We start from the raw sequence: 57,671 nt of genomic DNA on the forward strand, positions 1-57,671 counted from the left end.
GCGCTGATGCTGACCGGTATGGTGGTCAGCAGTACCGCCATTGCCGCAGACAAGATTGTGATTGCACACCGTGGGGCAAGTGGCTATTTACCTGAGCATACGCTGCCGGCAAAAGCGATGGCTTATGCGCAGGGCGCAGATTATCTGGAGCAGGATTTGGTGATGACCAAGGACGACCATCTGGTCGTTCTGCATGACCACTACCTTGACCGGGTGACCGATGTTGCCGAGCGTTTCCCGGATCGCGCCCGTAAAGATGGTCGCTATTACGCCATCGACTTTACGCTGGATGAGATCAAATCGCTGAAATTTACCGAAGGTTTCGATATTGAAAATGGCAAACAGGTGCAGACGTACCCCGGGCGTTTCCCGATGGGTAAATCTGATTTCCGCGTGCACACTTTCGAAGACGAGATTGAGTTTGTTCAGGGATTAAATCACTCCACCGGTAAGAACATTGGTATCTATCCGGAAATCAAAGCGCCGTGGTTCCATCACCAGGAAGGGAAGGACATTGCAGCGAAGACCCTGGAAGTGCTGAAAAAGTATGGCTACAGCGATAAACAGGACAAGGTCTATCTGCAAAGTTTTGACGTGGCGGAACTCAAGCGCATCAAGAATGAGCTGGAACCCAAAATGGGGATGGATCTCAACCTGGTACAGCTGATTGCCTATACCGACTGGAATGAAACCCAGGAGAAAAAACCGGACGGCAGTTGGGTAAATTACAACTATGACTGGATGTTTAAACCGGGTGCGATGAAGCAGGTTGCTGAGTACGCGGATGGCATCGGTCCGGACTATCACATGCTGGTGGATGAGAAGTCGAAGAAAGGCAACATCGTGTTGACCGATATGGTGAAGGAGGCGCATCAGAACAAAATGACGGTGCATCCTTATACCGTGCGGGCCGATCAGTTGCCGGACTACGCGACGGACGTGAATCAACTTTATGACATCCTGTATAACCAGGCGGGTGTTGACGGGTTGTTTACGGATTTCCCCGATAAAGCGGTACTGTTTTTAACCGATAAGCACTAACGCTGAACGGCTACCTTTACCCGGCTTACAAACGATGGTGTTTGTAGGTCGGGTAAGCACAACGTCATCCCACAAAACTACATTTCAATCTCAATATCACCCTTTGCCCGGCAGCAGCAGGGCAATATTTCACCCGGCTGAATGAAGGCCAGAGGTTCTGCAATCCAGTCAACCTGACCCGCCACCAGGCGGGTACGGCAGGAGCCGCAGTAGCCTTCACGACATTGATATTCGACCTCAACATTGTGCGATTCGAGCGCGGCCAGCAGGGAAGGATGTTCATCCTGGCACAGCAACTGTGTGCCAGAGATGCGCAGAGTTACGCGGCCCATCAGAGCTGGAAATTACTCAGATCGTCAGTATCGACTTCGGCATCGATCTGCCCGACCAGATAAGAGCTGACTTCCACTTCCTGCGGCGCAACCTGTACGTTATCGGATACCAGCCAGGTGTTGATCCACGGGATTGGGTTCGAACGCGTCTGGAACGGCAAATCAAGCCCAACGGCCTGCATGCGAATATTGGTGATGTACTCGACGTACTGGCACAGAATGTCTTTGTTTAGGCCGATCATCGAACCGTCGCGGAACAGGTAGTCTGCCCACTCTTTTTCCTGCAGCGCGGCCTGAACGAACAGGTCGTAGCAATCCTGTTTACACTCTTCGGCAATCTCTGCCATTTCCGGATCGTCTACGCCGCTGCGCAACAGATTCAGCATATGCTGAGTGCCGGTCAGGTGCAGGGCTTCATCGCGGGCGATCAGGCGAATAATTTTAGCGTTGCCTTCCATCAGTTCGCGCTCGGCAAAGGCGAAAGAGCAGGCGAAGCTGACGTAGAAGCGGATGGCTTCCAGCGCGTTAACGCTCATCAGGCACAGATACAGTTTCTTCTTCAGCTCGCGCAGGTTCACGACAACCGTTTTGCCATTCACCGTATGAGTGCCTTCACCCAGCAGATGCCAGTAGCTGGTCATCTCAATTAACTCGTCGTAATAGCTGGAGATCCCTTCCGCGCGTTTCTGGATCTGTTCATTGGTGACGATATCGTCAAACACCACCGCCGGATCGTTAACGATGTTACGGATGATATGGGTGTAAGAGCGTGAGTGAATGGTTTCGGAGAACGCCCACGTTTCTACCCATGTTTCCAGCTCAGGGATCGAGATCAGCGGCAGCAGCGCCACGTTCGGGCTGCGTCCCTGGATGGAGTCCAGCAGCGTTTGATATTTCAGGTTGCTGATAAAAATGTGTTTTTCATGTTCTGGCAGCGCCTGGAAGTCGATACGGTCGCGAGAAACATCGACCTCTTCCGGACGCCAGAAGAAAGAGAGCTGCTTTTCGATCAGTTTTTCGAAGATGTCATATTTTTGCTGATCGTAGCGCGCGACGTTCACCGGCTGGCCGAAGAACATCGGTTCCAGAAGCTGGTCATTTTTCGTCTGTGAAAAAGTGGTGTATGCCATTGATGTGGATCCTGTCTGGAATGTCATGCCGGATGGCGTTTATGCCGCCATCCGGCAAAAGATTAAATCTTACATGCGCCGCTTTCGCAGCCATCGTCCTGAATGGACGGCACCAGATCGTCCTGAGAATCTTCCGCACCGTCACGGGTGTTCTGATAATACAGCGTTTTGACACCAAATTTGTAGGCGGTGAGCAGGTCTTTCAGCAACTGCTGCATCGGCACTTTTCCGGACGGGAAGCGTGACGGATCGTAGTTAGTATTTGCTGAAATCGACTGATCGATAAACTTCTGCATCACGCCAACCAGTTGCAGGTAGCCATCATTATTTGGCATTTCCCACAGCAGCTCGTAGGCATTTTTCAGATGCTCATAATCCGGTACCACCTGACGCAGGATGCCATCTTTCGACGCTTTGATGCTCACGTGACCGCGCGGAGGCTCAATGCCGTTGGTGGCGTTGGAAATTTGCGAAGACGTCTCAGACGGCATCAGAGCAGACAGCGTGGAGTTACGCAGGCCATGAGTCTTGATCGATTCACGAAGGCGCTCCCAGTCGTGATGCAGCGGTTCGTTGACGATCGCGTCCAGATCTTTCTTGTAGGTATCGATCGGCAGAATACCTTTCGCGTAAGTGGTTTCGTTAAACCACGGGCACGCGCCTTGCTCTTTAGCCAGCTCATTCGAGGCTTTCAGCAGGTAATACTGAATGGCTTCGAAGGTTTTGTGGGTCAGGTTATTGGCGCTGCCGTCAGAGTAGCGTTTGCCGTTTTTCGCCAGCCAGTAAGCGTAGTTGATTACGCCAATACCCAGCGTACGGCGGCCCATGGCACCGCGTTTAGCGGCAGGGATTGGGTAATCCTGATAATCCAGTAGCGCGTCCAGCGCACGCACGGCCAGTACGGCCAGCTCTTCCAGTTCGTCCAGACTCTCGATAGCACCCAGGTTGAAGGCAGACAGCGTACACAGCGCAATTTCACCGTTTTCATCGTTAACGTCGGTCAACGGTTTGGTCGGCAGAGCGATTTCCAGGCACAGGTTGGACTGGCGCACCGGCGCAATAGCCGGATCAAACGGGCTGTGGGTATTGCAGTGGTCGACGTTCTGAATGTAGATACGACCGGTAGAGGCACGTTCCTGCATCATCAGCGAGAACAGTTCAACCGCTTTCACGCGCTGTTTGCGGATGCTGTCGTCGTTTTCATACTGGGTGTACAGACGTTCGAACTCGTCCTGATCGGCGAAGAACGCGTCGTACAGGCCAGGAACATCGGAGGGGCTGAACAGGGTGATGTCGCCGCCTTTCAGCAGGCGGGTGTACATCAGCTTGTTGATCTGCACGCCGTAGTCCATGTGACGCACGCGGTTGCCTTCAACGCCACGGTTATTTTTCAGTACCAGCAGGCTTTCGACTTCCAGATGCCACATCGGGTAGAACAGCGTAGCAGCACCGCCGCGAACGCCGCCCTGAGAGCAGGACTTCACCGCGGTCTGGAAATGCTTATAGAACGGGATGCAGCCGGTGTGGAACGCTTCACCGCCGCGAATCGGGCTACCCAGTGCACGAATACGACCGGCGTTGATACCGATACCGGCGCGCTGGGAAACATATTTCACGATGGCGCTGGAGGTCGCGTTGATGGAGTCCAGGCTGTCGCCGCACTCGATCAGGACGCAGGAGCTGAACTGACGGGTTGGGGTACGCACACCGGACATGATCGGCGTTGGCAGCGAAATTTTAAACGTAGAAACGGCGTCGTAGAAACGCTTAACGTATTCCAGACGGGTTGCTCGTGGGTAATTTGAGAACAGGCAAGCCGCCACCAGAATATAGAGGAACTGCGCACTTTCATAAATCTCACCGGTGACGCGGTTCTGTACCAGATATTTGCCTTCTAACTGCTTAACCGCAGCGTAGGAGAAGGTCATATCGCGGTCGTGTTCGATGAACGAGTCCATCTGCTTGAACTCTTCTTCCGTGTAGTCTTCCAGCAGATGATTGTCGTATTTGCCCATCTCAACCATTTTCACCACATGGTCGTACAGTTTTGGCGGTTCGAACTCACCGTAGGCTTTTTTACGCAGGTGGAAAATCGCCAGGCGGGCAGCCAGGTATTGATAATCTGGCGCGTCGCGGGAGATCAGATCGGCGGCTGCTTTAATAATCGTTTCGTGGATATCGGAAGTCTTGATACCGTCATAAAACTGAATGTGGGAGCGCAGCTCGACCTGAGAAATCGATACGTTATTCAGTCCTTCTGCCGCCCAATCCAGAACTCGGTGGATTTTGTCGAGATTGATGCGCTCTGTACTACCATCACGCTTTGTCACCAGCAGACTCTGATTCATGTGGTTTTTTACCTGTCCGTGAAAGAAAAAATATCCCCTGCATTATCCACAATGCCATGTTGTGACTAAGTCTGTGGATAAATACTATATGTAGGGGTTGTTTGATAAGATAGACGCTATATGGTGAGTATTCTAGTAGGGATTCTTTTCAGTACAAGAGTTGATTTTGGCGTTAAATTGAGGTTGCAAAAGGGTAATAATCGCTAAGTGCGCGTCTTATAAGGCCTGGAGAGGATGTCAATAATTGAGAAAAAAAATAGAAAATTTGATCGAGTGCTGATTTCTTCATCGAAGTGGAAAAGTGCGCTGCAGAATACAGCGCAAGCTTTATAAGAATATTTTATGGCGTTAGTCGTTTTTTGCCGTTGTATGTAACATGTAGTTAACATCAACGCCCGGCGCCAGCTTAAAATGATTGGTGATAGGGTTGTAATGTAAACCGGTCATGTGGCGCTCTTTCAGCACGGTTTGATCGACCCAACCCAAAAGCTCCGCAGGTTTAATGAATTTTTTCACATCGTGTGTGCCTTTTGGCACCATGCGCAGAATATATTCCGCTCCGATCACCGCCATCAGCCAGGATTTGCCGTTGCGGTTAAGCGTGGAGAAAAACACGTCGCCGCCTGGTTTTACCAGCCTGGCGCAGGCTCTGACTACCGACTGCGGGTCCGGCACATGTTCCAGCATCTCCATGCAGGTCACGACGTCGTACTGGTGCGCATGTTTTTCGGCGTGTTCTTCGACGGTTTCTTGCACGTACTCCACCTGAATGCCGCTTTCCAGCGCATGCAGTTTCGCCACCTGGAGCGGTTCAAAGCCCATATCCAGGCCGGTGACCGTTGCGCCTTCGCGCGCCATGCTTTCAGCCAGAATGCCGCCGCCGCAGCCAACGTCGAGCACTTTTTTACCAAACAGGCCGCCTGATCGTTCGGTGATATAGCCCAGACGCAGCGGATTAATGCGGTGCAGAGGCTTGAATTCGCCCTCAAGATCCCACCAGCGCGACGCGACTGCTTCAAATTTGGCAATTTCTTCATGGTCAACGTTGTAAGTTACCGGGGGTTTTTCGGCATTCATTGGGGCTTCTACTCCTTAATTAGCAATGCAAACGAGTATATCAGCCTGACGGGATGAATAAAGCCTCTCTCTGGGGGAATCCATTTACCTGAATCTGCACGGATGTGTTATAATTTGCGACCTTTGAATCCGGGATACAGTAGAGGGATAGCGGTTAGATGAGCGACCTTGCGAGAGAAATTACACCGGTCAACATTGAGGAAGAGCTGAAGAGCTCCTATCTGGATTATGCGATGTCGGTCATTGTTGGCCGTGCGCTGCCGGACGTCCGAGATGGCCTGAAGCCGGTTCACCGTCGCGTACTTTACGCCATGAACGTATTGGGCAACGACTGGAATAAAGCCTATAAAAAATCTGCCCGTGTCGTTGGTGACGTAATCGGTAAATACCACCCTCATGGTGATACCGCCGTTTACGACACCATTGTTCGTATGGCGCAGCCATTCTCCTTGCGTTACATGCTGGTGGATGGTCAGGGTAACTTTGGTTCTGTCGATGGCGACTCCGCCGCAGCGATGCGTTATACGGAAATCCGTATGTCGAAAATCGCCCACGAACTGATGGCTGACCTAGAAAAAGAAACGGTTGATTTCGTCGATAACTACGACGGCACCGAACGCATTCCGGATGTGATGCCAACCAAAATTCCTAACCTGCTGGTGAACGGTTCGTCCGGTATCGCCGTAGGTATGGCGACCAACATTCCGCCGCACAACCTGACGGAAGTGATTAACGGCTGTCTGGCCTACATTGACGATGAAGACATCAGCATTGAAGGGCTGATGGAACACATCCCTGGCCCGGACTTCCCGACCGCTGCGATCATCAACGGTCGTCGTGGTATCGAAGAAGCTTACCGTACCGGTCGCGGCAAAGTGTACATTCGTGCACGCGCGGAAGTTGAAGCTGACGCGAAAACCGGTCGTGAAACCATTATCGTGCACGAAATTCCGTATCAGGTGAACAAAGCGCGCCTGATCGAGAAAATTGCCGAGCTGGTCAAAGACAAACGTGTTGAAGGCATCAGCGCGCTGCGCGACGAGTCTGACAAAGACGGGATGCGCATCGTCATTGAAGTCAAACGCGACGCGGTCGGGGAAGTGGTTCTCAACAACCTTTACTCCCAGACTCAACTGCAGGTTTCCTTCGGTATTAACATGGTTGCGCTGCACCATGGTCAGCCGAAGATCATGAACCTGAAAGACATTATCGCTGCGTTTGTGCGTCACCGTCGTGAAGTGGTAACACGCCGTACTATTTTTGAACTGCGTAAAGCCCGCGATCGTGCGCACATCCTTGAAGCGCTGGCGATTGCGCTGGCCAACATCGATCCGATCATCGAACTGATCCGTCGTGCGCCGACCCCGGCTGAAGCGAAAGCAGGGCTGGTTGCGCGTTCGTGGGAGCTGGGAAACGTTTCTGCGATGCTGGAACGTGCCGGTGATGACGCTGCGCGTCCTGAATGGCTGGAGCCGGAATTCGGTGTACGTGACGGTCAGTACTACCTGACTGAACAGCAGGCTCAGGCGATTCTGGATCTGCGTTTGCAGAAACTGACCGGTCTCGAGCATGAAAAACTGCTCGACGAATACAAAGAGCTGCTGGAGCAGATCGCTGAATTGCTGCACATTCTGGGCAGCGCCGATCGTCTGATGGAAGTTATCCGTGAAGAGATGGAGCTGGTTCGCGAGCAGTTCGGTGACACACGTCGCACCGAAATCACCGCCAACAGCGCTGACATCAACATCGAAGATCTGATTACCCAGGAAGATGTTGTCGTGACCTTGTCTCACCAGGGCTACGTTAAATATCAGCCGTTAACCGATTACGAAGCACAGCGTCGTGGCGGTAAAGGTAAGTCAGCAGCACGTATTAAAGAAGAAGACTTTATCGACCGCCTGCTGGTGGCCAACACCCATGACACGATCCTCTGCTTCTCCAGCCGTGGTCGTCTGTACTGGATGAAGGTCTATCAGCTGCCGGAAGCGAGCCGTGGCGCGCGTGGACGTCCAATCGTCAACCTGCTGCCGCTGGAAGCCAACGAACGTATCACCGCCATTCTGCCGGTACGCGAGTACGAAGAAGGCGTAAACGTCTTTATGGCAACTGCCAGCGGTACCGTGAAGAAAACGGCGCTGACCGAGTTTAGCCGTCCGCGTTCTGCCGGTATTATTGCGGTTAACCTCAATGAAGGCGACGAACTGATTGGCGTGGATCTGACCTCCGGGTCCGACGAAGCGATGCTGTTCTCTGCCGCAGGTAAAGTGGTGCGCTTCAAAGAAGACGCCGTTCGTGCGATGGGTCGTACCGCGACCGGCGTGCGTGGTATTAAGCTGGCAGGCGAAGACAAAGTTGTTTCTCTGATTATTCCTCGTGGCGAAGGCGCAATCCTGACTGTGACGCAAAACGGTTATGGTAAGCGTACCGCGGCAGAAGAGTATCCGACCAAGTCTCGTGCGACACAGGGCGTTATCTCGATCAAAGTGACCGAGCGCAACGGTTCAGTTGTCGGCGCGGTGCAGGTGACGGATAGCGACCAGATCATGATGATCACCGATGCAGGTACGCTGGTGCGTACTCGCGTGTCGGAAATCAGCGTGGTCGGGCGTAACACCCAGGGCGTTATCCTCATCCGCACGGCGGAAGATGAAAACGTGGTGGGTCTGCAACGTGTTGCTGAACCGGTTGATGACGAAGAGCTCGACTCCATCGACGGCAGCGCTGCTGAAGGGGACGAGGATATCGCACCTGAAGCCGAAAGCGATGATGATGCAGCGGATGACGCAGAAGAGTAATTAAGCAGTAATGAGAAGGGCCGGAGAAATCCGGCCCTTTTTTTAGTTCATTCGTTCCACGATCATCGCAATACCCTGGCCGCCACCGATGCACAGTGTCGCCAGTCCCAGCGTTTTATCCCGCGCCTGTAGCGTGTGCAACAACGTCACTAAGATACGCGCGCCGCTGGCGCCGATAGGATGCCCCAATGCGATTGCGCCGCCGTTGACATTCACCTTCTGCGCATCAAACCCCAGCGTTTTTCCCACTGCCAGAAACTGTGCGGCAAAAGCCTCATTGGCCTCGATCACGTCGATATCGGACAGCTTTAGCCCGCTCAGTTGCAGCGCTTTTTGCGTCGCCGGAACCGGCCCCATGCCCATCATCGCAGGTGCAACGCCGCCGCTGGCATAGGCCTTGATACGTGCCAGCGGTTTCAGTCCGGCTGCCAGCGCGGCCGATTCGTCCATAATCACCAGAGCTGCAGCACCGTCGTTGATCCCCGAAGCGTTTCCGGCGGTGACGCTTCCTGTTTTGTCGAAAGCCGGGCGCAACGCAGCCAGACCTTCCGCCGTGGTGTCCGCTTTAGGAAATTCATCACGATCAAAGACGATCGTTTTTTTCCGCGAAACCACACTCACAGGGACGATTTCAGCCTGAAACGCGCCCGATTCTATTGCCGATACCGCTTTGCGCTGCGACATCAGCGCCAGTTCATCCTGCATCTCCCGGCTAATATCATATTCGCGGGCGACATTTTCAGCGGTGATCCCCATATGGTAGCCGTGCTCGGCGCAGATTAGGCCATCACGCAGGATAACGTCGGACAGTTGCCCGTCGCCAAGGCGATACCCCCAGCGGGCTTTGGCGTCTAACAGGTACGGAGCCTGGCTCATGTTTTCCATACCGCCGGCGACAATCGCCTGAGCCTGTCCGGCCTGAATGGATTGAGCGGCAAGCGCCACGCTTTTGAGGCCAGAGCCGCAGACTTTATTTACGGTAAAACCACAAACGGCGTCGGAGAGGCCGCTTTTTAATAGTGCCTGGCGCGCCGGGTTCTGCCCGAGACCTGCCTGCAATACGTTACCCATGATCACCTCGTCAACCCGCTGTGGATCAAGGTGGGCACGCTCAAGCGCAGCTTTAATGACGATTGCTCCGAGTTCGACGGCGCCGGTGGTCGCCAGTGCGCCATTGAAGCTACCGATTGCGGTACGTGCCGCGCTGACGATGACACAATTTTTCATTTTTCTGTTCCTTTATGTAAGTGATTGCCGTCAGAACAAGGTCAATCCGATGACAAAAATGACGCCGGAGAAGAGCAGGGCGGTGATGCAGTAGCCCATGATGTCGCGCACCCCCAGCCCGGCGATGGCCAGTGCAGGTAACGCCCAGAACGGTTGTGCCATGTTCATCCACTGCTCGCCGTAGGCAATAGCCATGACGGATTTACCGAGGTCGGCGCCAAGCGCCTGCGCGGCGGGGATCACGAACGGCCCCTGAATAACCCAGTGACCGCCGCCTGACGGCACGGCAAAGTTAATGAGCGCAGAGCTGAAAAAGGTCATCAGCGGGAAGGTGTCTTTGTTGGCGACGTTGATGAAAAATTCGGTGATGAGTCCACCGAGGCCAGAGTGTTCCATCATCAACTGGATACCGGCGTAGAAGGGAAATTGCACCAGAATTCCGGCGGTACTGCGCGCTGCGGCGCTGACGGCCCGCATATAGGCCATGGGCGTTTTGTGCAGCAGCAGCCCGGCAATCATAAACATCAGATTGACGGTATTGATGGTGATGTTGAATCCTTTCTCGGTGAAATAGAGGGCCAGATAAGCAATACCCAATGCCCCGATGATCAGCGCCAGAATGCGGCTCTCTTCCAGTTTTTCTGACGGTGGTGCATCAGCAGGCAGTTTCTTCTGAAAATCCGCCTCTTCCAGTAACAGCTTCGGATCGATGCTGACCACATCGGAAGGTTTTGGTGTCATCAGGCGGGTAATGAACGGCATGACGACAATCAGTGCCAGGGTGATGAAGATATTGAACCCAGTGAACAGGGTATCGCCGACAGGAATTAAACCGGCAATATGCTCAACCGGATTGCCCGGCGTTGCCGCCAGTAGGGGCATTGAGCCGGAGAAGCCGCCGCCCCAGGTGAGAAAGCCAATGTAGGCACAGGCAATCAGCAGCGGGTAATCGGAGCCGGGAACCCGACGGGCAACTTCGCGGGCAAACATCGCTCCGACCACCAGACCAAAGCCCCAGTTGATCACGCAGGCGACCGAACCGAAAAAAGTCACCAGCATCACCCCCTGAACGGGGGTTTTGGCGGCGGATGCCGCCGTACGCAGCAGACTTTTAACGGGGCCTGAACTGGCTAACGCATGACCCGTCACGATGATTAGCGCCATCTGCATGCCAAATGCCAGCAGGTTCCAGAAGCCGTCACCCCAGAATCGCACCATACTGACCGGTGTTTGCGGCGTTAGCCATAGCGCAATGCCGAAGGTCAGCAGCGTGAGCAGCATGGCGAAAATCAGTGGGTCGGGCAGCCAGCGACTGACCACGCGTGTCATAAAGCGAGAGATGCGACCGATCATGCGTCACCTCGTTGGATAACCAGATCGGCGGCGACGTCGAACTGCGCTTCGGTTTTTTCACTCAGCGTGGCGATGTCGCATCCTTCAACGATTTCAGTGAGCCACATTTTTCCGTCAATAAAGCGGAATACGGCAAGTTCAGTGACCAGCATATGTACGGCATGTTGCGCCGTGAGCGGCATGGTGCAGTGACGGAGGATTTTCGCTGAGCCGTCTTTTGCGCAATGTTCCATGGCGATAATCACTTTGCGGGCGCCGGTCACCAGATCCATCGCGCCACCCATGCCAGGTACCATTTTGCCAGGAACCACCCAGTTAGCGAGGTTGGCCTGCTCATCGACCTGTAATCCCCCGAGAACACAAGCATCGACGTGGCCGCCGCGAATCAACGCAAACGACATGGCGCTGTCAAACATGGCGGCACCGGGCAAAATACCGCACGGTTGGCCACCGGCGTTCACCAGATCAGGATGTGGAGTCGTCACCGGACCCAGCCCAAGAAAGCCGTTTTCAGACTGCAGGGTGATGTGAACATCTTCTGGCAGGTAGTTGGCGACCATCGTCGGCAGGCCGATCCCCAGGTTGACAACATCGCCGTCGCGAAACTCTTGCGCCACGCGGCGCGCAATTCGTTGTTTAGCATCCATGATTAGCTCTCCTGTGGAATGACGATATGGTCGATAACGGCGCCGGGGGTGACTATCTGGTCAGGCTGCAGCTCGCCTGTTTCGACCATTTCATCTGGCTCAACCAGCGTGATGTCAGCGGCAAGGGCAATCAGTGGGTTAAAATTGCGTGCGCTGAGCTGGTAGGTGAGGTTGCCAAGCATGTCTGCGCGGTGCGCGCGAATAAGCGCGAGGTCCGCACACAATGGGCGTTCAAGCAGCCAGGTTTTGCCATCAAGCGTCATCGTCTGCTTGCCGTCTTCCACCACGGTTCCGACGCCGGTGGGCGTCAGAAAGCCGCCAAGACCCGCGCCGCCGCAGCGGATTTGCTCAATCAGCGTGCCTTGTGGCACCAGTTGAACCTCCATTTCACCGGCAATCATGCGCCGACCGGTTTCAGGGTTGGTGCCAATGTGCGAAGCAATCACTTTGTTCACGCGGCCATTGACGATCAGCGGCCCGATACCGGTATCGACAAAAGCGGTATCGTTGGCAATGAGCGTCAGATCTCTGACACCCGATTCAAGTAAGGCTTCGACAAGGCGAGGCGGCGTGCCAACCCCCATAAAACCGCCGACCATGATGGTCATGCCGTCACGAAAGAAGTTCGCTGCGTCTTGTAAGGTAATCAGTTTGGTTTTCATTATGTTTCCCTTGTGAATACTCCATTTTGGGTACGCTCAGGGAATTGCAAGCAGAATGCCAGGATGATGTCATCCGTGTTATATCGTTTAAATTATTGAATTTTATTGTTTATTTATGATGATTTCTTGCGGGGGAGGAGAGGTGACTATGCAGAATTTTGCGCACTGTGCAAAATTCTGCATAGCAAATATGTGTATCAGGAGCCTGACGTGTCGATACCGTATTCCTGTAATTTATACATCAGGGCGCGTCGGCTGATGCCCAACATCAACGCCGTGCGGGTACGGTTCCCCTCCTGTTGGTCGAGTACTTCAACGATGATCCGTTTTTCCTCGCGTTTAATTTCTTCTTTCAGGTTTCGCTCGCCTGTCTGGGTCGGTTTTACTTCTGCAACTGCACTGACGGGGGAGCGGAACGGGGCGGGCAGATCTTCGGCGAAAATGACCGCACCGGTACTCATCACAACCGCGCGTTCGATAACGTTGGACAGTTCGCGAATATTACCCGGCCACGGCCAGGCGGCGAGTATTGACATCGCCGTCGGGTCAATCTCGATAATATCGCGCTGATTTTCTGAACTGAACTTCTGTAAAAAATGGTTAGCTAATAAGGCGATATCTTCACGGCGTTCGCGCAGCGGGGGTAACGTCAGGTGAATCACGTTCAGGCGATAAAACAGGTCTTCGCGGAAAGTGCCTTCCTTCACCATCGTTTGCAGGCAGCGGTTAGTGGCGGCAACGATACGAATATCGACGCGAATAGTCTGGTGCCCGCCGATGCGTTCGAACTCTCTCTCCTGCAAAATACGCAGCAGTTTAGCCTGCAGCACCAGCGGCATCTCGCCTATCTCGTCGAGCAATAACGTTCCCTGATGGGCGCGTTCGAATAAGCCCTGACGCAGCGTTTGCGCCCCGGTAAAAGCCCCTTTTTCATGACCAAATAGTTCACTTTCCAGCAGTGATTCCGGCAGAGCGGCACAGTTAATTTTGATAAACGGGCCGTTGGCGCGTTGGCTGTTGTAATGGATGGCGCGGGCAATCAGCTCTTTTCCGGTGCCACTTTCACCGCTAATCAGCACGTTTGCGTGGGAGAGGGCAATTTTCGCCGTATCCTTACAGATATCCATCATCAGCGGGCTGGTGGTCAGGATGTGTCCCCACTGCCAACTGGTGCTTAGCGCCTGATGCAGGTTGCGGATCTCCTGTTTCATCGCCTGAAGCTGCAATGCCCGCTGAACGACCAGGTTGAGTTCATCCAAATCAAAAGGCTTAATCACATAGTCAAACGCACCGCTGCGCAGGGCCTCCACTGCAGTTTCCACTTCGGCGTAGGCGGTCATCAGAATGACAGGGATCCGCGGTCGCTGAGTGCGCATGACTTTTAGCGCGTCGATACCGTCCATCTCAGGCATGCGGATATCCATCAGCACCACGTCGGGCGACGTGTCAGTAAACAGGGCCAGAGCCTCTTTACCGTTGCTGGCGCAGTGGGTTTCATGCCCTTGCAGGGAAAATGCGGTGGCGAGCATACGGCGAACATTTTCTTCGTCATCAACGAGGAGAATACGGTAGGTCGTTTTCATTCTGACGGATTTCCCTGCGGGTTGATCGGTAAAATAAGGGTGAAGGTTGCGCCACAGCCCGGCATGCTGGCGACGTGGATATCCCCTTGATGTGCGTTGATAATGCGCTGGCTCAGTGCCAGCCCAAGTCCTGTGCCAGACGCTTTTGTGGTAAAGAACGGGTCAAATATTTTCTTCTGTAAGGCGGTATCAATACCGCTGCCATTATCCTCAATCATCACCGCCTGTTGCGAAGCGGAGTACTGCCAGGTGCGGATGCGAATTTCGCCTCGCGCCCCTATCGCCTGCACCGCATTAATTAAAATATTAAGGATCACCTGCTTGAGCAGTTCGCGATCGGCGACGATTGCCGCCAGGCGGGTATCTAATTCGGTTGTAAAGGTAATACGCGCCTGAATACCGGAGGTTTGTACCAGGATCAGCGTCTCTTCAATTAACGCATTGAGCTGAACCTGCTGCCACTGGCTTTGTCGCGGGCGTGAGAAATCCAACAGTTGTTGGATAACTTTATTGATTGAATCAATTTCATTCAGCACCACGGATAAGTATTCCTGATGCTCCGGCAAAGAGGTTTGCTGACGAATGATCTGGACATAGCCGCGAATTGCCGTCAGCGGATTTCTCACCTCATGGGCGACGCCGGCCATCAGCTCACCGAGGGTGGCGAGCCTTTCCGTTTGTGCCAGTCGCCGCTGGGTCTCTTTACGGGCGGTTAAATCTGAGAAGATAACCAATGCGCCGATCAATTCGCCATGGGCGTTATGGATCCGACTGGTGGTGACGCTTATCTCAATGGTACGCTCACGTCCAGGAAAACTTACCTCCTGAGCGACATGTTCGGTGCCACTTTCGAGGGTATCCAGTACTGGGCTGGAAAATGGGGTGTTGGCAAACAGCTTGGCGTAGGGTTGCCCAACCAGTTCATGCAGCTTATAGCCCGTTATCTGTTCCGCCGCCGGGTTCATCGTGGTGACGTCGCCCTGTCTGTCGATAGCAATAACGCCGTCTGCGGCGTTTTCAATGATCAGATCGTTTAGCGTTTTGGTCTCTCGTAACGTTTGCGCCAGCGCATTGACGCTGCGGCTGATTTGCCCCAGCTCACCCGGCAGGTCAGGCAATCGGGCGGGTGTTTTTTGCGCCAGCGTTGAGAGTCCGTCAGTGATGATGTCGATATTGGCGCTGAGTCGGCGTGAAAAGAGAACGATAAGCAACAGACTGCTGATTAATCCTGCTGCCAGTACCGCAATGATCCTGACGTCCATTTTCCAGGCTTGCTGGCGAATGTCTTCCGTGAGTTCGTTGGCCCAGATATAACCAATGACTTCACCCTGGCGTTCAATCGGGATCATCGAGTTGAGTATGTCGCCGCGAACCTGTCGCCCGGAATAGACGACGGCAGTGTTGTTGTCCATCACGTCACGTCCGGGATGATCGGCGGTGATGGTGATGCCAACATTACTTTGATAAAAGGCAGAGGGCGCGTAGGTGATAATGGCATCCAGCGCTTTGTTGTAATAACCCGCACCCACACCCGGAAATGCGCGCGTAATCCGCTCTGTGAGGGGGCTTAGCTCGGCATTAAGTGCGCGAATACGTGCCTCGCGCGGCAGAGTTGCGTAGTGGCTAAAGCGATCGCCCAGCGCATCGTTAAGCAGATGCACCACCGCCGACAGTTTTTTCTCTTTTTCAGATAAGACTGCTGAACGACCTTCTGTTTCTACGATATAACCTATGGATATCGTCGGCACAATCACCATCAGAATGGCCATCATGATCATTTGGTTGCGTAATCGTCGCGGGGTTAATCGACGAGTCAGCCATCTCAGGTCGGGCATTCTGACATCCGTGCGAAGTGTTTAAGGCAGACGACGATTATCAGGGGTTAGGACAATGTTTTCTCAGCGGTGTATCATATTCCCGTAAAGAGAGGGCATTGCGACGCCGGGCATTTACCGCTACCTTAACCACACTCTATTGATACCCTGAGGCGGAGCTTCGCCCCTTTGAAATACCTTGCTTCCGTTCATGCAACTCTAAAAATTTCCCGCTACCTGTTCAGAGCGTTGGCGCTGTTGGTCTGGTTTCTGATTGCTTTTGCCAGTGTGTTCTACATTGTGAATGCGCTACATCAGCGAGAATCTGAGATCCGCCAGGAGTTTACTCTCAGCTCCGATCAGGCTCAGCGCTACATTCAGCGCACGTCTGACGTGATCAAAGAGCTGAAATACATAGCGGAAAACCGCTTAACGGCGGAAAACGGCGTGATGTCGCTGCGGGCGCGGGATGACAAAACAGTGGTGCCCAATTTTGAGCCGCTATTTGCCGATTCCGACTGTGCGGTGATGGGCAACGCCTGGCGTGGCTCGCTGGAATCACTGGCGTGGTTTATGCGCTACTGGCGCGACAATTTCTCCGCCGCCTATGATTTAAACCGCGTGTTCCTGATCGGCAGCGATAACCTGTGTATGGCGAACTTCGGCCTGCGTGACATGCCGGTTGAACGTGACGAGGCGCTGAAAGCGCTGCATGAACGCATCATTAAATACCGTAACGCACCGCAGGAAGAAAACGGCAATAACCTGTTCTGGATAAGCCAGGGGCCGCGTCCGGGTGTGGGCTATTTTTATGCGTTGACGCCGGTGTACCTGGCGAACCGTCTGCAGGCGCTGCTCGGCGTTGAGCAACCTATTCGGATGGAAAACTTCTTCACGCCGGGTAATTTACCGATGGGCGTGACTATCCTCGATGAAAATGGCCATGCGCTGATTTCTCTGACCGGCCCCGAGGGGACGATTCAAGCCGAACCGCGCTGGATGCAGGAGCGTTCCTGGTTTGGCTACACGCCAGGTTTCCGCGAGCTGGTGCTGAAGAAAAATCTGCCGCCATCATCACTCAGTATTGTGTATTCCGTTCCGGTCGATCTGGTGCTGGAACGTATCCGCATGTTGATTCTGAACGCCATTCTGTTGAATGTGCTGGTGGGCGCGGCGCTGTTTATGCTGACGCGTATGTATGAGCGACGTATTTTTATCCCTGCGGAAAGCGATGCTCAACGTCTGGAAGAGCATGAACAATTTAACCGTAAGATTGTGGCTTCTGCGCCGGTGGGGATATGTATTCTGCGCACCATCGATGGCATTAATATTTTGAGTAATGAGCTGGCGCATACCTATCTGAATATGCTGACCCATGAGGACCGACAGCGGCTGACGCAAATTATCTGCGGCCAGCAGGTTAACTTTGTCGATGTGCTAACCAGTAACAACACCAATCTGCAAATCAGCTTTGTGCATTCACGCTATCGCAATGAAAACGTAGCGATTTGTGTACTGGTTGATGTGAGTGCGCGCGTCAAAATGGAAGAGTCGTTGCAGGAGATGGCGCAGGCGGCGGAACAGGCAAGCCAGTCAAAATCAATGTTCCTCGCCACGGTCAGCCATGAGCTGCGTACGCCGCTGTACGGCATTATTGGCAACCTTGATCTGCTGCAAACCAAAGAGTTACCGAGCGGTGTCGATCGGCTGGTCACGGCGATGAACAACTCATCCAGTCTGCTGCTGAAAATTATTAGCGATATTCTCGACTTCTCAAAAATCGAATCTGAACAGTTAAAGATTGAGCCGCGTGAGTTTTCACCGCGCGAGGTGATGAATCACATTACGGCCAACTACCTGCCGCTGGTGGTGCGTAAGCAGCTAGGGTTGTACTGTTTTATTGAGCCGGATGTGCCGGTGGCGCTGAATGGCGATCCGATGCGCCTGCAGCAGGTGATCTCTAACCTGTTGAGCAATGCGATTAAGTTCACCGATACCGGCTGCATTGTGCTGCATGTGCAGTGTCACGGCGACTATCTCAGCATTCGCGTGCGCGATACCGGCGTGGGCATTCCGGCCAAAGAGGTCGTGCGTCTGTTCGATCCTTTCTTCCAGGTGGGAACCGGGGTTCAGCGTAATTTCCAGGGGACCGGGCTGGGGCTGGCGATTTGTGAAAAATTGATCAGCATGATGGACGGTGATATATCCGTCGATTCTGAACCGGGAATGGGCAGCCAGTTTACGCTGCGCATTCCACTTTATGGTGCGCAGTATCCGCTGGACAAAGGCGTCGAAGGGTTGACCGAAACCCGCTGCTGGCTGGCGGTACGTAATGCCTCGTTGTATCGCTTTATTGAAGCCAGCCTGACACGTACCGGGATGACGGTGCTACGCTATGAAGGTCAGCAACCCGATGCTGATGACGTGCTGATTGCCGACGATGTGCTGGAACAGGCGTGGCAGGGGCGCGCTGCGGTGATTTTCTGCCGTCGCCATATTGGGATCCCGCTGGAAAGGGCACCAGGGGAGTGGGTGCACAGCGTGGCGTCACCGCATGAATTACCCGTGCTGCTGGCGCATATTTACAGCGTTGAGCTGGGCAGTGAAACGCTCTCAAGCGTGCTGCCTGCGCCGGATAAAATCGGTAGTACTCACGATGACATGATGATTCTGGTGGTCGACGATCATCCGATCAACCGCCGTTTGTTGGCCGATCAGTTGGGATCGCTGGGCTATCAGTGTAAAACCGCCAACGACGGTGTGGATGCCCTCAATGTGCTAAGCAAAAACCATATCGACATCGTACTGAGCGATGTCAACATGCCGAATATGGACGGTTATCGCCTGACGCAGCGCATTCGCCAGTTGGGGCTTACGCTGCCGGTTGTGGGCGTAACGGCGAACGCGCTGGCAGAAGAGAAGCAACGTTGTCTGGAGTCAGGGATGGATAGTTGTTTATCCAAGCCGGTAACGTTAGATGTGCTGAAGCAAACGCTGACGGTCTATGCGGAAAGAGTGAGAAAAACGCGGGGATAAAAAAAGCCTGATGAGCGTCACGCCATCAGGCTTTTTTAGTGCAGGGAATTAGTCTTTGTCGGACGGGCTTAGCGTCACGGACGAGAGGTAATTCAGCAGGGCAATATCGTTTTCAACGCCCAGTTTCATCATTGCGGACTTTTTCTGGCTACTGATGGTTTTAATACTGCGGTTGAGCTTTTTGGCGATTTCAGTAACAAGGAAACCTTCTGCGAACAGGCGCAGAACTTCGCTCTCTTTCGGTGACAGGCGTTTGTCGCCATAGCCGCTGGCGCTGATTTTCTCCAGCAGACGAGAGACGCTTTCCGGGGTAAATTTCTTGCCCTTTTGCAGTGCGGCCAGAGCCTTCGGCAGGTCTGTTGGCGCGCCTTGCTTCAGTACGATCCCTTCAATGTCGAGATCCAATACCGCGCTGAGGATCGCCGGGTTGTTGTTCATGGTCAGAACGATGATCGACAGGCTCGGGAAATGGCGTTTGATATACTTAATTAACGTGATCCCGTCACCGTATTTATCTCCCGGCATAGAGAGATCGGTTATCAACACATGAGCGTCTAATTTAGGCAAATTGTTGATCAGTGCAGTGGAGTCTTCAAATTCGCCGACAACGTTCACCCATTCGATTTGCTCAAGTGATTTACGAATACCGAACAGTACAATCGGATGGTCATCGGCAATAATTACGTTCATAGTGTTCATGTATTGGGCTACCTTGCTACAGCAAGCTCTTGACGTAAGCGTCAATGTCGCTGATGTACTTTTCTATACCTGGAGCATCTTTTTCTTGAATAAGATGTTCCAGCGCTTCACATAACTGCTTGCCGGGTACCAGATTAAGCATGGCAAACACGCCTTTCAGGCGATGGGCGGTTTGGGCTAACGCAGCGAAATCGCTGGTTGTTGCCTCAGTATACAACCTCTTAACATCATCCGGTACTGTGTCTACAAAGAGTGCATAGTAACCACTGGCATGAAGTTCGGCGTTTTCATCTCCGCCGAGGGGGAGCTCCTGGATCTCTTCCTGCGCCAGCTGCTCTTCTATTAGCTCGAGGACAGCTTCCTGCATAGCATTGCTCATATTAAAGTTGACGCGCAGCTGGCCAGGGCCAATTTTGCGTACGCCAGACTCATCATCGCTTAAAAGCAAGCCCGAGGCAGTAAGATTAGACGGATTATCAGTTAAAAAGAGATCATATTCTTGACTACTTAACCGTTCATCAGGCGTGATGCAGGTGGCTCCCCAGTTTTCTAACTGACGTAATACGATGCTACGTACATCACTGGAGGTGACATCAACCATCACGCAGACGTCATCCAACAGGCGCTCTTCAATGTCAGCGTGTTGGTCATGCAGCGGCATTTTAACATGGACGATGTAACGCGTTCCAAGTTCTTCACGCGCTTTGATATTCAGGTGTCCGCCCAGTTTGCGAGCCAGCTGATCGCACAACCAAAACGTCAGCGGGTTGGCTTTGCCATAGCGATCGCCCTGCGTTTCTTTAATGAACGGGAAATGCAGATTATCAATTTCATTCAACGTCACGCCTTCGCCGGTATCCAGAATACGGAAGGTCAGGCGCTCCGCTTCTGATTCATCCTGGTCAACGTCGAGAGTAATTTTCCCAATTTGCGTGGTAGTTACCGCGTATTGAATGAGCAGCAGCAGAATACGGCGCAGGGCATCACGGTCGCCACGGCGCTCATCGTTGGCGCTGAGGTGATTTTTAATCAGCAGCTGCAGGCCTTTGCGTTTGATGACCGGCAGAACGTCAGGCACCACTTCATCAATTAACGACTGAACGGAAAACAGCGTGGATTCGCTTTTCCAGGCGTCGTTCTCCAGAATATTGGCCAACTGAATTTCATCGACCATCCGTACCAGCACATCGGCCTGATTTGCCAGTTTTTGGCTGTCAGGCGTATTGAGTGCAGCGGCGTCAACGGCCAGTATTCTGACCGGTTCCTTCAGGGCGCTGCCGATATTTTGCATAAAGGCGGCGCGGGCCTGCTGGTTTTTCTCATACAGGCGCTGCGCTTGTTTCAACTTTTTATTCACCAGCACTTCTTTGTCCTGGTCGCGAATAATAAAGATTTGCGTGCGCGGTGAAATCTGGCTGCGGAACAGTCTGATTTCATACAGCTCATTATTGATAGTGGCCTGGATCACGCCCTGATGCTGTTCCGCCATGCTGGTGATGTTTTGCAGATTTAAATGCGGTAGCAGGTGGTCGGCAATTTTATTACTGATGACCGTGCGGTTAGCTTCCTGGTCGTGGACCAACAAGCCCAGCGGCAGCAGTGAAACGATCTCTTCATTAATTGCCCGCAGAATACGCAATTCATTATTGGCGGCAAGGTTTGGTGCCACGTCGGTCGAGCGGGCAGGGAGGTGACGAAAGGTGGTATAGCCAAACAGCGCCAGCGCGAGCAGTGCGATATTCAGTAAGAGCGGCAGCAGGATATTTTGCAAGGTATCGAGCAGCAATGAGCCGAACGGCACTTGCCAGACCAGCCGCATATCCGTTGAGTCTAGCGCCGAAGAGATCTCAATTTTGGTGTTATTGAAGCTGATACTGACGCTGTCAGGCGACTCTTTGTCGCTACTATGATCGATAGTCGAAGTGGCATCGGGTTCCAGATGGAAACTGTCCAGCGGCATGTCAGGCGGGATCAGATCATTAATAGGCAGGTCGAAGGCCACCACGGTAGCCAGATGTCCCGGCTGATTAAAAGTGGTACGCAGCGTGAAGTAATGCCCGTTTTGCCAGACCAGGCGGCGCAGCGAGGAGAAGCTTTCACGTTCATCCAGTGCATTAGCCTGCTGCAGCATTTCTGTGCGGCGCGAATCAACAATATTACCTATCGTCGACTCTTTAAAACCGGAGGTCAGATCTTTCAGAGGCAGCGTCGAAATCAGGATCAGACTATTGTCCTGACCGTTGAGATAATACATTGACCACGGGACATTTTCGGCTCCCCACAGCGTATCCAGGTAGGTTGAGATTCGCTGGGTCATCTCCAGCGTCGAGCTGTCGTGCGAGCCGAAAATAAGCGCTTCGGTCTTTCTGCGCGGTTTTTCAAGATAGTAGATATCTTGTTTCAGACGGGTTTCTTGCAGTCCATCCGCGGTAGCGGACTGAGGGGTGGCGGCAATATTGTCATAGATTTGCCAGGTGACGTACCGCCAGGTATCTACTCGCTTGTGGATGGCATTAGTAATATCGACAATCTGATAGCTCTTATCTTTTAACCAGGTGTTGACCGCGCTCTGGACCATCACGCCCATCATCACTAACAGCACAACGATCAGTAATAAGAAGAAACGGGTAATACTTCCCGGGAGCAGGGAGAATCGGGTAGAAGCCGTTGTGTCTGACTGACTCATTCGTGTTTAAGACCTGTTAGAACGATGCTTAAGGTGAAGGGGCAGTATAAAGGGTAATGGATGAATTGCCATACTCTCGCAACGCCGAACGCGCGGCATTTGTTTTCCGCCCATCTTGCTGCCATCACCGTGCGGTACAATCTGTACAGCGAGCAACGGCAGGTACAAATAGAAATGTTGAAGATATGAATTTAGCATTAAATAACAAGAAATTATTAGATGGGTTTGGATGTACCGTAATGTACGGCAAATAATTAATAGTCGTTATAGTTTTGCGGCGGTAGCACAGGACGGTCTCTTTTGTGTAAAGAAGGGTAAAAAAAAACCGAACGCAGAGCATTCGGTTGAAATAGGGGTAAACAGACATTCAAGAATGAATGACGGTAATAAATAAAGTTAATGATGATAGCGTTGCTATTTTAGTTGCGAGTGAAGATTTTTTTTTGTCATTCAGTGCTATGGGTGTATTGAATGTAATTGATTGATTTATATTGTTATATGTATGATTCTTGACTATTCGTGCTTATTTTGTCCATTTCTTGAATTAAAAAAAGTTCCCTCGTATTAATATTTTGAAACATCTATGGGTATAAATGAAACACCTTAAAAGTTTTAGTATCATATTCGTGTTGGATTATTCTGTGTTTTTGCGGAGAATGAAGTTGCCGACTGGTTAATGTACGTAATCAGTATGCAGTGGCATAAAAAAAGCAATAAAGGCATATAACAGAGGGTTAATAACATGAAAGTTAAAGTACTGTCCCTCCTGGTACCGGCTCTGCTGGTAGCAGGCGCAGCGAATGCTGCTGAAATTTACAACAAAGACGGCAACAAATTAGACCTGTACGGCAAAGTCGACGGTCTGCACTATTTCTCCGACGATAAGAGCGCTGATGGCGATCAGACCTATATGCGTATCGGCTTCAAAGGCGAAACTCAGGTTAACGACCAACTGACCGGTTACGGCCAGTGGGAATACCAGATTCAGGGTAACGCGCCTGAATCTCAGAACAACTCCTGGACCCGTGTGGCGTTTGCTGGTCTGAAATTCGCAGATGTAGGTTCCTTCGACTACGGTCGTAACTACGGCGTGGTGTACGACGTAACGTCCTGGACCGACGTCCTGCCGGAATTCGGCGGTGATACCTACGGTTCTGACAACTTCATGCAGCAGCGTGGTAACGGCTTCGCGACCTACCGTAACACCGATTTCTTCGGCCTGGTTGATGGTCTGAACTTTGCCATTCAGTATCAGGGTAAAAACGGTAGCCCGGAAGGCGAAGGCATGACTGGCGTGACCAACAACGGTCGTGAAGCGCTGCGTCAAAACGGCGACGGCGTTGGCGGATCTATCACTTATGATATCGGCGAAGGCTTCTCTCTGGGTACTGCGGTCACCAGCTCCAAACGTACTGATGAGCAGAACAAGCTGAACTTCGGTACCGGCGATCGTGCTGAAACCTACACCGGTGGTCTGAAATATGACGCCAACAACGTATACCTGGCAGCACAGTACACCCAGACCTATAACGCAACGCGTGCGGGTTCTCTGGGCTGGGCTAACAAAGCACAGAACTTCGAAGCCGTTGCACAGTACCAGTTCGACTTCGGTCTGCGTCCGTCCGTGGCTTACCTGCAGTCCAAAGGTAAAGACCTGAACAATGGTTACGGCGACCAGGATATCGTGAAATATGTTGATGTTGGCGCGACTTACTACTTCAACAAAAACATGTCCACCTACGTTGATTACAAAATCAACCTGCTGGATGACAACGAGTTCACTCAACGTGCCGGTATCGGTACCGATGACATCGTAGCGCTGGGTCTGGTTTACCAGTTCTAATCTGCGTTCATGTCTCTCAAAGGCCCTGCGGGGCCTTTTTTAATGCCGTTTTTCAGGCGTACAGGCAACCCTTTTTGGTGTACTCTTGCGTGCGTTCGCATGAGGATAATCACGTATGGATATGAATTTTTACCGCGTAGCCCTGCTGGCTGCGACGATCTTTTTTGCTGGCTGTGATAACGCGCCAAAATCTGAACCGACCACGCCGCCTGCCGCCACCGTACTGGAAGGCAAAACTATGGGGACTTTCTGGCGGGTTAGCGTGGTGGATGTTGATGCCAAACGCGCCGGAGAACTGCGGGCGAAGATCCAGACGCAGCTTGATGCTGACGATCAGCTCCTGTCTACCTATAAAAACGATTCTGCGCTGATGCGATTTAACCTGTCGAAAAGCCTGTCGCCCTGGCCGGTTAACGATGCGATGGCGGATATCATCACCTCGGCGCTACGTATTGGCGCGAAAACCGATGGCGCCATGGATATTACCGTCGGGCCGTTGGTGAACCTGTGGGGATTTGGGCCTGACCAGCAGCCGCTGCATATCCCCACGCAGGCACAAATTGACGCCGCAAAAGCCCAAACCGGGCTGCAGCACCTGAGCGTGATCAATGACACGCGGCAGAATTACCTGCAAAAAGATTTACCGAGTCTGTATGTGGATCTCTCAACCGTCGGTGAAGGTTATGCCGCCGACCATCTGGCCCGACTGATGGAGCAGGAAGGGATCGCCCGCTATCTGGTATCTGTTGGCGGGGCGCTGAACAGTCGGGGAATGAACGCCGAGGGGCGTCCGTGGCGCGTGGCTATCCAGAAACCTACCGATCGGGAAAACGCGGTGCAGGCGGTTGTCGATATTAACGGTCATGGCATCAGCACGTCCGGCAGCTACCGTAATTACTACGAACTGGACGGGAAGCGTCTGTCGCATGTTATCGATCCGCAAACCGGTCGGCCAATTGAGCACAATCTGGTCTCGGTGACGGTGATTGCGCCAACGGCGCTGGAAGCCGACGGCTGGGATACCGGATTGATGGTGCTTGGAACCGACAAAGCCAAAGAAGTGGTGCGCCGTGAAGGGCTGGCGGTCTATATGATCGTCAAAGAAGGTGACGGGTTTAAAACCTGGATGTCGCCGCAGTTCACGAGTTTTTTGGTCAGCGATAAAAATTAAAAAGCAAGATTGCGGGTTTTTACACTTTGCTATGCGGACACACTAAGGCTAAGCACTATGCTTAACAAAGGAGTCCATCATGAAAAATGTCTTTCGCGTAACGGATGATGACCGCTGGCAGTCTGTGCTGCAGCGCGATGCAGACGCTGACGGCCAATTTGTTTTTGCCGTGCAAACCACCGGCATTTTCTGCCGTCCGTCCTGTCGGGCCAAACATGCGCTGCGCAAAAATGTCCGTTTCTTCGCCGACGCCCGGCAGGCGTTGGCGGCAGGGTTTCGCCCCTGCAAACGCTGTCAGCCGGACAAAGACAGCGCGCAGCAGCATCGGTTGGACAAAATAGCCCATGCCTGCCAGTTGTTGGAGCAAGAATCACCCCTCACGCTTGATGAATTAGCGCAACAGGTGGCGATGAGCCCATTTCATTTGCATCGTCTGTTTAAAGCGACAACGGGGATGACCCCGAAAGCGTGGCAGCAGTCCTGGCGCGCCCGACGTCTGCGCGATGCGCTGGCGAAAGGGGAGTCGGTGACCCAGGCTTTCTTGAATGCTGGCTTCCCCGACAGCAGTAGCTACTACCGGAAAGCGGATGAGGCGCTGGGCATGACCGCAAAGCAATTTCGTAAAGGCGGCGATAAGCTCGCGGTTCGTTATACCCTGGCGGACTGCGTACTGGGGCGCTGCCTGGTGGCGGAAAGTGAACGCGGTATCTGCGCGATCTTACTCGGCGACGATGACGCCACGCTAATATCAGAGTTGCATGAATTGTTCCCTGCCGCACAAGACATGCCCGCAGATACCGTTTTTCAGCAGCATGTGCGCGAGGTGATCGCGGTCATTAATACACGCAATACCCCACTGTCGCTGCCGCTGGATATTCGGGGAACGGCGTTTCAGCAGCAGGTGTGGCAGGCGCTGCGCGATATTCCCTGTGGTGAAACGGTCAGCTACCAGCAACTGGCTAATGCAGTGGGCAAACCGAAAGCGGTTCGCGCAGTGGCCAGTGCCTGTGGGGCAAATAAGCTGGCGATAGTGATCCCGTGTCATCGGGTGATCCGCGGCGATGGCGCACTTTCGGGTTATCGCTGGGGCGTCGCCCGCAAGGCGCAGCTGCTGCACCGTGAAACCACAGGAGAGGAAAGATAATGCTCGATCTCTTTGCGGATGCAAAACCCTGGCAGGAGCCGCTGGCGTCTGGCGCGGTGATTTTGCGCCGCTTTGCGTTTGATTCCGCCCCTTCTTTATTACAGGCAATGGCGGCTGTTGCCAGACAGTCGCCGTTTCGCCAGATGGTGACCCCCGGCGGGTATACGATGTCGGTAGCGATGACCAACTGTGGTCAATTGGGTTGGACGACCGACCAGCATGGTTACCTCTATTCTCCCGTCGATCCCTTGACCGGTAGCGCCTGGCCGCCTTTGCCTGAGGTTTTTGCTGATTTGTGTCAACAGGCGGCAACCGCTGCGGGCTATCCCGATTTTCGACCGGATGCCTGTTTGATTAATCGCTATACGCCTGGGGCAAAGCTGTCATTGCATCAGGATAAAGACGAACCCGACCTGCAAGCCCCCATCGTTTCTGTCTCGCTCGGCCTGCCGGCTATCTTTCAGTTCGGCGGTCTGAAGCGCAATGATCCGTTAAAACGTCTGCTGCTGGAACACGGTGATGTGGTGGTGTGGGGGGGGCGATCGCGCTTGTTTTATCATGGCATACAGCCGCTTAAGACAGGGTACCATCCCTTGACGACGGACTGTCGCTACAATCTGACGTTTCGCCGGGCCAGTAAAGAAGAATAAAAATAAGAATTATTATTGCTGTCAGCGAAGAGATGTTTAAACTGCGGGCTGTTATTACTTGTCCGGGTTGTACACATGGAACTTTTACTTCTTGTCTGGCGGCAGTATCGCTGGCCATTTATCAGCGTCATGGCGCTCAGCCTTGCCAGCGCCGCTTTGGGGATTGGGCTGATTGCGTTTATCAACCAGCGCCTGATTGAAACGGTCGACACCACGCTGATGGTGCTGCCGGAGTTTCTCGGCCTGCTGCTGCTGTTGATGATTGTTACCCTTGGCTCACAGCTGGCGCTAACCACGCTGGGACACCACTTTGTCTACCGTCTGCGTAGCGAATTTATCAAACGTATCCTGGATACCCACGTCGAGCGCATTGAGCAGTTGGGTAGCGCCTCGTTGCTGGCCGGTTTAACCAGCGATATCCGCAATATTACCATCGCCTTTGTCCGTCTGCCGGAGCTGGTGCAGGGGATTATCCTGACCGTCGGGTCGGCGGCGTATCTGGCGATGCTGTCGACAAAAATGCTGCTGGTGACGGCAATCTGGATGGCAATCACCATCTGGGGCGGATTCGTGCTGGTGGCGCGGGTTTACAAACACATGGCCACGCTGCGTGAAACCGAAGATAAGTTGTACAACGATTACCAGACGGTACTGGAAGGGCGCAAAGAGCTGACCCTTAACCGTGAACGCGCCGAGCACATCTTTAATCAGCTGTATGTTCCGGATGCCAAAGAGTACCGCCACCATATTATCCGCGCCGATACTTTCCACCTGAGCGCGGTCAACTGGTCGAACATTATGATGCTGGGCGCTATTGGCCTGGTGTTCTGGATGGCAAACAGTCTCGGCTGGGCGGATACCGCCGTGGCGGCAACCTATTCACTGACGCTGTTGTTCCTGCGTACGCCGTTGCTGTCCGCCGTTGGCGCGCTGCCCACGCTGCTCACCGCGCAGGTGGCTTTCAATAAGCTGAACAAGTTCTCTCTGGCGCCCTTTAAGGCGGAGTTCCCGCGGCCCACTGCGTTCCCAAACTGGAAAACGCTGGAGCTACGCAACGTGGTTTTCCACTATCAGGATAATGCTTTCTCCGTGGGGCCGGTGAATCTGACGATTCATCGCGGTGAGCTGATCTTCCTGATTGGCGGTAATGGTAGCGGGAAATCCACGCTGGCTATGTTGTTGACCGGTTTATACCAGCCGCAGTCTGGCGAGATTCTGCTCGACGGCAAGGCGCTGGCTGTCGACAAGCCCGAAGACTATCGCAAGCTCTTCTCCGCCGTGTTTACCGACGTCTGGTTGTTCGACAAACTGTTGGGGCCGGAAGGAAAATCGGCCAACCCGGAGCTGGTTGATAAGTGGCTGGGGCATCTGCAGATGGCGCACAAGCTGGAGCTGAACGACGGGCGGATCCTCAATCTTAAACTGTCGAAAGGGCAGAAAAAGCGCGTGGCGCTGCTGCTGGCGTTAGCCGAGGAGCGCGACATTATTTTGCTGGATGAATGGGCTGCCGATCAGGATCCGCACTTCCGTCGCGAATTCTACCAGGTACTGTTGCCGCTGATGCAGGAGATGGGCAAAACTGTCTTCGCCATTAGTCACGACGATCACTACTTTATCCATGCCGACAGGCTGCTCGAGATGCGCAGTGGTCAGCTCACCGAGCTGCTGGGCGATGAGCGCGACGCCGCCTCGCGTGATGCGGTGGCCCGCACCGCCTGATCTCTCTATGCCGCCGGTTTTTTATTCATCCGGCGGCTTCGTTTATTGTCATTTACATAATTCGGCATCATGATTGATGATATTTCATATCATGGATTTATGATTAATGTCCGTAATAAACAAAAATAGCGCCAGGCTACGTGATGAAGAACGCGCACGTCTAATCTGGTTACTGACCACAGATAAAGCCATTATTTCAACGCTACTGGGCAAGCTTACCCTGGCTGAGCAATATGACGTCGGTACGCTGGCCGACGATATTGCTGAGGTAGGGGCGCTGGTGGCCCATTTGCCGCCCCCCGATCTGGCCGATACCCTCGAAGCATTACCCTCCGAAGAACGTCACGCGCTGTGGCGCTTGATCCAAAGCGACAAGCGCGGCTATGTGCTGCTGGAAGCGTCAGAAAACGTCTGGGACGACCTGATCGACGAAATGTCCGACCGGGAGTTGCTCGACGCGCTGCAATACCTCGACATCGACGAGCAGATTTACGTGGTGCAGCATTTACCGCGTAATCTGACCGGCCGACTGCTGGCGACGTTACCGGCGGAGGAGCGCGCACGCGTGCGCCAGGTGATGCACTACGAGAAGAATCGCGTCGGTGCGATTATGGAGTTCGAAGTCATTACCGTGCGCCCGGACGTGACGCTGGAGGTGGTTCAGCGCTACCTGCGACGACTGGGTAAAATGCCGGAGAACACCGATAAACTCTTCGTCACCGATCGCAATAAAGTCCTCGTTGGCGAGCTGACGTTAACCTGTATTCTGCTCAATGACGTGCAGCGCAAAGTCAGTGATGTGATGGAAGACGATCCGCTCACCTTTGCCCCGGAAGATATCGCCGAGCACGCCGCACGTACCTTTGAACGTGACAACCTGGTCAGTGCGGCGGTGGTGGATCCAACAGGTAAGTTAATGGGACGATTAACCATCGATGAGATCGTCGATGTGGTGTATGAAGAAACCGATACCGATCTGCGCCGGATGGGGGGGTTAAGCGCCGGAGAAGATGTTTTTGCCCCGGTCACTAAAGCGGTAAAGACCCGTTGGGCATGGCTGGCCGTCAATCTCTGTACCGCGTTTATCGCGTCACGCGTAATCGACGGTTTTGAACACACGATTTCACAGCTGGTGGCGCTGGCGTCACTGATGCCCATCGTGGCGGGGATCGGCGGCAACACTGGCAATCAGACCATCACTATGATCGTCCGCGCGCTGGCGCTGCAAAATATTCAGCCGGGAAACCTGACGTTCCTGATCCTGCGTGAAATGGGCGTAGCGTTGATTAACGGCCTTGTCTGGGGCGGGATTATGGGCGGTATCACCTGGTGGCTGTACGATGACATGGCGCTCGGCGGCGTGATGACCCTGGCGATGATGCTCAATCTGCTGATGGCGGCAGTGATGGGGGTCATCATTCCGATGACGATGGTTAAGCTCGGGCGCGATCCGGCGGTCGGCTCGAGCGTGATGATAACCGCCATCACTGACACCGGCGGGTTCTTTATTTTTCTCGGTCTGGCGACGCTGTTTTTGATGTAGTGGAGCGTTTGCCTTTGACGATGCGCGGCAGGATCAACATCGTCAACACCCCGACAACCACGCCAATCGCCAGGTTGCCGGTCGACACCGTCGCGGCAACGGTCAGCAGCATCGCCAGCGTTTCGGTGACCGGCGCTTGTTTCAGCGTGGTGGGCTGAATGCTGTGCCAGCTGAAGGTTTTCACCGCCACAATCACCATAATCCCTGCCAGTACCGACATGGGGATTTTCGCCATCACGTCGCTTAACGCGGTGACCAGCAACAGTAATACCAGCCCGGCGGCGAAGGTGGAGACGCGACTGCGCCCTTTGCCCATCTCAACGTTAACAATCGTCTGACCAATCATCGCGCACCCCGCAATGCCGCCATACAACCCGGCCAGAATATTGGCTATCCCCAGCCCGGTACTTTCACGGTTTTTGTTAGAGGGCGTGACCGTCAGATCGTCAACCAGTCGGGCGGTGAGCAGCGACTCCATCAAACCGACAAAGGCAATGCTCAGCGCGCAGGGCCAGATAATCGACAACGTTTGCAGGTTGAGAGGCACTAACAGCTGTGTTAACCCCGGTAATCCACCGCTCATTGAACCTTCGTCGCCGACGCTCGGCAACAGCTGCCCGCTGGTCACGGTGAATACCGTCAGCAGCACGATGGCAATCAGCGGCGCAGGAATGCTTTTAATAAACCGCGGCACCCACAGCACAATCAGCAGCGTCAGGACAAACAGCCCCCAAATTAGCGGGCTTTTACTCCAGAAGTGCGGAACCTGAGCAAAGAAAATCAATATGCCCAGCGCGTTCACAAAGCCGGTCATCACGGCCCCAGGGATAAAACGCATCAGACGCGCCATTCCTAATACGCCAAACAGGATTTGGATAACCCCGGCCAGCATGACCGCAGGAAGGATGTACTGCACGCCGTGCTGATGCACCATCGGACCAATCACCAGCGCAACCGATCCGGCTGCGGCGGTAACCATGGCCGGACGACCGCCTAAAAAGGACATCGTCAGGCACAGGACAACGGAAGCAATCAGGCTGACTTTAGGGTCCACTCCGGCGATGACAGAAAAGGAGATCACTTCCGGGATCAGCGCCAGAGCCGTAACTACGCCGGCCAGCGTTTCGCGCATCAGCAGGCGGGGTTTACGTAGCACAACGCCGACGGAATGCTCCGCTGCTGCGGTGGGGGATGAATGAGTTGCAGACATAGTTACTCTCAGGTCAGAAATGGCCTGATAACAGCAGACCGACAGGCATCCGTGCGGTGAATAGCAAAGCGCAGAATAGTACCCGCCTGACGGGTGGGTTTCCAGTAATGATTGTCAATAACCGTATAAAGAATCAACTTATTAATAACATTTTTAAAATTTAAATATAATTTATAAACAATATTTAATTATTTTTACTTAAGTGTTACCGTGACACCGTTCGATTTTCACCTGCACTAAAAGCAAAAGCGATACTAAAAGTAAGGCATTAACATTATGAAAAAAGTGACTGCCGTGCTCTTCACCATGGCCCTGGGGCTGAATGTTGTCTCTATGACGGCAAAAGCGAAAGCGGTGGAAGAGCAGGAAACGGATGTACTGTTGATTGGCGGCGGCATCATGAGCGCCACGTTAGGCACCTATTTACAGGAGCTGGAACCACAATGGTCAATGACCATGGTTGAGCGACTGGATGGCGTTGCCGAGGAGAGTTCAAACGGCTGGAACAACGCCGGCACCGGCCACTCCGCGCTGATGGAACTGAACTACACGCCTAAAAAAGCTGACGGTACCGTCAGCATTGAAAAGGCCGTCGAAATAAACGAAGCCTTCCAGATTTCCCGTCAGTTTTGGGCCTATCAGGTCAACAACGACGTGATGCATGACCCGCGTTCATTTATCACTACCGTGCCACATATGAGCTTCGTCTGGGGTGATGAGAACGTCAACTTCCTGCGCGCACGTTATAAAGCCCTGCAGCAGAGCTCCCTGTTCCGTGGCATGCGCTATTCCGAAGATCACGCACAGATCAAAGAGTGGGCACCGCTGGTGATGGAGGGGCGCGATCCAAACCAGAAAGTGGCGGCTACGCGTACCGAGATTGGTACTGACGTCAACTACGGCGAAATTACGCGCCAGCTGATCGCATCGTTACAGAAAAAGCCCAATTTTGCGCTGCAACTCAGTACTGAAGTACGTGGTTTTAAACGCAATGCGGATAACAGCTGGACGGTCACGGTTGCCGACCTGAAAAACAACGAAGCGGAACACGACATTAAGGCGAAGTTTGTCTTTATTGGTGCCGGTGGCGCAGCCCTGAAGCTGTTGCAGGAAACCGATATCCCGGAAGCGAAAGGCTACGCCGGATTCCCGGTTGGCGGGCAGTTCCTGGTCGCGGAAAACCCGGATGTGGTGAATCGCCATCTGGCGAAAGTCTACGGTCAGGCCTCCGTCGGTGCGCCGCCGATGTCCGTACCGCACATTGATACCCGTATTCTCGATGGCAAACGCGTGGTGCTGTTTGGGCCATTTGCGACATTCTCCACCAAGTTCCTGAAAAACGGTTCATTGTGGGATCTGCTGAGCTCGACCACCACCTCGAACTTTATGCCGATGGTCAACGTGGGTCTGGATAACTTCGATCTGGTGAAATACCTAGTAAGCCAGGTCATGCTCAGTGACGACGACCGCTTTGCTGCGCTGCAGGAGTACTACCCGCAGGCGAAGAAAGAAGACTGGCGTTTGTGGCAGGCGGGCCAGCGCGTACAGATCATCAAAAGTGATGAAGAGAAGGGCGGCGTGCTGCGCCTGGGCACCGAGGTGGTTAGCGATAAAGACGGTACGATTGCTGCGCTGCTGGGCGCGTCACCGGGTGCGTCAACCGCGGCACCGATCATGCTGCATCTGATGGAAAAAGTGTTTAAAGATAAAGTTGCCAGTCCGGAGTGGCAGGCGAAGTTGAAAACGATTATTCCATCCTATGGCACGAAGCTGAATGGCAACGTTGAGGCCACGGAACAAGAGCTGCAGTACACCAGTGGCGTTCTGGGCCTAAAATACGACAAGCCGCGGGCGGCTGACGAAACACCTCAACCGCAGTTAAAACCTCAGGCTCAAGCGCAGCCAGAGCAGAAAGCGGTTGCGGATATCGCACTGTAAACAAAATGCCTGATGGCGGCACAAATGCTGCCATCGGGCATTCTTCAATTAACGTACGACCGCGTTCTGTACGTTCTCGTCTGCTTTCCAGATACGGTATTTCACTTCTACGTTTTCCGGGGTGTAGACCACAATCGGTAATTTACTGTTGTAACGCAGCATTCCGTCGTCACCCAGATGAGCGGTGATGAATTTCTTCTCTTTCTTACCGTCCGGGCAGGCCATCATGGTTGAAACCGGAGAAGTGACTTTGTCAAATACGTAGTAGTCATAACCCCAACCTTCCAGCGTTTTGCTGTCCAGCTCGCCGCCAAGGCGATGCTGGTTGCAGTCAACTTCCAGCGTTTGGCCGATCAGCAGTTCTACCTTTAGAGTAGATTCATCTTTCTCAGGGGTAAGCTGGATAACCTGGCGTTTCATCCCTTTTTCCGCTTTAGGATAAGGGGCGACTTTTTCCAGTGGCTGAGCGTTGGTATCACTGGTTGCTGCCCACGCAGAGGTGCTGGCAAAGGCAGCTAACAGGACGGCAGGGACGATGGTCTTCATCTTATTGTTCACAGTATTTCCTTTCTTCTGTCTTCTGAACGTGTTTGGGGCAGGTTAACATATTCATGTCAGCTATTAATCTAAGTTTACTTATATTTTAAGTGTGTTAGTCAATGGTTTCAGCTTCATGTAGTGATATGTTCCAAGATTTATCTTATTTTTAAGATTATTCTCTTTCGTGTGTGATCGTTATATAAGTGAATATATAACTCATTGAAATGTGAGCAAAATCGTGTTTTTTTCTCCCAACTCCACACTCTTTTGATCCGGCAACAGCATTTACCCCAATTGGGGTATGCACCTCTAACACATCCTGAAATATCTTACTGTTAAAAATAACTACTCATAAATAGTGCGGTTTTTGATTGTCGTTCAACCCGCTCAGGGAGAGCGTCATTTATGGAAGGGCAATGTCATGGTTGATTTATCCCGTCGAGGCATGTTGACAGGTAGCTGGCGTAACGCCGGCAACGGGATCCGTCCGCCGTGGAGTAAGGAAGAATCACATTTTCTGGCTCATTGCCTTCGTTGTGACGCCTGCGTCCAGGCGTGTGAAACAGACATCCTGCAGCGAGGCCAGGGTGGTTATCCGAGCGTAAATTTCAAACACGGCGAGTGCAGCTTTTGTTACGCCTGCGCGCAAGCCTGCCCCGAATCACTCTTTCTTCCGCGCCACACCAGGGCCTGGGATCTGAATTTTACGATCGGTGAACACTGCCTCGCAAATCAGTCTGTTGAGTGCCATCGCTGTCAGGATAGCTGTGAACCCATGGCCATTGCCTTTCGCCCCACGCTGTCCGGTATTTATCAGCCACAGCTCGACAATCAAGCCTGTAACGGATGCGGTGCGTGCGTCGCCACTTGTCCGGTATCAGCCATTAATGCGGAGTACAACCATGGACACTAACTGGCAGGTTTGCAGCCTGGTCGTTCAGGCCAAAAGTCAGCACATCAACGATATCGCCACGCAGTTACGTTCGTTTCCAGGTTGCGAAGTTGCACTGAGTGATGTGGAGAGCGGACAACTGATCGTGGTGGTAGAAGCAGAGCACAGTGAAACGCTAATGAAAACAATTGAGTCAGTGCGCAACGTTGTGGGCGTGCTGGCGGTGTCGCTGGTTTATCACCAGCAGGATGAGCAAGGTGAGGAAACACCATGAAACTCAGTCGTCGTAGCTTTATGAAAGCTAACGCCGTTGCGGCCGCTGCGGCGGCTGCCGGGTTAAGCGTGCCGGGCGTTGCCCGCGCGGTAGTCGGTCAGCAAGAGGCCATCAAATGGGACAAAGCACCGTGCCGTTTTTGCGGTACCGGTTGTGGCGTATTAGTCGGTACCCAGCAAGGGCGTGTTGTGGCATGTCAGGGCGATCCGGATGCGCCGGTTAACCGTGGCCTTAACTGCATTAAAGGTTATTTCCTGCCGAAAATCATGTACGGAAAAGACCGTTTAACGCAGCCGATGCTGCGCATGAAAGATGGCAAATATCACAAAGAAGGCGAGTTCACCCCAATTAGCTGGGACCAGGCTTTTGATGTGATGGAAGAAAAATTCAAAACGTCACTGAAAGAGAAAGGACCCGATGCCATCGGCATGTTTGGTTCCGGCCAGTGGACCATCTGGGAAGGCTACGCCGCAGCGAAGCTGTTCAAAGCCGGTTTCCGTACTAATAATATCGACCCGAATGCGCGTCACTGCATGGCGTCGGCGGTGGTGGGCTTTATGCGTACCTTCGGTATGGATGAGCCGATGGGCTGCTATGACGATATCGAGCATGCGGATGCTTTCGTGCTGTGGGGCGCGAATATGGCAGAGATGCACCCAATCCTGTGGTCGCGCATCACCAACCGCCGTCTGTCCGATCCCAACGTCAACGTCGCGGTGCTGTCTACCTTCCAGCATCGTAGCTTTGAGCTGGCAGATAACGGCATGGTCTTTACGCCGCAAAGCGATCTGGTGATCCTTAACTACATCGCCAACTACATTATTCAAAACAATGCGATAAACCAGGATTTCTTCAGCAAGCACGTCAATCTGCGCAAAGGCGCGACGGACATTGGCTACGGCTTACGCCCAACGCATCCGCTGGAAAAAGCAGCGAAAAACCCAGGTTCCGATGCTTCTGAGCCGATTAGCTTCGAAGAATACAAAGCGTTTGTCGCGGAATATACGCTGGATAAAACCGCCGAAATGACCGGCGTACCGAAAGATCAGCTGGAACAGCTGGCGCAGCTGTATGCCGATCCGAAGAAGAAAGTCATCTCCTACTGGACGATGGGCTTCAACCAACATACCCGCGGCGTGTGGGCCAACAACCTGGTCTATAACCTGCACCTGCTGACCGGCAAAATCTCTCAGCCAGGCTGTGGACCGTTCTCTCTGACCGGTCAGCCATCCGCTTGTGGTACTGCGCGTGAAGTTGGTACGTTCTCACACCGTCTGCCTGCGGACATGGTGGTAACGAACGAAAAACACCGCGATATCTGCGAGAAGCACTGGAATATTCCGGCGGGGACCATTCCGGCTAAAGTCGGCCTGCACGCCGTGGCGCAGGACCGTGCGCTGAAAGATGGCAAGCTCAATGTCTACTGGGCGATGTGTACCAACAACATGCAGGCCGGTCCGAACATTAACGAAGAGCGTATGCCGGGCTGGCGCGATCCGCGCAACTTCATCATCGTCTCCGATCCGTACCCGACGATCAGCGCCCTGTCGGCCGATCTGATCCTGCCGACCTCAATGTGGGTAGAGAAAGAAGGCGCCTACGGTAACGCGGAACGCCGTACACAGTTCTGGCGTCAGCAGATTAAAGCGCCGGGCGAATCAAAATCGGATCTGTGGCAGTTGGTGCAGTTCTCCCGTCGTTTCAAAACCGAGGAAGTGTGGCCGGAAGAGCTGCTGGCACAGAAACCGGAACTGCGTGGCAAAACGCTGTATGACGTCCTGTTTGCCACGCCAGCAGTGACCAAATTCCCAGTGGCTGAACTGGCTGAAGATCAGCTGAACGATGAATCCCGCGAGCTGGGTTTCTATCTGCAAAAAGGGCTGTTCGAAGAGTACGCCTGGTTTGGCCGCGGTCACGGGCACGACCTTGCGCCATTCGACGATTACCACAAAGCGCGCGGTTTACGCTGGCCGGTGGTCGACGGTAAAGAGACCCAGTGGCGCTACAGCGAAGGCAACGATCCTTACGTGAAAGCGGGTGAAAGCTACAAGTTCTACGGTAAGCCAGACGGTAAAGCGGTCATCTTCGCGCTGCCATTTGAACCTGCCGCCGAAGCGCCAGATAAAGAATACGACCTGTGGCTGTCTACCGGACGTGTGCTGGAGCACTGGCATACCGGCAGCATGACGCGCCGCGTGCCTGAACTGCACCGCGCCTTCCCGGAAGCGGTACTGTTTATCCATCCGCTGGATGCAAAAGCGCGCGATCTGCGTCGTGGAGACAAGGTGAAAGTGGTTTCCCGCCGTGGCGAAGTGATTTCGATTGTTGAAACGCGCGGTCGTAACCGTCCGCCGCAGGGGCTGGTGTATATGCCGTTCTTCGACGCTGCACAGCTGGTGAACAACCTGACGCTGGATGCGACGGATCCGCTCTCTAAAGAGACGGATTTCAAGAAGTGCGCCGTGAAGCTGGCGAAGGTGTAACGCGTTATGTCCCGGTCAGCAAAACCCCAAAATGGCCGCCGCCGCTTTCTGCGCGATATGGTTCGCGCGGCGGGCGGGCTGGCTGCCGTTGGCGTGGCGCTGGGGTTGCAACAGCAAACCGCACGTGCAACCGGCGTGCGGTTGCGCCCGCCAGGGGCATTGAGTGAGGACGCATTTGCCAGCGCCTGCGTGCGTTGTGGACAGTGCGTTCAGGCTTGCCCGTATGACACGCTGAAACTGGCGACGCTGGCCTCCGGGCTGGCGGCCGGTACGCCGTATTTTGTCGCTCGCGATATTCCCTGCGAGATGTGTGAGGACATTCCGTGCGCCAAAGTCTGCCCCAGCGGTGCGTTGGACAGGGAAATTGCATCCATAGACGATTCACGCATGGGGCTGGCAGTACTGCTGGATCACGAGAACTGCCTCAACTATCAGGGGCTACGCTGCGACGTCTGCTATCGCGAGTGCCCGAAGATAGATGAGGCTATCACCCTGGAACTGGACCGCAACATGCGTACCGGCAAGCACGCGCGGTTCATTCCGACCGTGCACAGCGATGCCTGTACCGGTTGTGGGAAATGCGAAAAAGTCTGTGTACTGGAACAACCGGCGATAAAAGTGCTGCCGTTGTCGCTGGCAAAAGGGGAGTTGGGACACCATTACCGCTTCGGTTGGCTGGAGGGGAACAATGGCAAATCGTAAACGTGATGCCGGGCGTGAAGCACGGGCGAAAAAAGGCTGGTGGCGGAGTCACCGTTGGCTGGTGCTGCGTCGTCTGACCCAGTTTCTGGTGTTGGCGATGTTCCTTAGCGGCCCGTGGCTCGGGGTGTGGGTCCTGCATGGCAATTACAGCAGCAGCCTGTTGCTGGATACCATTCCGTTCACCGATCCGCTCATCACCCTGCAAAGCCTCGCCAGCGGGCATCTGCCTGCGACCGTGGCGTTAATCGGGGCCGCCATCATTACGGGGCTGTATGCCCTGGCGGGTAAACGACTGTTTTGCAGTTGGGTTTGTCCGATGAACCCGGTCACCGATTTAGCCAGCTGGCTGCGCAGAAGGTTTGACTTGAATCAGTCCGCGACCATCCCGCGCCATATACGTTACGTCCTGCTGGTGGTTATCCTGGTTGGTTCTGCCCTGACCGGTACGCTGCTGTGGGAATGGATAAACCCGGTCTCTCTGCTGGGACGTAGCCTGGTGTTGGGATTCGGCAGCGGCATACTGCTGATTCTTGCACTGTTTTTATTTGATTTACTGGTCGTTGAGCATGGCTGGTGCGGGCACCTTTGCCCACTTGGCGCGCTATACAGCGTGTTGGGAAGTAAAGGGGCGCTAACCGTTTCGGCGAAAGAACGCGAGAGATGTAACCGCTGTATGGATTGTTTTCATGTTTGCCCGGAACCGCATGTGCTACGTGCCCCGGTGCTGGATGAGCAAAGCCCGGTGCAGGTAACCAGTCGCGATTGCATGGCCTGCGGTCGCTGTGTGGATGTCTGTTCTGAGGATGTTTTTACAATAACAACACGATGGAGTTCGGGAGCGAAATCATGAAAAGCCATGACCTGATTAAAGCGCTGAGTCAAATGACGGCCGCGCTGGCCCTGGTAGTGAGTGGGGCAGTTTGGGCTGCAAACGGAGTGGATCTGAGCCAGTCGCCGGAAGTTTCGGGGACGCAGGAAGGGGCAATTCGCATGCCGAAAGAGCAGGAGCGTATGCCGCTGAACTATGTGAATCAGCCGCCGATGGTCCCGCACAGCGTCGACGGTTACCAGGTAACTACCAACACCAACCGCTGCCTGCAGTGTCACGGCGTTGAAAGCTATCGCACCACCGGCGCGCCGCGTATCAGCCCGACGCACTTTATGGACAGCGACGGTAAAGTACTGGCGGAAGTCGCGCCGCGTCGCTATTTCTGCCTGCAGTGCCATGTCCCGCAAGCTGACGCCGCACCGATTGTCGAAAATACCTTCACCCCCTCGAAAGGTTACGGGAAATAAGAGGTCATTATGGAAAATTCTAACCGTAAACCAGGCTGGATTAAGCGCGTCTGGCAATGGTGGCGTCGCCCCAGCCGTCTGGCGCTCGGCACGCTGTTGTTAATCGGCTTTGTGGGCGGCATTATTTTCTGGGGCGGCTTTAATACCGGTATGGAAAAGGCCAATACTGAAGAGTTCTGCATTAGCTGTCACGAAATGCGCAACACGGTATACCAGGAATACATGGAAACCGTACACTACAACAACCGCAGTGGTGTGCGAGCAACTTGCCCTGATTGCCACGTCCCGCACGAGTGGGGCCCGAAAATGATCCGTAAGATCAAGGCCAGCAAAGAGCTGTACGCGAAAGCACTGGGGTTAATAGATACACCGCAGAAATTTGAAGACCACCGTCTGACGATGGCGCAAAATGAATGGCGGCGTATGAAAGACAATAATTCGCAAGAGTGTCGTAACTGCCACAACTTCGAGTTTATGGATTTAACCGCCCAGAAAGGCGTTGCGGCCAAAATGCACGACCAGGCTGTGAAAGAGGGGCAAACCTGTATTGACTGTCATAAAGGGATAGCACACAAACTGCCTGATATGCGTGAAGTTAAGCCAGGCTTTTAACAGGATGTAAATAATCAGGATGCTTGAGGCCAGAGAACTGCTCTGCGAGCGGGATGACAGAATACTGTTCAGCGAGCTCTCGTTTCGCGTAGACGCGGGGGAGTGGGTGCAAATTACCGGCAGTAACGGCGCGGGGAAAACCACCTTGCTGCGGTTGCTTACCGGGCTGGCTCGTCCTGATGCCGGAGACGTTCTCTGGCACGGTCAACCGCTGCATCAGGTGCGGGACAATTTCCATCAGGAACTGCTGTGGATCGGACATCAGCCGGGGATAAAAACCCGGCTTTCGGCGTTGGAGAATCTGCGTTTCTTTCATCATGACGGCGATATTGCACAGTGTCTGGCGGCACTGGCGCAGGCAGGCCTTGCCGGATATGAAGACATCCCGGTAAATCAGCTTTCCGCTGGACAGCAGCGTCGTGTGGCGCTGGCTCGCCTGTGGCTGACCCGTGCCCGATTGTGGATCCTCGATGAACCCTTCACCGCGATTGACGTCAATGGCGTTGAGCGCCTCACCCAACGTATGGCGCAGCATACGGAACAGGGCGGCATTGTTATTCTGACGACTCACCAGCCTCTCAATGTAGAGACAGATAAAGTGCGGCGCATCGCGCTGACCCGCGAGAGGACAGCGCAATGATGTGGCGAATTTTCCGTTTAGAACTGCGGGTTGCGTTTCGTCATAGTGCAGAGATCGCTAATCCGTTATGGTTCTTCCTGATTGTCATTACGTTATTCCCGCTGAGCATTGGCCCAGAGCCGCAACTGCTGGCGCGAATAGCGCCGGGTATTATCTGGGTGGCGGCATTGCTGGCGTCATTGCTGGCGCTGGAACGCTTATTCCGTGACGATCTGCAGGATGGGAGCCTTGAACAGCTGATGCTACTGCCGCTGCCGTTACCGGCGGTGGTGCTGGCGAAGGTGATGGCGCACTGGGTGGTGACCGGTTTACCGCTGCTTATCCTCTCACCGCTGGTGGCGTTGCTACTAGGCATGGATATGTACGGTTGGCAAATTATGGCGCTGACGTTGCTGCTCGGTACACCGACGCTGGGTTTTCTGGGGGCGCCGGGCGTGGGATTAACGGTGGGCTTAAAGCGTGGCGGCGTGCTGTTGAGCGTGCTGGTGCTGCCGCTCACGATTCCGCTTCTGATTTTTGCCACCGCCGCGATGGATGCTGCCTCAATGCACCTACCCGTTGAAGGCTATATGGCGATTCTGGGCGCGCTGTTGGTCGGGAGTGCGACGTTAAGCCCCTTTGCGACGGCAGCAGCGTTGCGCATTAGTGTGCAGTAGCGCGAGTACGACTTGTAGGCCGGACGAGGCGAAGCCGCCCGCTGGCAAAACGGATTTTATTAATTTACTGAGTCTGGTGACTGAACTATGTGGAAAATACTTCATCAACTGGCGATGCCCCCACGGCTCTATCAGATCTGTGGCTGGTTTATCCCGTGGCTGGCAATTGCCAGCGCAGTGATACTGGCAACGGGATGGATCTGGGGCTTTGGCTTCGCGCCTGCGGATTATCAGCAGGGGCAGAGTTATCGCATCATCTACCTGCACGTCCCAGCGGCAATCTGGTCGATGGGGATTTATGCCTCGATGGCGGTTGCCGCGTTTATCGGCCTGGTCTGGCAGATGAAAATGGCTAATCTGGCGCTGGCTGCGATGGCGCCCGTTGGTGCGGTGTTTACCTTTATTGCGCTGGTGACGGGTTCCGCATGGGGCAAACCGATGTGGGGGACCTGGTGGGTCTGGGATGCCCGACTCACCTCTGAACTGGTGCTGCTGTTTCTCTACGTCGGGGCGATCGCGCTGTGGCATGCGTTTGATGACCGCCGCGTGGCGGGGCGTGCCGCCGGTATTCTGGTGCTGATTGGCGTGGTCAACTTACCGATTATTCACTATTCGGTAGAGTGGTGGAATACGCTGCATCAGGGCTCGACCCGTATGCAGCAAAGCATCGATCCGGCAATGCGCGCGCCGCTGCGGCTGGCGATCGTCGGCTACCTGTTGCTGTTTGTCACGCTGACGCTGATGCGCATGCGTAACCTGATTTTGTTGATGGAAAAACGCCGCCCGTGGGTGAGCGAACTGATCTTAAAAAGAGGCCGCCAATGACCCCTGCATTTGCATCCTGGAGTGATTTTTTCGCGATGGGCGGTTACGCCTTGTATGTCTGGCTGGCTGTGGCGATGAGCGTTATCCCGCTGGTGGTGCTGGTGCTACATTCTGCGTTACAACATCGCGCAATCTTACGCGGCGTGGCGCAGCAGCGAGCGAGAGAAGCGCGTATGCGTGCAGCGCAAGTGCAACGGGAGGCGGCGTGAATATTCGACGTAAAAATCGGCTATGGATAGCCTGTGCGGTACTGGCGGGCCTGGCATTGACCATCACGCTGGTGCTTTACGCGCTGCGTTCCAATATCGACTTGTTCTATACGCCGGGCGAAATACTCTACGGCAAACGTGAAACCCAGCAGATGCCAGAAGTCGGCCAACGACTGCGCGTGGGTGGCATGGTTATGCCGGGCAGCGTGAAGCGCGATCCGCAATCGCTGAAGGTGAATTTTAGCATCTACGACGCCGAAGGCGTGGTGGATGTGACGTATGAAGGCATCCTGCCGGATCTGTTCCGCGAAGGGCAGGGGGTTGTTGTTCAGGGGGAACTGGACGAGGGTAATCATGTACAGGCCAAAGAAGTTCTTGCCAAACATGATGAAAATTACACCCCGCCGGAAGTCGAAAAAGCGATGCAGGAAAACCACCGTCGCCCGGAAAGTGTTTATAAGGATAAAGCGTCATGATGCCTGAAATTGGCAATGGGCTACTGTGCCTGGCGCTCGGCGTTGCATTACTGCTCTCGGTCTATCCGCTGTGGGGCGTAGCGCGTGGCGATGTGCGGATGATGGCCTCTGCGCGGCCATTCGCCTGGCTGTTATTTATCTGTGTGATGGGCGCGTTTCTGATCCTGATTAACGCCTTTGTGGTCAATGACTTTACCGTGACCTACGTTGCCAGCAACTCCAATACCCAGCTTCCGGTCTGGTATCGCGTGGCGGCCACGTGGGGGGCGCATGAGGGCTCGCTGCTGCTGTGGGTACTGCTGATGAGCGGCTGGACGTTCGCCGTGGCGCTGTTTAGCCAGCGCATGCCGCTGGATATCGTCGCCCGCGTGCTGGCGGTGATGGGGATGGTCAGCGTCGGCTTCCTGCTGTTTATTCTGTTTACCTCCAACCCGTTTGCCCGCACGCTGCCCAACTTCCCTATTGAAGGGCGCGACCTGAATCCGCTGTTGCAGGATCCGGGGCTGATTTTCCACCCACCGTTGCTGTATATGGGCTATGTCGGTTTCTCCGTGGCGTTTGCATTTGCCATTGCCGCGCTGATGAGCGGACGGCTGGACAGCACATTCGCCCGTTTTTCGCGTCCGTGGACGCTGGCGGCGTGGGTGTTTCTGACGCTGGGTATTGTGCTGGGTTCTGCCTGGGCCTACTACGAGCTGGGTTGGGGCGGCTGGTGGTTCTGGGATCCGGTGGAGAACGCGTCGTTTATGCCATGGCTGGTGGGGACGGCGTTAATGCACTCCCTGGCCGTTACTGAGCAACGCGCCAGTTTCAAGGCCTGGACGCTGCTGCTCTCGATTTGCGCGTTCTCGCTGTGCTTATTGGGGACGTTCCTTGTGCGTTCGGGTGTGCTGGTGTCGGTGCATGCCTTCGCTTCCGATCCGTCGCGTGGGATGTTCATCCTCGCCTTTATGGTGCTGGTGATCGGCGGCTCTCTGCTGCTGTTTGCGGTACGCGGGCATAAGGTTCGCTCGCGGGTCAATAACGCACTGTGGTCGCGTGAATCGCTGCTGCTGGGGAATAACGTTCTGCTGATTGCCGCCATGCTGGTGGTACTGTTGGGTACGTTGCTGCCGCTGGTACACAAACAGCTGGGGCTGGGCAGTATTTCGATTGGCGAGCCGTTCTTCAATACCATGTTCACCTGGCTGATGGCGCCGTTCGCGCTGCTGTTGGGAATTGGGCCGCTGGTCCGCTGGGGACGTGATCGACCGCGTAAACTGAAAATGTTGCTGATTATCGCGTTTATCACCACGCTGGTGCTGTCTGTGCTGCTGCCGTGGCTGTTTGAAGATCGCATTGCCGCCATGACTGTTGTGGGTATGGCGATGGCATGCTGGATATTTGTGCTGGCCATGTCTGAGGCATTCCTGCGCATTTCACGCGGCACGAAGCTGACGCCAGGCTACTGGGGCATGGTATCGGGCCACGTGGGGCTGGCAGTTACCATTGTCGGTATTGCCTTTAGCCAGAACTACAGCGTTGAGCGTGATGTGCGCATGAAGGCGGGCGATAGCGTCGGCATTCATGATTATCAGTTCACTTTCCGCGAAGTGAAAGATATCACCGGACCCAACTATCGTGGCGGCGTTGCTATTATTGGCGTCACCCGTGACGGTAAACCGGAAGCGACGCTGCATGCAGAAAAACGCTTTTATAACAGTACCAGTTCAATGATGACCGAAGCGGCTATTGACGGCGGATTCACGCGTGACCTGTACGCGGCGTTGGGCGAGGAGCTGGACAACGGCGCATGGGCCGTGCGTCTGTATTACAAACCGTTTATTCGCTGGATTTGGGCCGGAGGGTTACTGATGGCGCTTGGCGGGTTGTTCTGCCTGTTTGATCCGCGCTATCGCCAGCGCACGCGTCCCCGCGCTGCCGGGCAAGAAAAAGCGCCGGAGGCTGTATGAAGCGCAATGCACTGTTAATTCCATTTGTTATTTTTCTCGTGATTGCGGCGGCGCTGTTGTGGCAGCTGGCGCGTAACGCGCAGGGAGACGATCCAACGAATCTGGAGTCGGCGTTGATCGGTAAACCGGTGCCAACATTCCGCCTGGAGTCGCTGGAGAACCCTGGGCAGCATTATCAGGCCGATGTGCTGACGCAGGGTAAACCGGTACTGCTTAACGTCTGGGCGACCTGGTGTCCGACCTGCCGCGCTGAACATCAGTATCTGAACCAGCTTTCGGCGCAGGGAATTCGGGTAGTGGGTCTGAACTATAAAGACGATCGTCAGAAAGCCATCGTCTGGCTAAAAGAGCTGGGCAATCCGTATGCGCTGAGCTTGTTTGACGGCGACGGGATGCTTGGTTTGGATCTGGGGGTATACGGCGCGCCGGAAACGTTCCTGATCGACGGTAAAGGCATTATTCGCTATCGCCATGCCGGTGATTTAAACGCCAGGGTGTGGGAGAGCGAGATCAAACCGTTGTGGGATAAGTACAGTAAGGAGGCTGCGCAATGAGATTTTTACTGGGCGTGCTGATGCTGATTGTCTCTGGTTCGGCGCTGGCAACTATCGACGTGATGCAGTTTAAGGACGAAGCGCAGGAGCAGCAGTTCCGCCAGCTTACCGAACAGTTGCGCTGCCCGAAGTGCCAGAACAACAGCATTGCCGATTCTAACTCGATGATTGCCACCGACCTGCGCCAGAAAGTGTACGAACTGATGCAGGAAGGAAAAAGCCAGAAAGAAATTGTTGATTACATGGTGGCGCGCTACGGCAACTTCGTCACTTACGATCCGCCATTGACGCCGCTTACCGTGCTGCTGTGGGTGATGCCGCTGGTAGCGATTGGTCTGGGGGGCTGGATTATTTTTGCCCGCTCCCGTCGTCGCGTTCGACTTAAGCAGGAAGAATTTCCTGATGATATCACGCCGGATGGCACGCGGGGCGGATGGTGGCTGTTTGCTCCGGGCGTAGTGATTGCGCTGGTGGTAGGTGCGGTGAGTTATTACCAAACCGGTAATTATAAGCAGGTGCAAGTCTGGCAACAGGCTACCGCCCAAGCCCCGGCGTTGCTGGAACGCGCGTTGGATCCGAAAGCTGAGCCGCTGAATGAAGAAGACATGACGCGTCTGGCGCTGGGTCTGCGTACACGTTTGCAGGCCGACCCTGCCAACGTTGAAGGTTGGATCATGCTCGGGCGTATTGGCATGGTATTAGGAAACGCCAGCACGGCGACCGAAGCTTACGCCAACGCTTACCGGCTGGATCCTAAAAATAGCGATGCCGCGCTGGGCTATGCGGAAGCGTTGACCCGTTCCTCCGATCCGGACGATAACCGTCGGGGAGGGGAGCTGTTAAGCCAACTGGTCAGGAGCGATCACGCCAACGTCCGTGTTCTGAGTATGTATGCGTTTAATGCGTTTGAGCAGCAGCGCTTTGGCGAAGCAGTCGCCGCGTGGGAGATGATGCTGAAATTATTACCCGCCAACGATACCCGCCGGTCGGTGATTGAGCGCAGCATTAAACAGGCGATGGAGCAGCTGTCGCCGCAGGAAAAATAGGTGCTAAAAATGCCCGGTAAGTAGCAGCGAATCGGGCATTTCTTCGGCTATTGCAAGCCGCGCGTTTGCAAAAACAGGATGGTGGCGGCAACGCGAGAGCGCACATTGAGTTTGCGCAGCAGATTGCGAATATGCACCTTTACCGTTTGTTCTGAAATATTCAGCACTGACGCGATCTGTTTGTTAGACAGTCCCTGTGCCAGTTCGTGTAAAACATCCAGTTCACGTTCGGTAAGCATGCTGAACGGATCTTCTTGTGCGCCAAACAGGTCGCGTTCTCGCAGATAGTTGCTGACGCGTTCGCTGAAGGCTTTACCACCTTTGGCACCACTGCGAATGGCCTCCAGCAGAACTTCCGGATCGCTGTCTTTTAGCAAATAACCGTCAGCGCCAGCATCAATTAAGGCGTACACATCGCTGGCGGAATCCGACACGGTAAGAATGATAATTTGTGCCGTGACGCCATCCCGACGCAGTGCATTCAGGGTATCCAGCCCGCTCAATCCTTTCATATTGAGATCAAGCAGGATCACATCCAGTTCAAGCCGGTTAGCCAGATCGATAGCACTCGCGCCATCACCGGCTTCGGCAATGACCTCAAATGCGCTATCCAGTTGCAATAATTGACTAATTCCTCGCCGCATAAGTGGGTGGTCGTCAACAATCAGCACCCGAAAAGGCGTTGCTTCAGGCATATTTTTCTCCTGAGTTTTTATTAGTATCATTATTGTTTTCAGCGCATAAATCGTCCAGATTCATCGCACTGATGAGAGGATAAATTTTACCCCAATTTGTACATGGGTAAGTAGTAAAACCTGTGCAGGAGGCGGTGGTATTAGCAGGGGATGCTGAAGCGTATAGACCTTGCCGCACACGGAAGAGAATGATCGCCTTAAACAGTCCTGGGCCACCAGCAGGATGCTGCTGATCTGGATATGGCAACGGAAGTTGAATCGCACGCACTTATTGCGTGGAAAAGTATCGTGTAACGCTTAAGCGAATCAACCCCGAGATCCTAAAAATATTAGCTGGCCTGACTCTCAATTCACCAAATAACTGAATTCTATAAAACAATACCGATGATGGTGTTGACCAGTTTCGATATTGTTTACATCTTTAATGATAACTTATTTTCCTAGCAGAGAGACTTTTAATCTTCTTAAAGAAGTAATGAAGTCTTTTTTACCAAATACTTTAAATAAATTAAACCACCTGTTCTTACCGAGGTAATTTAACTTTATCAATTGTGGGTTGTAATGGTAACACATTATAAAAATACCTTGGTCGTCATCAACTATATTGTTTTTAAGTGTTTCGATTTGACAATGACAAACCAGCTTATAAAATTCCTTCCATTTTTTTTGCGTTGCTACAATTGCACCACCAATAATATAAGAGCGGTTATTAATCATGTGGTCGAAAACTTGACGGATAGTATTAACGGTCAAGCCTCTTTTAATTGTGAATAGGTTAACTTTGTTTTTGTTAAATGGATAACTCCATTGAGACAATCCTCTCGTTATCTCTGCATCGCGACAGTAGCCAAAATCAACCCATGCGATCATTTCACTATTCACAAGCTTTAACTCTATTGCTTTGTTTACAAAGTATGCTTTTAGGTTGCAAACTAGCGTGTAGTCTGAAGACCAGTATTCAGGATTTTTTAACTGGCGAGTTTCAAGCTTATTCCTGAATTCGTCGTCTTTTTGAATCTGTGAAATTCTTTTTTTGATATGTCGAAATTTTTTATTAATGTCTAAAGCTACTACAATAGTGCTCTTCCCATTTCTAATTTTTTCAATTTTTGGTTTGAGATCGCTGGATGTAAAGATGATCATATCATTATCGAGTTCAGACAGATTTTTAAAATACTGAATATAGGTGTCAGATGTTCTCTCTAAATGTGGAGAGAAGCCTTTATTGCTCGTCCAACTTCCGCGCCCTATATCAAAAAATGCTGTAACGATGGTAATAGATGAATTCATTTTTATGCAATCCGTGTTTTTACTTATCCAATAACTAATTAATTGTTGAAACTATATTTTTTTTGAAGTGTATCACATCACGGCATTCTATCAGTATCAACATAGAGCGGGAAGCATAATGTGATATTTAAAATGCCAAGCCTGGATTGCAGTTATGGACTCTTGGGGGTCTCAAAAAATATCCAGAATAACAGGTTATCACGGCATATTATTATATGATAAATAATATACTGCGATATTATTTGTTATTTATTTATCCCCGAATGTGATGACCATGGATTACTACATACCAGCCTCTTCAACATTTCCTGAACAGTACGGCTTATCTGCTTTTTCTCGTGCTTGCTGGCATCTGTGTTGATCGCTGGAGTAATTCCCCGTTACTTCCCCGTTCAGAAAGCAGGCATAAAAAAACCAACCGTAGAAGGTTGGTTTTTTTGGCACGAGAGGGTATGAATTTGGTGTTTATTTCTTTGTTTTATATGGTTTTTAATAATTATATTATCAATATTTAGTCCCAAATCTAGTCCCAAAAAATTACATGTAAGCAGTCATAACCGATATCAGCAAGTATTAAAAAATACGTAAATTCATTGAGCGTATAGACATGAGATATTTTTAAAGTAACTGCATCAGCCATCAGCCATCAGCCATCAGCCATCAGCCATCAGCCATCAGCCATCAGCCATCAGCCATCAGCCATCAGCAACGACCATTAACGGTGCTTCGCAAATCGTGTGGTTAAGAGCGTGGTCACTTAAAATTTATAATCATTTTCTTCTCAATATTTAAATGCGGAATTTTAGCCATCTAATGAAACTTAATTTCCCAAACTTAAAATCGCATCAGATATGATTATTCACTTAGAACAGGTGCATGATTTACATAACTTCTACTCAGTGCATCTAACGTAACAACCTGATGTTAAATATTCGAATCAAAAGGTCTGTTCGTACAACAATCTGCTCTTTTTTGCAATAGTTATCGGGATTTTCATCGTAACATATTGGAACTATTCATTTTATAACTCTTGTTTTGTGCGAAAATTAACCGCTTATTAAATGTTTAATATTTTTTTTAAGTTTTTTATAAAAATGCCGCCCTAATTTTATTAGTGGTGGGTTATTTTTCAAACCCATTGACTTATAGATATGTAATAAGGATTATATAACTGGAGTTGTTATGAATGTGGCAAGGTTTGTATTAGTGTTATCAATGTTAATGATAGCAACATCTTCATTTTCCATTAATAACCAAATAGTTGGAGTGCTTTTTTCAATAATATCATTTATTATCTGTTTTTCAAAAAAAACAGTTAAGCGATATAAAAATAGGAGTGAGATTTTTAATATAATTGAAAATCATGTAGAGATTCAAAAAAAAGAAGAATCTCTCTATATAGATCAATATTTAATTAATGGTTTCATTATTGATAAAACTAACGAAGAAATCACATTTGTTAAAATAGAACAAGATAAAAATAATATTTCTTTAAAAAAATATATGTTTTATGATATTCTAAATATAGAGCTAATAGTTGATGAAGTTGTTACGATAAAAAATCAGCCAGGATCATCAATAGGGGGGGTAATTGTTGGAGGAATATTAGCTGGAGGGATTGGTGCTATCATCGGAGCATCTGTCAATCAGAAAACTACGCAAGTAAAAAATATTAATGAAATAAAAATTAGAATTGCAATAAATGATGTACATACCCCATTTATTGATATGTGTTTGTTTAAGAAAACAAAATCAAATATATCAGACTCTATACTAAAAGACATCGATACGGCATATTTTAAATTAAAGTTGGTGCTGGTAACTTCTGATACTAAAAAAGATAGCATGCAAAAGAAAGAAATTGATAATGTGAAAATATATAATGAATCGAAAGATGAAAGCGGTTTTATAGCAAATAACTTCGTGATATTTTTTGTTTCTATCATCTTATGCTGTTTTTTCTATATGACAGTTATAAATAAGGGGGGTAGTGATAATGATATTAATGTCCAACGGCAAGACGGCGACGGAGGTGTAATACTTCCACAAGAAGCATGCTATTATCTTAGGGAACTTTCATTTATTAACCCACCATCGGAATACAAACCTTCAACTAAATATTCAGATGACTACATGTGTGGTACAGTGTATTATGAAATAATGTCAAAAAAAGGAAAAAACAATAACATAGCATATTATGTTAGTGGTGAATTAAATAGCGTAAATAAAATGATGGTTATGGTTAACATAAACAATTCAGAGCGAGGAATACTCAATGAGTCGATGAAATTATATAGAAATGCAGCAAGTGAGTTATTAAAAAAGGCCATTAAAAACAAATCAATTGATTCGATCTTGTCAAAAATAAACGATGATAAAGAAGGAGAATGGATTGTAAATGGATGGAATGTGTCATCAACGAAAGAGATATGGAGTACCGGGAGAGGGTATGAGTACAGATTTACAATACAAAAAATATCATTTCCAATATCCAACTCTGACGTGCCAAATTAGCATGTAATTTAAGCCGTTAATAGTGAGGCAATGTATAAGACGTAGTATTTGTAGAATACTACCCTGATTACTGTTTTTACATTCTAATTTTCCCAAGAATAGAAGTTTATATTTTTAGGATGATAGAATAATAAAATATAATCTGAAGGATATTATAGTGCAAGTATGTGCATTAATTTTTAATTTAGTTCCATTGTTGCTATGTACAATCATTTATGTAAGGTACTTACTGAATAAGTAACCTTGTAAGAGAGGGCGCAGAGCCGTGGTTGTAAAGATACTCTGGCCCTTTTCTTGGCAACAGTTAGTTTTGGGGATGAATAAGTTGATATTTGCCTTTGGAACTGTGTAGTTCAGTCTGTTAAATTAGTTCATATGTTTATTGACTGCATTGGTAGTATTGTTAATGAACCAAATTTGCATGTTATAAGTTGGTTCGTTCTCACTCCTTATTATCTCAATGCAACCTTGTTGTATCAGTATAACTTATTGAAAATAAAGCTATCATGAATAATGAACATAGTGAACTAACTGAGCCGACATACTTTTATTAAATATAATCTTCCGGTAAGTGTTGGATTACGTATACATTTAATTGACGTCCATCAATACGAGGTGACTTACGCTGATATCCTCTTCCACTGGAAGGCGGCGTTAACATTCCTACTTTTTTAAGAACTTCTGCAAACGTTCTTGAGTTAAATCCTTTTGCCATCTCTTTTTCAAATGTCGCAGGAAAAGTGTAAAAAAGCGTTGGGTCAGTATCATTAATGCCTTTTTTTCTGTATCCAGCAAGATTGTTAATCGGCATATCTCTTGGATCATAGGGGATGGTTGCAAAACGACTTAAGCCATAAGCATTAAGAAACTCACTGCATTGTCCTATTATTTGCTGATATTCCTTATTGCCTGTTCCAAATTCTTTTAGCCAAGAGTCATAGCTATGCTGTATAGCGTCTTGACATATTTGCATATTCCAACCAGTAATAAATTCACTTAAAATCAATGCAGCTTCAAGAATGGCGAACCTTGAACCTACGCGGTGTACCTGTTCGCCATAATCAACGGGAATAAAATTACGCCAACGAATTTCGCATTGACGTATTATATCAACTGCATAAGATTGATTATCAGCAAGCCATTTTATCCATTCACGGCCTGCTGTGCCATGATTGTGTTGGTATGCATTTTTTAAGGCATCAGCATGTTGCTTACCATTCTGGTGTTCATGAAAATTTACGGCTTTACTTAGCGGTATATTTAGTAATCTTACTAACTGTCCTGCTTTAGTTTTGCGTCCTGTAGCAGAAATAAACGTTTCGAGATCTATCTCTCCGGTACTGATTGCTACCGTGCGCCAACGTTTTAAATCACGGTTACCACCTTCCTTCGCTCCTTGTAATTTCCCTACACCATTAAATAATGAATATGCTGATTGTGATACACTGACCGGATCTGCTCCTTGTCCTACCTCATCTAGTGGCATCAATGCGTCATTGTGAGAGGCTGCTTCATTTGCTAATCCTAAAGCGGTTCCATACCATGTCAGGCGTAATAAGTCAGGATTTCCGTATAAGCTGCTTGCTACATTTGCTGTAGTTGTTTTACCTGCGCTGGATTGTTCATAAAAATGAATCCCAAAACCATCAGCGCCTGATAAAGCAATTAAAGGGGCTGATAGAGCAGCCGCTATAGCTGTCATCATAGAGAAATTACCATAGGCTAGTCGTGCAATGTTCTCTTGCCAACTTTTTGTTGTTCCCTTAATTGTATATCCGGCTGCGGCTGAACTTCTGCCACTGAATAATACAGGCTTTTCTGGTGTTCCAATGATCTCTCCATCTGGCATGATATATGCGCCATTTTGCCAGCCTGTTGTATGTGAGATGGCCCATAATTCTTGTGTGCCGCTGCGCTGTAGCCAATCTGCAAGGATTGCTCGTAAGTGGCTCTTCGTTGTTATATTTACCCCACCAGCTTTAAGAGTTCGCCATCCTTCGCGTTCACCAACATCTGCCAGAGGCATCGCAAAGGTGGTTAGTGATGCGGCACCAAAAGCGTGCCAACGAAGAATCAGATACTGATCTTTGTCATCTCGCCCAGTCCCAATTATTTCAATAGGGGATGAAAGCCAGTTTTCATTATTGATCACCTCGCCTGTTTCTTTCTCTACTTTCGGTGTAACCCAAAAAACACCATCTTTACGGTTTTCTATATGCGCTTTTAGCGGATCATTAGATGAAGAATTTTTCATTTCAACTTCGGTATAGGATATGTTTTTTTGTGCATTTTTTTCTGGCTGGTATGTGGACTCGTTAAATACTGTAGTAGCGATTTCGATCCCAAATTGCTGATGGAAATCGTTCCAGTCCATTTTACTATTCCCTGGTGGTAGAGCTATCCATCCACGTGTTGATAATGCTGCTTTTTCTGCGGCATTTTTTCCAGTGTTTTGATGTCCTTCTTGCTGATCATTATCCGCAGCAATGATGATCCTTGCGTTTGGATATTTATGGCTCATTATTTGTGCCACGTGGATCAGATTTCCTGCATCAATAGCCGCTATGGTCAGCGCCTCCGGGTGCATAAGATAAACGGAGAGGGCTGTTGCTAACCCTTCAGCTATAATAATAATATCTGTAGTTTCAGGTTTGTTTACTGCATGGAATGCTCCCCGTTTTGCAGAACCAGATAGCAAACGCTTGTCGCCATTGATAGTGATTATTTGGGCTGCTACCACTACATCAGAATCATTAACTAATGAAAGTAATAGGGAACCATCAGACATAATAGGATAATTAAACCCAACAAGACCCTTTGATTTCAGATAGTCTGATTCTCCAGCTAACGCCTTTTTGCTCATATCATGATAGCGATGAATAAACTCTTTACGTCGTTGTTTTATGTCATCAATTTTTCTCTTTTGATATGCTTCCTTACGCTGAAAGCATTCCATCTCTTGTTTTTTCTTTTGGCTGGTGGATAGAGGGAATTGACAATCAATATTTAATACACTAGCAACCGCCATAGCAGCCTGTGCTGTTTCCATTTTAAGTGTCTTTTTAACCAAATCTAATCCATCACCAGCCCCGCACTGATTGCAGATATGTGAACCTCGCCCATCATCATCAAAACGGAATCGATCATGCCCTCCACATGCGGGGCATGCTACTTGTGCACGAGGAGAACGTGGAACATTAATATTCAATCCCGCAAGAATAAAAGGCCATTGACCTGCTGCGGCAGTAGTTACCATACGAATGATATCTATATTTCTCATATTTCCTCCCAAAATTCCATCCAGTCTTCTGATAGTTTTGATAATGCAATATTTCGTTCTTTGTATTCGATATCTTCGCTTATTAATCTACGGTCTATACCATGTAGATATGAGAGATGACTAAGCTGTTTTAGGTTTATATGTTTTCTGATGTTATAATTAATATTATTTTCTTTGGCCCACTCTTTTTCTGTCTTTCCATTTAAGACGTGTTTTGCAATCATTTTATTTTCGTTGGCATAATGGTATGAATGTGTTTCCTTACCTACCTGCAACCTACTTTCCTGTAGTGATTTACGCATCAGTTCATTGTTTTTTCTAAGTTCTAATAACAATTGACTTTTCATGTTTGAAGTCATGATTATACCTCTTTAATTATATTTTATAGGTGGGTTTGAACTCTGGAAATTATATTTTATCTTTTGGTTTTGTTTTTTCTTGATTCTGATACTCTCTGCTCTAACCATAATAAAACTTCATCTTCGAACCACCCGATACGGCGCAGTCCAATACGGAACCCACAAGGAAATTCGCCAGCATTAATCATTTCCTGAAGTGAGCTATCTGATTTTAAACGAAGTATATTTTTAACTTCCGGTTTAAGCAAAATTTTACATGTTGGGTTGTTCATTTTATTTTCTCCTGTTCCATTTTCTAATTAAATTTGCATCAAAGACGGTTACCCCTTTCGAAAGTTTGTAGGGCTTAGGAAAACTAGCGGTTTTGGCATAGCGCCATACAGTGCTTACATGCACACCGAGATACAGTGCTACATGCTTTGCACGGACATTGCCACTAAGCGGGAAAAAATAATGCCCTGATTTCATACGATTACCTGCTATTGGTTGCTATCGATAATCGTAGTTTAAGCAGTTGGATTATTTTATGGAGGGAGAAATGGAAAACTCCGTGGAGTTATGAAGTTTACCTCTGTATTTCACCTTTCCTAAGCCAATCTATAAGCGTTTTATCATCAATATTATCAGGTAGTTGTATGCCTTTTTTGCTTAGCTTTTGGCGGAAATTGGTCATGGTGATTTTTGATAACTCATTATTTTCAAATCCAATATTATTTAACAGTTGAACAATAAAAAAGCATTGTTTGGCAGTTGTTTTTGTTGTTACTAGTGAAATAACGGTTGTGTCATTGGGGATATCATCTTGTGTAATCATTGTGATTAATTTAATTAATTTTTCTTTGGTGATAACCATTTTATTAAAATCTAAAGCATCATTGATTGCATTTAAATGAGTGCCTACCTCATCACCTCGGCATTGTCCATTTCGCTGACAAAAGTCACAATAATATTTTACGGGGAGTGGTTTGAAATCAAAATTTGAAAAGTAGGGTTTTATTGGCAGTATAGGCGAAAGATCATCAATGTCAGTCACTAATGCCTTCCATCAGTAATAATCAGGAATCACGAGTGAATTTACAAGTCTTTCATTTTTAGACTGTTTAACAAACTCCGTATATTCTGCTTTATACTTATATAAAAAATCTTTCCAATAATCATCCCAATAAAAGCAAAGTGTTATTTTTTCTTCGCTCCATAATTGTTCCAATGTAGATAATGTCAATTTGGATTTAGTATGATTATGAATTTCATTTAGTGCATCCTTAACTGTATAAATGTCACAGGCAAGATTATATTTTTTCTCATTCTCTATCATGGTAAAACTCCATAATGAATTAAACTGCTCTTAATCCGCGCATTCCATTAGCCATATAGCTTCCCGTTGCCGCAGCCTCAACAAATTCACCCCACCAGCACATAAGTACAATTCTCTTTTCCAGATAGGTACTACGGTTATAGGCTCGACGTACTTCATTTGTGTCAACATGAGCCAAAGCCGCTTCTATCACATCTGGCTCGAATCCCTCTTCGTTTGCTGCGGTACTAAAAATTGCTCGCAGCCCATGTGAAACCAACACGCCCTGATAACCCATGCGGCGAAGGGCGGCGTTGGCGCTCTGGCTGCTCATCGGCAGGGTAGGCTTTTTAAAGCTGGGGAATACATATTCCCGGTGGGCGCTGATGAGCTTCATTGTCTCAAGAACGGCTAACGCCTGCTCACATAGCGGGATAACATGATCCCGACGCATCTTCATGCGACCTGCTGGAATTGTCCAGGTGTTGTCCATTAGATTAATTTCTTCCCACCGGGCTTCGGCTGCTTCAACCGGGCGTGTTACGGTCAGTAGTTGCCACTCGATTAGCAAACGGGTTTGTCGTTCTATGCTTGCGATAGATAGTGTCCGCATTAGCTCGGGTAATTGTTCTGGCCGGATAGTCGGCATATGTTTTTTGACTGGAGTAGGGAAGGCTTTACGGACATTCGTAGCCGTGTTGATTTCGATGAGGCCGCTATTGGCAGCAAAATCCATGACTTCATTGATACGCTGCAACACACGTTTGAGCGTTTCCAGATTACCCCGTGCTTTGATGGGTTCCAGAATAGTTACGAATCGGCGAGCCGTTAGTTCACTAATGGGGGTGTTACCGATGTCCGGGAATACGTACTTTTCCAGAGATCGCCAAATGTCTTTAATGGTGTTGGCGGCAAGGTTCTGGCTCTTCTTCATTTCGTACCAGTCAGTAGCCACTTTCTGGAAGGTATTCCCCCGGAGCAACTCTTTTGCTTCGCGTTGCTGTCGCTGATGATGCTGTGGATCTATATCTCGTACCAGAAGTGCTTTTGCTTGTTCTCGTCGTTCTCTGGCATCAGCTAACGACAATTCTGGATAATTTCCCAGCGTCCAGGTTGTGCGTTTCCCTGTACCTGGTTTGTAGTAACGAATCTGCCATGTTTTCACGCCGGATGGCTTGACGATCAGTATCAACCCGCCGCCATCGGTGAGTGTGATTTCTTTGTCTGTAGCTTTGGCATTTTTTACTTGAGTAGCGGTGAGTGGGGCGGTTTTGATTGCCATAGGACTTGCTCGCTTGGGACTAGAAAATGTTTTGGGACTAGGCTTTTTAGGACTAGCCGCTCTCTAGTCCCAAATCTAGTCCTAAAAAATCCGGATGTAAACGGTCATAACCGATAATTGCAGGCATTAAAAAACCCGCAAACTCAGAGAGA

At 51.1% G+C, this 57,671-nt stretch carries 50 protein-coding genes and 1 pseudogene (1 of these 51 cut by a window edge); 27 read left to right on the forward strand and 24 right to left on the reverse strand.

What is annotated here, in order from left to right:
• Positions 1 to 1,041: the 3' portion of a glycerophosphodiester phosphodiesterase gene (glpQ, locus tag JQ822_RS12930; RefSeq protein WP_213133789.1), read on the forward strand. It extends 30 nt beyond the left edge of the window; only the last 1,041 of its 1,071 coding nucleotides appear in the window; the start codon falls outside the window, past its left edge; its stop codon occupies positions 1,039 to 1,041.
• A 77-nt stretch (positions 1,042 to 1,118) separates the two neighbouring features.
• Here glpQ and yfaE read toward each other — a convergent pair whose 3' ends face one another.
• From yfaE to ubiG, 4 genes are all read right to left on the reverse strand, one after another.
• Positions 1,119 to 1,373, reverse strand: coding sequence for a ferredoxin-like diferric-tyrosyl radical cofactor maintenance protein YfaE (gene yfaE, locus JQ822_RS12935; RefSeq protein WP_135321220.1), 255 nt, complete (start codon positions 1,371 to 1,373; stop codon positions 1,119 to 1,121).
• A complete protein-coding gene (gene nrdB / locus JQ822_RS12940; protein WP_213133790.1) occupies positions 1,373 to 2,503 on the reverse strand; it encodes a class Ia ribonucleoside-diphosphate reductase subunit beta in 1,131 nt (376 codons plus the stop codon). The genes yfaE and nrdB overlap by 1 nt, the downstream gene beginning before the upstream one ends.
• Positions 2,504 to 2,565: 62 nt before the next feature.
• Positions 2,566 to 4,851: a class 1a ribonucleoside-diphosphate reductase subunit alpha gene (gene nrdA / locus JQ822_RS12945; RefSeq protein ID WP_213133791.1), complete on the reverse strand. Its 2,286-nt coding sequence runs from the start codon at positions 4,849 to 4,851 to the stop codon at positions 2,566 to 2,568.
• Between the two features lie 348 nt (positions 4,852 to 5,199).
• Positions 5,200 to 5,928: a bifunctional 2-polyprenyl-6-hydroxyphenol methylase/3-demethylubiquinol 3-O-methyltransferase UbiG gene (gene ubiG / locus JQ822_RS12950; protein WP_213133792.1), complete on the reverse strand. Its 729-nt coding sequence runs from the start codon at positions 5,926 to 5,928 to the stop codon at positions 5,200 to 5,202.
• A gap of 158 nt (positions 5,929 to 6,086) precedes the next feature.
• Between ubiG and gyrA the strand changes: the two genes are divergently transcribed.
• Positions 6,087 to 8,723, forward strand: a complete 2,637-nt coding sequence (gene gyrA / locus JQ822_RS12955) for a DNA topoisomerase (ATP-hydrolyzing) subunit A (protein ID WP_213133793.1) — start codon at positions 6,087 to 6,089, stop codon at positions 8,721 to 8,723.
• A gap of 42 nt (positions 8,724 to 8,765) precedes the next feature.
• Here the strand turns inward: gyrA and JQ822_RS12960 are convergent, their stop codons facing one another.
• The 6 genes from JQ822_RS12960 to atoS all read right to left on the reverse strand — a co-directional run bounded on the left by JQ822_RS12960 (position 8,766) and on the right by atoS (position 16,030).
• The gene (locus JQ822_RS12960) at positions 8,766 to 9,950 is read right to left on the reverse strand and encodes an acetyl-CoA C-acetyltransferase (protein WP_213133794.1); all 1,185 of its coding nucleotides are present in this window, start codon (positions 9,948 to 9,950) and stop codon (positions 8,766 to 8,768) included.
• Positions 9,951 to 9,980: 30 nt separating this feature from the next.
• Positions 9,981 to 11,303: a TIGR00366 family protein gene (locus tag JQ822_RS12965; RefSeq protein ID WP_213133795.1), complete on the reverse strand. Its 1,323-nt coding sequence runs from the start codon at positions 11,301 to 11,303 to the stop codon at positions 9,981 to 9,983.
• A complete protein-coding gene (locus tag JQ822_RS12970; protein ID WP_213133796.1) occupies positions 11,300 to 11,950 on the reverse strand; it encodes a 3-oxoacid CoA-transferase subunit B in 651 nt (216 codons plus the stop codon). The genes JQ822_RS12965 and JQ822_RS12970 overlap by 4 nt, the downstream gene beginning before the upstream one ends.
• A gap of 2 nt (positions 11,951 to 11,952) precedes the next feature.
• Positions 11,953 to 12,612 carry an acetate CoA-transferase subunit alpha gene (gene atoD, locus JQ822_RS12975; RefSeq protein ID WP_213133797.1) on the reverse strand — a complete coding sequence of 220 codons (660 nt, stop codon included), beginning with the start codon at positions 12,610 to 12,612 and terminating at the stop codon, positions 11,953 to 11,955.
• 197 nt (positions 12,613 to 12,809) lie between these two features.
• A complete protein-coding gene (gene atoC / locus JQ822_RS12980; RefSeq protein WP_213133798.1) occupies positions 12,810 to 14,195 on the reverse strand; it encodes an acetoacetate metabolism transcriptional regulator AtoC in 1,386 nt (461 codons plus the stop codon).
• Positions 14,192 to 16,030, reverse strand: coding sequence for a two-component system sensor histidine kinase AtoS (gene atoS / locus JQ822_RS12985; RefSeq protein ID WP_213133799.1), 1,839 nt, complete (start codon positions 16,028 to 16,030; stop codon positions 14,192 to 14,194). Before atoS ends, atoC begins: the two co-directional genes overlap by 4 nt.
• A 168-nt stretch (positions 16,031 to 16,198) precedes the next feature.
• On the opposite strand from atoS, the gene rcsC reads away from it, so the two are divergent.
• On the forward strand, positions 16,199 to 19,045 hold the full coding sequence (rcsC, locus tag JQ822_RS12990) for a two-component system sensor histidine kinase RcsC (RefSeq protein ID WP_213133800.1): 2,847 nt from the start codon (positions 16,199 to 16,201) through the stop codon (positions 19,043 to 19,045).
• A gap of 48 nt (positions 19,046 to 19,093) precedes the next feature.
• Here rcsC and rcsB read toward each other — a convergent pair whose 3' ends face one another.
• Both rcsB and rcsD read right to left on the reverse strand, forming a co-directional pair.
• A complete protein-coding gene (gene rcsB / locus JQ822_RS12995) occupies positions 19,094 to 19,744 on the reverse strand; it encodes a response regulator transcription factor RcsB (RefSeq protein ID WP_045445418.1) in 651 nt (216 codons plus the stop codon).
• A gap of 16 nt (positions 19,745 to 19,760) precedes the next feature.
• Positions 19,761 to 22,430, reverse strand: a complete 2,670-nt coding sequence (gene rcsD, locus JQ822_RS13000; RefSeq protein WP_213133801.1) for a phosphotransferase RcsD — start codon at positions 22,428 to 22,430, stop codon at positions 19,761 to 19,763.
• 56 nt (positions 22,431 to 22,486) lie between these two features.
• Here rcsD and JQ822_RS13005 point away from each other — a divergent pair, with 56 nt between their 5' ends.
• The 7 genes from JQ822_RS13005 to mgtE all read left to right on the forward strand — a co-directional run bounded on the left by JQ822_RS13005 (position 22,487) and on the right by mgtE (position 30,500).
• Positions 22,487 to 22,684, forward strand: a complete 198-nt coding sequence (locus JQ822_RS13005; protein ID WP_213133802.1) for a hypothetical protein — start codon at positions 22,487 to 22,489, stop codon at positions 22,682 to 22,684.
• 488 nt (positions 22,685 to 23,172) lie between these two features.
• The gene (locus JQ822_RS13010; protein ID WP_213133803.1) at positions 23,173 to 24,273 is read left to right on the forward strand and encodes a porin OmpC; all 1,101 of its coding nucleotides are present in this window, start codon (positions 23,173 to 23,175) and stop codon (positions 24,271 to 24,273) included.
• 115 nt (positions 24,274 to 24,388) lie between these two features.
• Positions 24,389 to 25,444: an FAD:protein FMN transferase ApbE gene (gene apbE, locus JQ822_RS13015; RefSeq protein WP_213133804.1), complete on the forward strand. Its 1,056-nt coding sequence runs from the start codon at positions 24,389 to 24,391 to the stop codon at positions 25,442 to 25,444.
• A 79-nt stretch (positions 25,445 to 25,523) separates the two neighbouring features.
• A complete protein-coding gene (ada, locus tag JQ822_RS13020; protein ID WP_213133805.1) occupies positions 25,524 to 26,588 on the forward strand; it encodes a bifunctional DNA-binding transcriptional regulator/O6-methylguanine-DNA methyltransferase Ada in 1,065 nt (354 codons plus the stop codon).
• Positions 26,588 to 27,238 carry a DNA oxidative demethylase AlkB gene (alkB, locus tag JQ822_RS13025; protein WP_213133806.1) on the forward strand — a complete coding sequence of 217 codons (651 nt, stop codon included), beginning with the start codon at positions 26,588 to 26,590 and terminating at the stop codon, positions 27,236 to 27,238. The genes ada and alkB overlap by 1 nt, the downstream gene beginning before the upstream one ends.
• Positions 27,239 to 27,313: 75 nt before the next feature.
• Positions 27,314 to 28,957: a multidrug ABC transporter permease/ATP-binding protein gene (locus JQ822_RS13030; RefSeq protein ID WP_213133807.1), complete on the forward strand. Its 1,644-nt coding sequence runs from the start codon at positions 27,314 to 27,316 to the stop codon at positions 28,955 to 28,957.
• Between the two features lie 106 nt (positions 28,958 to 29,063).
• On the forward strand, positions 29,064 to 30,500 hold the full coding sequence (mgtE, locus tag JQ822_RS13035) for a magnesium transporter (RefSeq protein ID WP_213133808.1): 1,437 nt from the start codon (positions 29,064 to 29,066) through the stop codon (positions 30,498 to 30,500).
• Here mgtE and JQ822_RS13040 read toward each other — a convergent pair.
• Complete coding sequence (locus JQ822_RS13040; RefSeq protein ID WP_213133809.1) at positions 30,463 to 31,710, reverse strand: SulP family inorganic anion transporter; 1,248 nt, start codon at positions 31,708 to 31,710, stop codon at positions 30,463 to 30,465. The two genes, mgtE and JQ822_RS13040, sit on opposite strands and share 38 nt — an antisense overlap.
• 276 nt (positions 31,711 to 31,986) lie before the next feature.
• Here JQ822_RS13040 and mqo point away from each other — a divergent pair, with 276 nt between their 5' ends.
• On the forward strand, positions 31,987 to 33,648 hold the full coding sequence (gene mqo / locus JQ822_RS13045; RefSeq protein ID WP_213133810.1) for a malate dehydrogenase (quinone): 1,662 nt from the start codon (positions 31,987 to 31,989) through the stop codon (positions 33,646 to 33,648).
• 48 nt (positions 33,649 to 33,696) lie between these two features.
• Here the strand turns inward: mqo and eco are convergent, their stop codons facing one another.
• Positions 33,697 to 34,194, reverse strand: a complete 498-nt coding sequence (eco, locus tag JQ822_RS13050) for a serine protease inhibitor ecotin (RefSeq protein WP_213134080.1) — start codon at positions 34,192 to 34,194, stop codon at positions 33,697 to 33,699.
• Positions 34,195 to 34,609: 415 nt separating this feature from the next.
• Here eco and napF point away from each other — a divergent pair, with 415 nt between their 5' ends.
• The 15 genes from napF (at position 34,610) to JQ822_RS13125 (ending at position 46,805) form a co-directional block, all read left to right on the forward strand.
• A complete protein-coding gene (napF, locus tag JQ822_RS13055; protein WP_213133811.1) occupies positions 34,610 to 35,101 on the forward strand; it encodes a ferredoxin-type protein NapF in 492 nt (163 codons plus the stop codon).
• A complete protein-coding gene (gene napD / locus JQ822_RS13060; protein ID WP_213133812.1) occupies positions 35,091 to 35,354 on the forward strand; it encodes a chaperone NapD in 264 nt (87 codons plus the stop codon). Before napF ends, napD begins: the two co-directional genes overlap by 11 nt.
• A complete protein-coding gene (gene napA / locus JQ822_RS13065; protein WP_213133813.1) occupies positions 35,351 to 37,837 on the forward strand; it encodes a nitrate reductase catalytic subunit NapA in 2,487 nt (828 codons plus the stop codon). The genes napD and napA overlap by 4 nt, the downstream gene beginning before the upstream one ends.
• A 6-nt stretch (positions 37,838 to 37,843) precedes the next feature.
• Complete coding sequence (gene napG, locus JQ822_RS13070; RefSeq protein WP_213133814.1) at positions 37,844 to 38,539, forward strand: ferredoxin-type protein NapG; 696 nt, start codon at positions 37,844 to 37,846, stop codon at positions 38,537 to 38,539.
• On the forward strand, positions 38,526 to 39,389 hold the full coding sequence (gene napH / locus JQ822_RS13075) for a quinol dehydrogenase ferredoxin subunit NapH (RefSeq protein ID WP_213133815.1): 864 nt from the start codon (positions 38,526 to 38,528) through the stop codon (positions 39,387 to 39,389). The genes napG and napH overlap by 14 nt, the downstream gene beginning before the upstream one ends.
• Complete coding sequence (napB, locus tag JQ822_RS13080; RefSeq protein ID WP_135321246.1) at positions 39,386 to 39,835, forward strand: nitrate reductase cytochrome c-type subunit; 450 nt, start codon at positions 39,386 to 39,388, stop codon at positions 39,833 to 39,835. Before napH ends, napB begins: the two co-directional genes overlap by 4 nt.
• Positions 39,836 to 39,844: 9 nt before the next feature.
• A complete protein-coding gene (napC, locus tag JQ822_RS13085) occupies positions 39,845 to 40,447 on the forward strand; it encodes a cytochrome c-type protein NapC (protein ID WP_096756434.1) in 603 nt (200 codons plus the stop codon).
• Between the two features lie 13 nt (positions 40,448 to 40,460).
• Positions 40,461 to 41,087: a cytochrome c biogenesis heme-transporting ATPase CcmA gene (ccmA, locus tag JQ822_RS13090; protein ID WP_342344244.1), complete on the forward strand. Its 627-nt coding sequence runs from the start codon at positions 40,461 to 40,463 to the stop codon at positions 41,085 to 41,087.
• A complete protein-coding gene (gene ccmB / locus JQ822_RS13095) occupies positions 41,084 to 41,743 on the forward strand; it encodes a heme exporter protein CcmB (RefSeq protein ID WP_045445367.1) in 660 nt (219 codons plus the stop codon). Before ccmA ends, ccmB begins: the two co-directional genes overlap by 4 nt.
• A gap of 87 nt (positions 41,744 to 41,830) precedes the next feature.
• Positions 41,831 to 42,568 (forward strand): heme ABC transporter permease, encoded by a 738-nt coding sequence (locus tag JQ822_RS13100; protein WP_213133817.1) that lies wholly within the window; start codon positions 41,831 to 41,833, stop codon positions 42,566 to 42,568.
• The gene (gene ccmD / locus JQ822_RS13105; protein WP_020996676.1) at positions 42,565 to 42,777 is read left to right on the forward strand and encodes a heme exporter protein CcmD; all 213 of its coding nucleotides are present in this window, start codon (positions 42,565 to 42,567) and stop codon (positions 42,775 to 42,777) included. Before JQ822_RS13100 ends, ccmD begins: the two co-directional genes overlap by 4 nt.
• The gene (gene ccmE / locus JQ822_RS13110) at positions 42,774 to 43,253 is read left to right on the forward strand and encodes a cytochrome c maturation protein CcmE (protein WP_135321249.1); all 480 of its coding nucleotides are present in this window, start codon (positions 42,774 to 42,776) and stop codon (positions 43,251 to 43,253) included. Before ccmD ends, ccmE begins: the two co-directional genes overlap by 4 nt.
• On the forward strand, positions 43,250 to 45,205 hold the full coding sequence (locus tag JQ822_RS13115; RefSeq protein WP_213133818.1) for a heme lyase CcmF/NrfE family subunit: 1,956 nt from the start codon (positions 43,250 to 43,252) through the stop codon (positions 45,203 to 45,205). The genes ccmE and JQ822_RS13115 overlap by 4 nt, the downstream gene beginning before the upstream one ends.
• Positions 45,202 to 45,759 (forward strand): thiol:disulfide interchange protein DsbE, encoded by a 558-nt coding sequence (dsbE, locus tag JQ822_RS13120; protein WP_213133819.1) that lies wholly within the window; start codon positions 45,202 to 45,204, stop codon positions 45,757 to 45,759. Before JQ822_RS13115 ends, dsbE begins: the two co-directional genes overlap by 4 nt.
• Positions 45,756 to 46,805, forward strand: a complete 1,050-nt coding sequence (locus JQ822_RS13125; RefSeq protein ID WP_213133820.1) for a cytochrome c-type biogenesis protein CcmH — start codon at positions 45,756 to 45,758, stop codon at positions 46,803 to 46,805. Before dsbE ends, JQ822_RS13125 begins: the two co-directional genes overlap by 4 nt.
• Before the next feature lie 47 nt (positions 46,806 to 46,852).
• Here JQ822_RS13125 and narP read toward each other — a convergent pair whose 3' ends face one another.
• The 3 genes and pseudogenes from narP to JQ822_RS13140 form a co-directional block, all read right to left on the reverse strand.
• Positions 46,853 to 47,500: a nitrate/nitrite response regulator protein NarP gene (narP, locus tag JQ822_RS13130; RefSeq protein WP_213133821.1), complete on the reverse strand. Its 648-nt coding sequence runs from the start codon at positions 47,498 to 47,500 to the stop codon at positions 46,853 to 46,855.
• A 432-nt stretch (positions 47,501 to 47,932) separates the two neighbouring features.
• On the reverse strand, positions 47,933 to 48,790 hold the full coding sequence (gene yibB, locus JQ822_RS13135; protein ID WP_213133822.1) for a protein YibB: 858 nt from the start codon (positions 48,788 to 48,790) through the stop codon (positions 47,933 to 47,935).
• 245 nt (positions 48,791 to 49,035) lie between these two features.
• Positions 49,036 to 49,158 (reverse strand): annotated as a pseudogene (locus tag JQ822_RS13140) (DinI family protein); the annotation flags it as partial.
• Between the two features lie 814 nt (positions 49,159 to 49,972).
• Here JQ822_RS13140 and JQ822_RS13145 point away from each other — a divergent pair.
• Positions 49,973 to 51,304, forward strand: coding sequence for a hypothetical protein (locus tag JQ822_RS13145; protein ID WP_213133823.1), 1,332 nt, complete (start codon positions 49,973 to 49,975; stop codon positions 51,302 to 51,304).
• Positions 51,305 to 51,854: 550 nt separating this feature from the next.
• Here the strand turns inward: JQ822_RS13145 and JQ822_RS13150 are convergent.
• From JQ822_RS13150 to JQ822_RS13180, 7 genes are all read right to left on the reverse strand, one after another.
• Positions 51,855 to 54,584, reverse strand: a complete 2,730-nt coding sequence (locus JQ822_RS13150; RefSeq protein ID WP_213133824.1) for a TOPRIM and DUF927 domain-containing protein — start codon at positions 54,582 to 54,584, stop codon at positions 51,855 to 51,857.
• Positions 54,581 to 54,943: a hypothetical protein gene (locus JQ822_RS13155; RefSeq protein ID WP_213133825.1), complete on the reverse strand. Its 363-nt coding sequence runs from the start codon at positions 54,941 to 54,943 to the stop codon at positions 54,581 to 54,583. The genes JQ822_RS13150 and JQ822_RS13155 overlap by 4 nt, the downstream gene beginning before the upstream one ends.
• A 56-nt stretch (positions 54,944 to 54,999) precedes the next feature.
• Entirely contained in the window at positions 55,000 to 55,215 is a 216-nt protein-coding gene (locus JQ822_RS13160; RefSeq protein ID WP_213133826.1) for a helix-turn-helix transcriptional regulator, read from the reverse strand.
• A gap of 1 nt (position 55,216) precedes the next feature.
• On the reverse strand, positions 55,217 to 55,411 hold the full coding sequence (locus JQ822_RS13165; protein WP_213133827.1) for a helix-turn-helix transcriptional regulator: 195 nt from the start codon (positions 55,409 to 55,411) through the stop codon (positions 55,217 to 55,219).
• A 97-nt stretch (positions 55,412 to 55,508) separates the two neighbouring features.
• Positions 55,509 to 55,976: a hypothetical protein gene (locus JQ822_RS13170; RefSeq protein WP_213133828.1), complete on the reverse strand. Its 468-nt coding sequence runs from the start codon at positions 55,974 to 55,976 to the stop codon at positions 55,509 to 55,511.
• A 12-nt stretch (positions 55,977 to 55,988) separates the two neighbouring features.
• Positions 55,989 to 56,258 (reverse strand): hypothetical protein, encoded by a 270-nt coding sequence (locus JQ822_RS13175; RefSeq protein WP_213133829.1) that lies wholly within the window; start codon positions 56,256 to 56,258, stop codon positions 55,989 to 55,991.
• Between the two features lie 19 nt (positions 56,259 to 56,277).
• Positions 56,278 to 57,519, reverse strand: coding sequence for an integrase domain-containing protein (locus JQ822_RS13180; RefSeq protein WP_213133830.1), 1,242 nt, complete (start codon positions 57,517 to 57,519; stop codon positions 56,278 to 56,280).
• Positions 57,520 to 57,671 lie beyond the last annotated feature (152 nt).

The organism is Citrobacter sp. FP75 (assembly GCF_018342065.1).
GTDB lineage: Bacteria > Pseudomonadota > Gammaproteobacteria > Enterobacterales > Enterobacteriaceae > Citrobacter.

Coding starts and splice junctions, on each gene's coding strand:
- JQ822_RS13160 (WP_213133826.1), bottom strand. CDS start 55,215: ATGAACAACCCAACATGTAAAATTTTGCTTAAACCGGAAGTTAAAAAT.
- rcsB (WP_045445418.1), bottom strand. CDS start 19,744: ATGAACACTATGAACGTAATTATTGCCGATGACCATCCGATTGTACTG.
- atoC (WP_213133798.1), bottom strand. CDS start 14,195: ATGAAAACGACCTACCGTATTCTCCTCGTTGATGACGAAGAAAATGTT.
- JQ822_RS13180 (WP_213133830.1), bottom strand. CDS start 57,519: ATGGCAATCAAAACCGCCCCACTCACCGCTACTCAAGTAAAAAATGCC.
- ccmD (WP_020996676.1), top strand. CDS start 42,565: ATGACCCCTGCATTTGCATCCTGGAGTGATTTTTTCGCGATGGGCGGT.
- JQ822_RS13005 (WP_213133802.1), top strand. CDS start 22,487: ATGGATGAATTGCCATACTCTCGCAACGCCGAACGCGCGGCATTTGTT.
- ccmB (WP_045445367.1), top strand. CDS start 41,084: ATGATGTGGCGAATTTTCCGTTTAGAACTGCGGGTTGCGTTTCGTCAT.
- yibB (WP_213133822.1), bottom strand. CDS start 48,790: ATGAATTCATCTATTACCATCGTTACAGCATTTTTTGATATAGGGCGC.
- mqo (WP_213133810.1), top strand. CDS start 31,987: ATGAAAAAAGTGACTGCCGTGCTCTTCACCATGGCCCTGGGGCTGAAT.
- nrdA (WP_213133791.1), bottom strand. CDS start 4,851: ATGAATCAGAGTCTGCTGGTGACAAAGCGTGATGGTAGTACAGAGCGC.
- napA (WP_213133813.1), top strand. CDS start 35,351: ATGAAACTCAGTCGTCGTAGCTTTATGAAAGCTAACGCCGTTGCGGCC.
- mgtE (WP_213133808.1), top strand. CDS start 29,064: ATGTCCGTAATAAACAAAAATAGCGCCAGGCTACGTGATGAAGAACGC.
- rcsD (WP_213133801.1), bottom strand. CDS start 22,430: ATGAGTCAGTCAGACACAACGGCTTCTACCCGATTCTCCCTGCTCCCG.
- gyrA (WP_213133793.1), top strand. CDS start 6,087: ATGAGCGACCTTGCGAGAGAAATTACACCGGTCAACATTGAGGAAGAG.
- JQ822_RS13125 (WP_213133820.1), top strand. CDS start 45,756: ATGAGATTTTTACTGGGCGTGCTGATGCTGATTGTCTCTGGTTCGGCG.
- napC (WP_096756434.1), top strand. CDS start 39,845: ATGGAAAATTCTAACCGTAAACCAGGCTGGATTAAGCGCGTCTGGCAA.
- JQ822_RS13165 (WP_213133827.1), bottom strand. CDS start 55,411: ATGAAATCAGGGCATTATTTTTTCCCGCTTAGTGGCAATGTCCGTGCA.
- yfaE (WP_135321220.1), bottom strand. CDS start 1,373: ATGGGCCGCGTAACTCTGCGCATCTCTGGCACACAGTTGCTGTGCCAG.
- napG (WP_213133814.1), top strand. CDS start 37,844: ATGTCCCGGTCAGCAAAACCCCAAAATGGCCGCCGCCGCTTTCTGCGC.
- JQ822_RS13115 (WP_213133818.1), top strand. CDS start 43,250: ATGATGCCTGAAATTGGCAATGGGCTACTGTGCCTGGCGCTCGGCGTT.
- napD (WP_213133812.1), top strand. CDS start 35,091: ATGGACACTAACTGGCAGGTTTGCAGCCTGGTCGTTCAGGCCAAAAGT.
- JQ822_RS12965 (WP_213133795.1), bottom strand. CDS start 11,303: ATGATCGGTCGCATCTCTCGCTTTATGACACGCGTGGTCAGTCGCTGG.
- napB (WP_135321246.1), top strand. CDS start 39,386: ATGAAAAGCCATGACCTGATTAAAGCGCTGAGTCAAATGACGGCCGCG.
- nrdB (WP_213133790.1), bottom strand. CDS start 2,503: ATGGCATACACCACTTTTTCACAGACGAAAAATGACCAGCTTCTGGAA.
- JQ822_RS12960 (WP_213133794.1), bottom strand. CDS start 9,950: ATGAAAAATTGTGTCATCGTCAGCGCGGCACGTACCGCAATCGGTAGC.
- napH (WP_213133815.1), top strand. CDS start 38,526: ATGGCAAATCGTAAACGTGATGCCGGGCGTGAAGCACGGGCGAAAAAA.
- dsbE (WP_213133819.1), top strand. CDS start 45,202: ATGAAGCGCAATGCACTGTTAATTCCATTTGTTATTTTTCTCGTGATT.
- JQ822_RS13175 (WP_213133829.1), bottom strand. CDS start 56,258: ATGATAGAGAATGAGAAAAAATATAATCTTGCCTGTGACATTTATACA.
- ada (WP_213133805.1), top strand. CDS start 25,524: ATGAAAAATGTCTTTCGCGTAACGGATGATGACCGCTGGCAGTCTGTG.
- eco (WP_213134080.1), bottom strand. CDS start 34,194: ATGAAGACCATCGTCCCTGCCGTCCTGTTAGCTGCCTTTGCCAGCACC.
- JQ822_RS13010 (WP_213133803.1), top strand. CDS start 23,173: ATGAAAGTTAAAGTACTGTCCCTCCTGGTACCGGCTCTGCTGGTAGCA.
- JQ822_RS13030 (WP_213133807.1), top strand. CDS start 27,314: ATGGAACTTTTACTTCTTGTCTGGCGGCAGTATCGCTGGCCATTTATC.
- JQ822_RS13100 (WP_213133817.1), top strand. CDS start 41,831: ATGTGGAAAATACTTCATCAACTGGCGATGCCCCCACGGCTCTATCAG.
- JQ822_RS13155 (WP_213133825.1), bottom strand. CDS start 54,943: ATGACTTCAAACATGAAAAGTCAATTGTTATTAGAACTTAGAAAAAAC.
- napF (WP_213133811.1), top strand. CDS start 34,610: ATGGTTGATTTATCCCGTCGAGGCATGTTGACAGGTAGCTGGCGTAAC.
- alkB (WP_213133806.1), top strand. CDS start 26,588: ATGCTCGATCTCTTTGCGGATGCAAAACCCTGGCAGGAGCCGCTGGCG.
- narP (WP_213133821.1), bottom strand. CDS start 47,500: ATGCCTGAAGCAACGCCTTTTCGGGTGCTGATTGTTGACGACCACCCA.
- JQ822_RS13150 (WP_213133824.1), bottom strand. CDS start 54,584: ATGAGAAATATAGATATCATTCGTATGGTAACTACTGCCGCAGCAGGT.
- atoS (WP_213133799.1), bottom strand. CDS start 16,030: ATGCCCGACCTGAGATGGCTGACTCGTCGATTAACCCCGCGACGATTA.
- ubiG (WP_213133792.1), bottom strand. CDS start 5,928: ATGAATGCCGAAAAACCCCCGGTAACTTACAACGTTGACCATGAAGAA.
- JQ822_RS12970 (WP_213133796.1), bottom strand. CDS start 11,950: ATGGATGCTAAACAACGAATTGCGCGCCGCGTGGCGCAAGAGTTTCGC.
- JQ822_RS13145 (WP_213133823.1), top strand. CDS start 49,973: ATGAATGTGGCAAGGTTTGTATTAGTGTTATCAATGTTAATGATAGCA.
- apbE (WP_213133804.1), top strand. CDS start 24,389: ATGGATATGAATTTTTACCGCGTAGCCCTGCTGGCTGCGACGATCTTT.
- JQ822_RS13040 (WP_213133809.1), bottom strand. CDS start 31,710: ATGTCTGCAACTCATTCATCCCCCACCGCAGCAGCGGAGCATTCCGTC.
- atoD (WP_213133797.1), bottom strand. CDS start 12,612: ATGAAAACCAAACTGATTACCTTACAAGACGCAGCGAACTTCTTTCGT.